This window comes from Sporosarcina sp. SAFN-015, from assembly GCF_059415085.1.
This window is the reverse complement of the sequence record NZ_JBPFDR010000001.1, coordinates 319,326-376,996: the sequence shown is the minus strand read 5'-3', so window position 1 is coordinate 376,996 and position 57,671 is coordinate 319,326. Positions and strand designations below refer to the sequence as shown.

60 protein-coding genes, 1 tRNA gene, 1 pseudogene and 1 riboswitch (1 of these 63 only partly in view) are annotated in these 57,671 nt (G+C 47.5%); of the genes and pseudogenes, 42 read left to right on the top strand and 20 right to left on the bottom strand.

All coding sequences use genetic code 11. The annotated features are described in order from the left end of the window. Positions 1-646, bottom strand: partial view of a DUF2804 domain-containing protein gene (locus ACR65H_RS01720; RefSeq protein WP_440498328.1) — the 5' portion only. Its footprint begins 374 nt before the window's first position; the window shows 646 of its 1,020 coding nt (coding positions 1-646); its start codon is at positions 644-646; its stop codon lies off the left edge, out of view. Between the two features lie 67 nt (positions 647-713). Between ACR65H_RS01720 and ACR65H_RS01715 the strand changes: the two genes are divergently transcribed. The 5 genes from ACR65H_RS01715 to ACR65H_RS01695 all read left to right on the top strand — a co-directional run bounded on the left by ACR65H_RS01715 (position 714) and on the right by ACR65H_RS01695 (position 3,662). Beyond that, positions 714-786: transfer RNA gene (locus ACR65H_RS01715), tRNA-Ala, on the top strand. A 211-nt stretch (positions 787-997) separates the two neighbouring features. Further along, positions 998-1,318: an ArsR/SmtB family transcription factor gene (locus tag ACR65H_RS01710; protein ID WP_440498327.1), complete on the top strand. Its 321-nt coding sequence runs from the start codon at positions 998-1,000 to the stop codon at positions 1,316-1,318. A gap of 3 nt (positions 1,319-1,321) precedes the next feature. Next, positions 1,322-1,714 carry an SRPBCC family protein gene (locus tag ACR65H_RS01705; protein WP_440498326.1) on the top strand — a complete coding sequence of 131 codons (393 nt, stop codon included), beginning with the start codon at positions 1,322-1,324 and terminating at the stop codon, positions 1,712-1,714. Continuing rightward, entirely contained in the window at positions 1,715-2,422 is a 708-nt protein-coding gene (locus ACR65H_RS01700) for an FAD-dependent oxidoreductase (RefSeq protein WP_440498325.1), read from the top strand. Between the two features lie 457 nt (positions 2,423-2,879). Beyond that, positions 2,880-3,662, top strand: a complete 783-nt coding sequence (locus ACR65H_RS01695) for an alpha/beta fold hydrolase (protein WP_440498583.1) — start codon at positions 2,880-2,882, stop codon at positions 3,660-3,662. A 101-nt stretch (positions 3,663-3,763) separates the two neighbouring features. Here ACR65H_RS01695 and ACR65H_RS01690 read toward each other — a convergent pair whose 3' ends face one another. Beyond that, the gene (locus ACR65H_RS01690; protein WP_440498324.1) at positions 3,764-4,264 is read right to left on the bottom strand and encodes a c-type cytochrome; all 501 of its coding nucleotides are present in this window, start codon (positions 4,262-4,264) and stop codon (positions 3,764-3,766) included. 268 nt (positions 4,265-4,532) lie between these two features. Between ACR65H_RS01690 and ACR65H_RS01685 the strand changes: the two genes are divergently transcribed. The 3 genes from ACR65H_RS01685 (at position 4,533) to ACR65H_RS01675 (ending at position 8,222) form a co-directional block, all read left to right on the top strand. Then, a complete protein-coding gene (locus ACR65H_RS01685; RefSeq protein ID WP_440498323.1) occupies positions 4,533-6,329 on the top strand; it encodes a diguanylate cyclase domain-containing protein in 1,797 nt (598 codons plus the stop codon). A 17-nt stretch (positions 6,330-6,346) separates the two neighbouring features. Further along, positions 6,347-7,669, top strand: a complete 1,323-nt coding sequence (locus tag ACR65H_RS01680) for an ABC transporter substrate-binding protein (RefSeq protein WP_440498322.1) — start codon at positions 6,347-6,349, stop codon at positions 7,667-7,669. A 67-nt stretch (positions 7,670-7,736) separates the two neighbouring features. After that, positions 7,737-8,222: an amidase domain-containing protein gene (locus ACR65H_RS01675; protein WP_440498321.1), complete on the top strand. Its 486-nt coding sequence runs from the start codon at positions 7,737-7,739 to the stop codon at positions 8,220-8,222. 38 nt (positions 8,223-8,260) lie between these two features. On the opposite strand, the gene ACR65H_RS01670 is transcribed toward ACR65H_RS01675, so the two are convergent. Both ACR65H_RS01670 and ACR65H_RS01665 read right to left on the bottom strand, forming a co-directional pair. Then, positions 8,261-8,860, bottom strand: coding sequence for a class I SAM-dependent DNA methyltransferase (locus tag ACR65H_RS01670; protein WP_440498320.1), 600 nt, complete (start codon positions 8,858-8,860; stop codon positions 8,261-8,263). Positions 8,861-8,946: 86 nt separating this feature from the next. Then, positions 8,947-9,792, bottom strand: a complete 846-nt coding sequence (locus ACR65H_RS01665) for a DegV family protein (protein WP_440498319.1) — start codon at positions 9,790-9,792, stop codon at positions 8,947-8,949. A gap of 180 nt (positions 9,793-9,972) precedes the next feature. Between ACR65H_RS01665 and ACR65H_RS01660 the strand changes: the two genes are divergently transcribed. Further along, complete coding sequence (locus tag ACR65H_RS01660) at positions 9,973-10,566, top strand: nitroreductase family protein (protein ID WP_440498318.1); 594 nt, start codon at positions 9,973-9,975, stop codon at positions 10,564-10,566. A gap of 428 nt (positions 10,567-10,994) precedes the next feature. Here the strand turns inward: ACR65H_RS01660 and ACR65H_RS01655 are convergent, their stop codons facing one another. Further along, a complete protein-coding gene (locus tag ACR65H_RS01655; RefSeq protein WP_440498317.1) occupies positions 10,995-12,392 on the bottom strand; it encodes a dipeptidase in 1,398 nt (465 codons plus the stop codon). A 165-nt stretch (positions 12,393-12,557) separates the two neighbouring features. On the opposite strand from ACR65H_RS01655, the gene ACR65H_RS01650 reads away from it, so the two are divergent. The 3 genes from ACR65H_RS01650 (at position 12,558) to ACR65H_RS01640 (ending at position 16,241) form a co-directional block, all read left to right on the top strand. Then, positions 12,558-13,811 carry a hemolysin family protein gene (locus ACR65H_RS01650; RefSeq protein WP_440498316.1) on the top strand — a complete coding sequence of 418 codons (1,254 nt, stop codon included), beginning with the start codon at positions 12,558-12,560 and terminating at the stop codon, positions 13,809-13,811. A 270-nt stretch (positions 13,812-14,081) separates the two neighbouring features. Next, positions 14,082-14,627, top strand: coding sequence for an RNA polymerase sigma factor (locus tag ACR65H_RS01645; protein WP_440498315.1), 546 nt, complete (start codon positions 14,082-14,084; stop codon positions 14,625-14,627). A 162-nt stretch (positions 14,628-14,789) separates the two neighbouring features. Then, positions 14,790-16,241: a phospholipase D family protein gene (locus tag ACR65H_RS01640; RefSeq protein ID WP_440498314.1), complete on the top strand. Its 1,452-nt coding sequence runs from the start codon at positions 14,790-14,792 to the stop codon at positions 16,239-16,241. Between the two features lie 167 nt (positions 16,242-16,408). Here ACR65H_RS01640 and ACR65H_RS01635 read toward each other — a convergent pair whose 3' ends face one another. Next, positions 16,409-16,591, bottom strand: a complete 183-nt coding sequence (locus ACR65H_RS01635) for an SE1832 family protein (RefSeq protein WP_440498313.1) — start codon at positions 16,589-16,591, stop codon at positions 16,409-16,411. 24 nt (positions 16,592-16,615) lie between these two features. Beyond that, a complete protein-coding gene (locus ACR65H_RS01630) occupies positions 16,616-17,671 on the bottom strand; it encodes a PseG/SpsG family protein (RefSeq protein WP_440498312.1) in 1,056 nt (351 codons plus the stop codon). Between the two features lie 135 nt (positions 17,672-17,806). Between ACR65H_RS01630 and ACR65H_RS01625 the strand changes: the two genes are divergently transcribed. The 9 genes from ACR65H_RS01625 (at position 17,807) to ACR65H_RS01585 (ending at position 27,892) form a co-directional block, all read left to right on the top strand. Continuing rightward, complete coding sequence (locus ACR65H_RS01625; protein ID WP_440498311.1) at positions 17,807-19,756, top strand: cation:proton antiporter; 1,950 nt, start codon at positions 17,807-17,809, stop codon at positions 19,754-19,756. Between the two features lie 93 nt (positions 19,757-19,849). After that, the gene (locus ACR65H_RS01620) at positions 19,850-20,413 is read left to right on the top strand and encodes an NADPH-dependent FMN reductase (RefSeq protein ID WP_440498310.1); all 564 of its coding nucleotides are present in this window, start codon (positions 19,850-19,852) and stop codon (positions 20,411-20,413) included. Positions 20,414-20,782: 369 nt separating this feature from the next. Beyond that, a complete protein-coding gene (locus ACR65H_RS01615) occupies positions 20,783-22,951 on the top strand; it encodes a DNA topoisomerase III (protein WP_440498309.1) in 2,169 nt (722 codons plus the stop codon). A 208-nt stretch (positions 22,952-23,159) separates the two neighbouring features. Continuing rightward, positions 23,160-23,759 carry a hypothetical protein gene (locus tag ACR65H_RS01610; protein ID WP_440498308.1) on the top strand — a complete coding sequence of 200 codons (600 nt, stop codon included), beginning with the start codon at positions 23,160-23,162 and terminating at the stop codon, positions 23,757-23,759. 58 nt (positions 23,760-23,817) lie between these two features. Next, positions 23,818-24,309: a Cys-tRNA(Pro) deacylase gene (ybaK, locus tag ACR65H_RS01605; protein WP_440498307.1), complete on the top strand. Its 492-nt coding sequence runs from the start codon at positions 23,818-23,820 to the stop codon at positions 24,307-24,309. A 93-nt stretch (positions 24,310-24,402) separates the two neighbouring features. Further along, a complete protein-coding gene (locus ACR65H_RS01600; RefSeq protein WP_440498306.1) occupies positions 24,403-25,041 on the top strand; it encodes a YczE/YyaS/YitT family protein in 639 nt (212 codons plus the stop codon). Then, a complete protein-coding gene (locus ACR65H_RS01595) occupies positions 25,038-26,210 on the top strand; it encodes a hypothetical protein (RefSeq protein ID WP_440498305.1) in 1,173 nt (390 codons plus the stop codon). Before ACR65H_RS01600 ends, ACR65H_RS01595 begins: the two co-directional genes overlap by 4 nt. A 72-nt stretch (positions 26,211-26,282) precedes the next feature. Further along, entirely contained in the window at positions 26,283-27,473 is a 1,191-nt protein-coding gene (locus ACR65H_RS01590; RefSeq protein ID WP_440498304.1) for a glycine C-acetyltransferase, read from the top strand. Positions 27,474-27,607: 134 nt separating this feature from the next. Continuing rightward, positions 27,608-27,892, top strand: coding sequence for a DUF6958 family protein (locus tag ACR65H_RS01585; protein ID WP_440498303.1), 285 nt, complete (start codon positions 27,608-27,610; stop codon positions 27,890-27,892). Positions 27,893-27,958: 66 nt separating this feature from the next. Here the strand turns inward: ACR65H_RS01585 and ACR65H_RS01580 are convergent, their stop codons facing one another. Further along, complete coding sequence (locus ACR65H_RS01580) at positions 27,959-28,129, bottom strand: hypothetical protein (RefSeq protein WP_440498302.1); 171 nt, start codon at positions 28,127-28,129, stop codon at positions 27,959-27,961. Positions 28,130-28,132: 3 nt separating this feature from the next. Next, on the bottom strand, positions 28,133-28,789 hold the full coding sequence (locus ACR65H_RS01575; protein WP_440498301.1) for a hypothetical protein: 657 nt from the start codon (positions 28,787-28,789) through the stop codon (positions 28,133-28,135). A 190-nt stretch (positions 28,790-28,979) separates the two neighbouring features. Here ACR65H_RS01575 and ACR65H_RS01570 point away from each other — a divergent pair, with 190 nt between their 5' ends. Beyond that, positions 28,980-29,924: an L-threonine 3-dehydrogenase gene (locus ACR65H_RS01570; protein WP_440498300.1), complete on the top strand. Its 945-nt coding sequence runs from the start codon at positions 28,980-28,982 to the stop codon at positions 29,922-29,924. Positions 29,925-30,033: 109 nt separating this feature from the next. On the opposite strand, the gene ACR65H_RS01565 is transcribed toward ACR65H_RS01570, so the two are convergent. The 4 genes from ACR65H_RS01565 to thiD all read right to left on the bottom strand — a co-directional run bounded on the left by ACR65H_RS01565 (position 30,034) and on the right by thiD (position 33,912). Then, a complete protein-coding gene (locus tag ACR65H_RS01565; RefSeq protein ID WP_440498299.1) occupies positions 30,034-31,386 on the bottom strand; it encodes a YjiH family protein in 1,353 nt (450 codons plus the stop codon). A 175-nt stretch (positions 31,387-31,561) separates the two neighbouring features. Further along, positions 31,562-32,245: a bacillithiol biosynthesis deacetylase BshB2 gene (gene bshB2, locus ACR65H_RS01560; protein WP_440498298.1), complete on the bottom strand. Its 684-nt coding sequence runs from the start codon at positions 32,243-32,245 to the stop codon at positions 31,562-31,564. A 28-nt stretch (positions 32,246-32,273) separates the two neighbouring features. Further along, on the bottom strand, positions 32,274-32,624 hold the full coding sequence (locus tag ACR65H_RS01555) for a YojF family protein (protein ID WP_440498297.1): 351 nt from the start codon (positions 32,622-32,624) through the stop codon (positions 32,274-32,276). A 454-nt stretch (positions 32,625-33,078) separates the two neighbouring features. Next, positions 33,079-33,912 carry a bifunctional hydroxymethylpyrimidine kinase/phosphomethylpyrimidine kinase gene (gene thiD, locus ACR65H_RS01550; RefSeq protein ID WP_440498296.1) on the bottom strand — a complete coding sequence of 278 codons (834 nt, stop codon included), beginning with the start codon at positions 33,910-33,912 and terminating at the stop codon, positions 33,079-33,081. 254 nt (positions 33,913-34,166) lie between these two features. Between thiD and ACR65H_RS01545 the strand changes: the two genes are divergently transcribed. The 6 genes from ACR65H_RS01545 (at position 34,167) to ACR65H_RS01520 (ending at position 38,060) form a co-directional block, all read left to right on the top strand. After that, entirely contained in the window at positions 34,167-34,925 is a 759-nt protein-coding gene (locus ACR65H_RS01545; protein ID WP_440498295.1) for a DUF4230 domain-containing protein, read from the top strand. A 5-nt stretch (positions 34,926-34,930) separates the two neighbouring features. Then, the gene (locus ACR65H_RS01540) at positions 34,931-35,617 is read left to right on the top strand and encodes a uracil-DNA glycosylase (RefSeq protein WP_440498294.1); all 687 of its coding nucleotides are present in this window, start codon (positions 34,931-34,933) and stop codon (positions 35,615-35,617) included. Positions 35,618-35,633: 16 nt separating this feature from the next. Next, positions 35,634-35,810, top strand: coding sequence for a uracil-DNA glycosylase (locus ACR65H_RS01535; protein ID WP_440498293.1), 177 nt, complete (start codon positions 35,634-35,636; stop codon positions 35,808-35,810). After that, a complete protein-coding gene (locus ACR65H_RS01530) occupies positions 35,807-36,067 on the top strand; it encodes a YwdI family protein (protein ID WP_440498292.1) in 261 nt (86 codons plus the stop codon). The genes ACR65H_RS01535 and ACR65H_RS01530 overlap by 4 nt, the downstream gene beginning before the upstream one ends. 282 nt (positions 36,068-36,349) lie before the next feature. Next, positions 36,350-36,730 carry a DUF423 domain-containing protein gene (locus ACR65H_RS01525; protein ID WP_440498291.1) on the top strand — a complete coding sequence of 127 codons (381 nt, stop codon included), beginning with the start codon at positions 36,350-36,352 and terminating at the stop codon, positions 36,728-36,730. A 283-nt stretch (positions 36,731-37,013) separates the two neighbouring features. Continuing rightward, a complete protein-coding gene (locus ACR65H_RS01520; protein ID WP_440498290.1) occupies positions 37,014-38,060 on the top strand; it encodes a beta-carotene 15,15'-monooxygenase in 1,047 nt (348 codons plus the stop codon). A gap of 50 nt (positions 38,061-38,110) precedes the next feature. Here ACR65H_RS01520 and ACR65H_RS01515 read toward each other — a convergent pair whose 3' ends face one another. Together ACR65H_RS01515 and ACR65H_RS01510 are read right to left on the bottom strand one after the other, a co-directional pair. Further along, positions 38,111-38,461 carry a spore coat protein GerQ gene (locus tag ACR65H_RS01515; protein ID WP_440498289.1) on the bottom strand — a complete coding sequence of 117 codons (351 nt, stop codon included), beginning with the start codon at positions 38,459-38,461 and terminating at the stop codon, positions 38,111-38,113. Positions 38,462-38,480: 19 nt separating this feature from the next. Next, positions 38,481-38,794: pseudogene (locus ACR65H_RS01510) on the bottom strand (cell wall hydrolase). A gap of 86 nt (positions 38,795-38,880) precedes the next feature. On the opposite strand from ACR65H_RS01510, the gene ACR65H_RS01505 reads away from it, so the two are divergent. Together ACR65H_RS01505 and ACR65H_RS01500 are read left to right on the top strand one after the other, a co-directional pair. Beyond that, entirely contained in the window at positions 38,881-39,732 is an 852-nt protein-coding gene (locus ACR65H_RS01505) for an aminopeptidase (RefSeq protein ID WP_440498288.1), read from the top strand. An 85-nt stretch (positions 39,733-39,817) separates the two neighbouring features. After that, complete coding sequence (locus tag ACR65H_RS01500) at positions 39,818-40,591, top strand: alpha/beta fold hydrolase (RefSeq protein WP_440498287.1); 774 nt, start codon at positions 39,818-39,820, stop codon at positions 40,589-40,591. Between the two features lie 147 nt (positions 40,592-40,738). Here the strand turns inward: ACR65H_RS01500 and hemQ are convergent, their stop codons facing one another. Beyond that, positions 40,739-41,488: a hydrogen peroxide-dependent heme synthase gene (gene hemQ, locus ACR65H_RS01495; protein WP_440498286.1), complete on the bottom strand. Its 750-nt coding sequence runs from the start codon at positions 41,486-41,488 to the stop codon at positions 40,739-40,741. 192 nt (positions 41,489-41,680) lie between these two features. Here hemQ and lipL point away from each other — a divergent pair, with 192 nt between their 5' ends. After that, the gene (lipL, locus tag ACR65H_RS01490) at positions 41,681-42,514 is read left to right on the top strand and encodes an octanoyl-[GcvH]:protein N-octanoyltransferase (RefSeq protein WP_440498285.1); all 834 of its coding nucleotides are present in this window, start codon (positions 41,681-41,683) and stop codon (positions 42,512-42,514) included. A gap of 22 nt (positions 42,515-42,536) precedes the next feature. Here the strand turns inward: lipL and ACR65H_RS01485 are convergent, their stop codons facing one another. Continuing rightward, entirely contained in the window at positions 42,537-43,172 is a 636-nt protein-coding gene (locus ACR65H_RS01485) for an RsfA family transcriptional regulator (RefSeq protein WP_440498284.1), read from the bottom strand. A 186-nt stretch (positions 43,173-43,358) separates the two neighbouring features. Here ACR65H_RS01485 and ACR65H_RS01480 point away from each other — a divergent pair, with 186 nt between their 5' ends. Continuing rightward, entirely contained in the window at positions 43,359-44,654 is a 1,296-nt protein-coding gene (locus tag ACR65H_RS01480) for an HD domain-containing protein (RefSeq protein WP_440498283.1), read from the top strand. 1 nt (position 44,655) lies between these two features. Beyond that, on the top strand, positions 44,656-45,165 hold the full coding sequence (locus ACR65H_RS01475; RefSeq protein ID WP_440498282.1) for a YwgA family protein: 510 nt from the start codon (positions 44,656-44,658) through the stop codon (positions 45,163-45,165). Positions 45,166-45,233: 68 nt separating this feature from the next. On the opposite strand, the gene ACR65H_RS01470 is transcribed toward ACR65H_RS01475, so the two are convergent. Both ACR65H_RS01470 and thmT read right to left on the bottom strand, forming a co-directional pair. Beyond that, positions 45,234-45,569, bottom strand: coding sequence for a hypothetical protein (locus tag ACR65H_RS01470; RefSeq protein ID WP_440498281.1), 336 nt, complete (start codon positions 45,567-45,569; stop codon positions 45,234-45,236). A gap of 60 nt (positions 45,570-45,629) precedes the next feature. Beyond that, on the bottom strand, positions 45,630-45,815 hold the full coding sequence (gene thmT, locus ACR65H_RS01465; RefSeq protein ID WP_440498280.1) for a 2-hydroxymuconate tautomerase: 186 nt from the start codon (positions 45,813-45,815) through the stop codon (positions 45,630-45,632). A gap of 68 nt (positions 45,816-45,883) precedes the next feature. Between thmT and ACR65H_RS01460 the strand changes: the two genes are divergently transcribed. Beyond that, positions 45,884-46,414, top strand: a complete 531-nt coding sequence (locus ACR65H_RS01460; protein WP_440498279.1) for a YwhD family protein — start codon at positions 45,884-45,886, stop codon at positions 46,412-46,414. Positions 46,415-46,899: 485 nt separating this feature from the next. Here ACR65H_RS01460 and ACR65H_RS01455 read toward each other — a convergent pair whose 3' ends face one another. Continuing rightward, positions 46,900-48,957 (bottom strand): transglycosylase domain-containing protein, encoded by a 2,058-nt coding sequence (locus ACR65H_RS01455; protein ID WP_440498278.1) that lies wholly within the window; start codon positions 48,955-48,957, stop codon positions 46,900-46,902. A gap of 162 nt (positions 48,958-49,119) precedes the next feature. Between ACR65H_RS01455 and ACR65H_RS01450 the strand changes: the two genes are divergently transcribed. The 8 genes from ACR65H_RS01450 to ACR65H_RS01415 all read left to right on the top strand — a co-directional run. Beyond that, positions 49,120-49,545: a YwiB family protein gene (locus ACR65H_RS01450; protein ID WP_440498277.1), complete on the top strand. Its 426-nt coding sequence runs from the start codon at positions 49,120-49,122 to the stop codon at positions 49,543-49,545. Further along, positions 49,542-51,209, top strand: a complete 1,668-nt coding sequence (gene argS / locus ACR65H_RS01445; protein ID WP_440498276.1) for an arginine--tRNA ligase — start codon at positions 49,542-49,544, stop codon at positions 51,207-51,209. The genes ACR65H_RS01450 and argS overlap by 4 nt, the downstream gene beginning before the upstream one ends. A 340-nt stretch (positions 51,210-51,549) precedes the next feature. Continuing rightward, positions 51,550-51,732, top strand: a riboswitch (cobalamin riboswitch). A gap of 121 nt (positions 51,733-51,853) precedes the next feature. After that, positions 51,854-52,831, top strand: a complete 978-nt coding sequence (locus tag ACR65H_RS01440) for an ABC transporter substrate-binding protein (protein ID WP_440498275.1) — start codon at positions 51,854-51,856, stop codon at positions 52,829-52,831. Beyond that, complete coding sequence (locus tag ACR65H_RS01435) at positions 52,824-53,816, top strand: FecCD family ABC transporter permease (protein WP_440498274.1); 993 nt, start codon at positions 52,824-52,826, stop codon at positions 53,814-53,816. Before ACR65H_RS01440 ends, ACR65H_RS01435 begins: the two co-directional genes overlap by 8 nt. Position 53,817: 1 nt before the next feature. Continuing rightward, positions 53,818-55,284 carry an adenosylcobinamide amidohydrolase gene (locus tag ACR65H_RS01430; protein WP_440498273.1) on the top strand — a complete coding sequence of 489 codons (1,467 nt, stop codon included), beginning with the start codon at positions 53,818-53,820 and terminating at the stop codon, positions 55,282-55,284. After that, on the top strand, positions 55,284-56,240 hold the full coding sequence (gene cbiB / locus ACR65H_RS01425; protein ID WP_440498272.1) for an adenosylcobinamide-phosphate synthase CbiB: 957 nt from the start codon (positions 55,284-55,286) through the stop codon (positions 56,238-56,240). The genes ACR65H_RS01430 and cbiB overlap by 1 nt, the downstream gene beginning before the upstream one ends. Beyond that, entirely contained in the window at positions 56,227-57,297 is a 1,071-nt protein-coding gene (gene cobD / locus ACR65H_RS01420) for a threonine-phosphate decarboxylase CobD (RefSeq protein WP_440498271.1), read from the top strand. Before cbiB ends, cobD begins: the two co-directional genes overlap by 14 nt. A gap of 1 nt (position 57,298) precedes the next feature. Next, positions 57,299-57,671, top strand: a 373-nt coding sequence (locus tag ACR65H_RS01415) for a hypothetical protein (protein WP_440498270.1), incomplete at its 3' end; no start/stop codon positions are given.

Genomic DNA, 57,671 nt, shown 5'->3' with positions numbered 1-57,671 from the left:
TCGCCCAATTCCACTCCGCTTCGCGCGGCCAAATACCGCGTCCATAATCGAGCACGGCAAAGCTATAATCAGGATTGAAATTATACCGTTTCTCCCCGATCTTCACGAAGCCCGCTGTCGGCAATGTATGGTGCTTTGCTGTGAATTGGAACCGATCCCGGTTGCGGGGGATAACGACGTTCAACGAATCATCTTCGTCCGGATGCGCGATGTGAAGATCGGCATGAAGCACTTCATTATCAAAATCGGGTATCGTCACAGATAGATGGGTTTCTCCTTGTATATGCACGAGCTGGACGGACATCCGCTCGTTGACGAATTTCACACTGCCAAGAACATCCTCCGGCATCTTCACCTTTCGCCCAACCGGCAGCACGACTTGCTTCTCATAGAACCGCTGCGTTTCATAATCGAGCAAATAGACAAAGCAGACAGCCGCATAATCCAAATGGCTGATCGTCGCAGAAAATAGAAGATCCTCACCGAACACACACCAATAATTCCATTTCTTCTTCCGCATGAAATGGCCCTTTAAATTGCTTATAATGATAGGACGGCGGGCAAACCCAATTGCTTCGGGATTCAACATCCCTTTCTGATCGCACAGAAACACCGTGTCCTTCAGTTCTCTTTCAGCATGTTGCAAGGAGATCTCCCCCGATCTATTGTCTTTTTAATGTGACATGTTATAATCTATATTGTATCAGATATACGGGGCATTAGCTCAGCTGGGAGAGTGTCACGCTGGCAGTGTGAAGGTCACCGGTTCGAACCCGGTATGCTCCATCATTAGGAACCTCATCAAATTAACATTTGATGAGGTTTTTTATATAGGCACCTAGTAAATCCAGGAACGCAATAATAAAATTTAGCACGGGGATGGCATCGGTAAAAGTTCGATATCTTTTCCGTTTTTTTACGATTGACACGACACCAATTAGTGTCGTATTATAGTGACACCGAACAGTGTCCAATCTTTAGGAGAGGGGGAAGGATTTTGATTACGACTGACCAAGAGCGCGATGTTTTTGTAGCCATTGCAGATCCGACGAGACGAAAGTTGATATGGTTATTGGCAGGTTCCGATGAGTTGGCGCTTTACGAATTAACCCCTCATTTTCAGATGGGACGTACTGCAGTTTCTAAACATTTAGCAATTCTGAAAGAAGCTGATTTAGTGAAAAACCGTAAAATTGGCAGAGAAACAAGGTATCGGTTAAACGCAGCTCCCTTGCAGGAAGTTAAAGACTGGTTATCGTTTTATGAGGATTTTTGGACGGAAAGTGCGGCGAAACTAAAGAACTTATTGGAGGAATAGATGATGGCGGATTTATCATTGGATTTTCAATTTAAAAGTCCTATCAATAAAGTATGGGATGCATTAACGAACTCAGAAATTCTTGCGAAATGGGTGATGGAAAATAATTTCAAACCGATTGTCGGATACAAATGTCAGTTTCGGAATGAGGCAATCGGTTTAGTTGTAGAGAGTGAAGTATTGGTTGTTGATGAGCCTACTACATTATCGTACACATGGGTCGGTGGACCGATCGATACGATTGTCACATGGACATTAAAACAGGAAGGTGAAACAACCCACTTACATCTGGCTCACACTGGATTTGAAGAAGAAAATCGGGCTGCGTTCAATGGCGCGAAATATGGTTGGACAAGTATGGTTGACGAGTTGAATAAACTGGTAGGAGAAATGTAAATGGTTTTTTTTCAAGATGCAGTAGCAATCTTCAAAAAGAGAGACTTAGTATTCATTGAGAGCTACAAAGAATCAGATGGTGTATATACTTTTCGATTTGAAAAAGAGAAGAATTTAACGTGGAAAGCGGGACAACATGGGCTGTTTACGATTACTCATAAGAAAATAAAAAATGGTATACGTCCAATAAGTGTGGCATCTGCTCCTGCTGAGAATATTGTTCAACTAACGCTAGGAATTAGTGATGATCCAAGTGACTTTAAAATGGCGATGTTAGAATTAAAACAGGGCATGAAAGTAAAAATGAGCGGGCCAGTAGGGTCGTTTTATTTAACCGATAACGGTCCTTCCATCTTTATTGCGGGCGGTATTGGAATTACACCATTCCGGTCGATGCTAAAGCAGATTGAGGAGGAAGGGAACGTAGGCGGAAAGCAAATACATCTACTTTATATAGATAGCAAAAAGTCATTTGTATATAAAGATGAACTCGATGAAATTGCTAATAATACTGCGGCAACTGTAACGTACCTCGATCAGAGGAACGACTTACCTGAGGAAATAAATAAGCTGTCCAACTTATATCAGAACGATGGCAACTACTATATTGCAGGTCCTAAGGCGATGGTAGAATCCATTTCCGCTCATTTACAAAGTAATGATATTTCGAAGAAGAGTATTAAAAAGGATGTCTTTTTTGGTTATTAAAGAAACCCCATTCTATGGGGTTCAAGAGTGTAGACAAAGTCGTTTTTGGACTTTGTCTACACTCTTTTTTAAGGCAAGTGGCAATGGGCAGGAATTTCCTCAGCCTGATTGAAAACGCTTGCCAAGGAAGGCAACCTAAGATCGCCACGTCCTGTGGCAACGGTTGCATGACTCGCTTCCTGCGAGCCCGCGCGAAGTCGAGCGAAGACGCGAATAGAACTAAAGTTCATGAGCGGACGAGCGAGAAAGGAAGGCATCCTAAGTGCGCCGCGTCCTGCGGCAACGGATGCATGACCTACTTCCTGTAGGCCTCAACAACGGATGCGAGCGTTTGTCAACAGGCTGAAACCCCATTCTATGGGGTTTTTTTGAATTGCTTTGTTAATGGGAGGGGCACATATACATACAAAGTTGAATATCTTATAGGCGAAGTCATTATAACGACGGAGGAATCGTTATCGGTTATTTGGTTACTGTAGAGTCAGGTGTAAATCTGTATGTTGAAGATCTTAATCCGGAGGGCAGCAAGACCATTGTATTTATACATGGATGGCCGTTGAGTCATAAACAGTTCGAATATCAGTTTAATGTGCTTCCTACAATGGGGTATCGATGTATCGGCATAGACTGGAGAGGCTTTGGAAATTCGGATAAACCTCTCGATGGCTATAACTTAGATAGATTGGCTGATGATATCCATGTAATTGTCGGTACACTTCAATTAAAAGATTTTGTACTTGTAGGTCACTCGACGGGTGGGTCTATTGCGATTCGGTATATGACCAGGTATAACGGTTATGGGGTGTCTCGGCTTGTTCTTGTTGACGCCGCTGCCCCAATAGGCTTCTCAGAAGAGACAGCTAATCGGTATTTGGAACAATCGTTAAATGATCGCCCAAAGCTGATGCAGGAAGTAATAGACGGCTTTTTCTTTCAATATATATCGAGCCGATTCTCAGATTGGTTCTTTCAAATGGGAATGCAAGCTGCGGGATGGTCGACGGCTGCAATCATTGTTTTATTAAGAGAAATGAATTTGTCTGAGGATCTTCCGAAAATTGTTGCCCCAACGTTACTTATTCATGGTATCCATGATAAAGTTATTCCCTTTTCACAAGCTAAGGAAGTAAATAAATTAATCTCGAATTCGCAGCTAGTCCCCTTCAAATATAGCGGCCATGGTGCTTTTTGGGAAGAGCGTGATAAGTTTAACGAGTTATTAATTCAATTCATTCATTAATAAAACAAAAAAATTGCCCTACACTTAATTGTGAGGGCAATTTTCATTTTTATATCATTTATCCTTCCCAAGAACCTTCTCCCAATCAATTGTCCCGTCCTTCACTTGATCGCGAAGGGGATTGGGACGTCTTCCATTTCATTTTTACCAAGCCATTCAAGCTCTGCTCCAATTGGAATCCCTTCTGAAATATACGTCAAATAAGCGACCATGGCGTTCAGGTCCTCATCGCCTTCCTCAAAAGGCTCGCCGTTCATGCTGCGGACCATGCATCCATTAATACGATCTTCAAGAGTAAGCACTTTGTCTGCCCTCTCATTATATTGTGGATAAACGGCCGTAATGCCGACAAGAGAAGAGGTGTCTTGATCGAGTCCGTCTCCAGCGTGGCAGCTTGTACATGATAATTCATTCACAAGATGCTCACCGTCCTCCACAGAAGATGCCTTTGCGCGTATTGCGTTGGATGTGTCATTAATTAATTCGCGTCCTCTCAAAATCGCTTCTCCCATCGGTCCTTCAGGCACATCGTCGAGGGAAGGCGGATTATACGCAATCTCCTCTCCTTTTTCTTCTGTAACAGCTGGAGATTCCCCATCCATGAGGGCTTTATCGTTTTTCAGCTGATTCGCTAACAGGACGATGATTCCTAGAGATATAAGAAATAAGAATCCGATAGTTAGTGTAGTGATCTATTCACCTGTCTCCCTCTCTTTCTCTAACTATAGTATCCCTGTACCCTTTGTATATTTTGGTAAACGGGTGTAGACGGTGAGTAGTGTGTAGTAAAAAAGGTCCAATCTAAAGATTGATAAAATTAGAAACCTTCCTGTATACTTAGTAGGAGTTTGAGTGAGAGGTGAGGCTTTAATGAAAAAACAGAAATATTTGCCGATTGCTGTCTATGCAGCTCTTTTGGCTATGGCCATTGCGGCGAATATCCAACCTATATTATTGGATTTTGGTCTCACCTTCATTATTCCGACAATCTTTTTACTGCTCATTCTATCATTATATGGCTTTCCGATAGGGATCCTGTCAGCGTTCATAACGGCGGGAATCGGATTATATATTGACGGCTCCATCATCGGTGCAGTATTGCTTATGACGGAAATTGCGGCAGTAGGTCTATTGTTGAAATACCGCAAATGGGGCGTATTATATAGCGCACTTCTTTATTGGGCTGTCATCGGACTGCCGATGTATGCAATTTATGTATATATGCATAACGAATTGGACGGTTGGTTTGCCATATTGGCATTGATCAGCAAATTGATCAATAACATCCTTTGCGCGCTCGTCGCTGAAATACTTCTAACGTATATCCCTTTTAAAAGATGGATCTATGGGGATGAAAAGAATACATATTCATTCCACTACTTGATTTCGCACATCGTTCTTATGGCAATTGCGCTTCCGTATTTGATTTTTTTAATCGGTGACATTCATTACACAGAGAACCAAATTGAGCGATCGATGAGCAGCCAGCTGCAAGGGCGAGTGAAAATCATTACGAATGAACTGAGGGATTGGGATGAGTATTCTATTTTAGCATTGCGTCTTCAGGGCGTTTTGCAAGTTGCGAAAGTGGATTCATTGATAGGGAACATTGATGAGCAAAATATGCACATCTATGTATTGGATAAGGACAATCGTATGTTGTATTCGAATTCACAATCCACTTTGGACAGTACAATTGCGAAATTCAGCGGTGAAGGGCATTTCACGGAAATCGGGACAAATAGTTATCGATGGGTGCCAAGAGATCCGAATGGGATGGACGATGCCGCTATCATCGGACAGACAAGCTATTTATCCACCGTTGAATTTAATAAGAATTCGATGCGTGTCCTCGTTGAGGTGCCTTTGAGAATTATGTTCGAAGAGGAAGTTAAAGGATTTGCGTTGGAATATGCAAACCTCTTGTTGTTCATCGTCATCGGAATTGGTTTTACCGCAGTTTTGAAGGCATATATTGTGCGCACTTTCGGCAAGTTATCCGATACGACGACGGGCCTTCCGAGAAAGCTGAAGGAGTCGGCACATATTAAATGGCCGAAGACCCGGATGATTGAGTTCAACAAGCTGACGGAAAACTTCAAGGAAATGTCTTTTGAGTTGACGGATATGTTCGAGGAGTTGCAAGAGTCAAGGAACCGCCTGCATCATATGGCTTTCTATGATTCGCTTACCGGTGTGAAAAACCGATCCCATTTCATGGAGATTTTGAAAGAGTCGGTCGAGACGGCTGAAAAGGAAAGCCCGCACGCATTGATGTTCATGGATTTGAATGGCTTTAAAGGCGTTAATGACACATATGGGCATGACGCGGGGGATGCAGTCCTTCAACAGATTGCAAAGCGATTGACAGAGGTATGCGGTGAAGCGGGGTCACTCGCAAGGCTTGGTGGGGATGAATTCGTTGTACTGTTGCCGAATTCTTCAAGGGAAATGGCTGCCGAAATGGCCAAGTCCATTATGAAACAGATCGAAAAACCGGTTCATTTTAATGGTCATTTGCTACAAGTCGGCATTAGTATCGGCATCAGTTTGTATCTACACGATTCACATACCGTTGATGAAATGATGCATCATGGCGATATGGCGATGTATGCATCGAAGGCCTATGGAGGTAGTCGTTTCACCTTCTATGACACGATTTCGTAAGAAGGGCATGAAAATATATGAAGAAAATAGTTTACGTTTCTATTATGCTGATGCTTTCATGTATTCTCGCAGCGGCATGTGATTCTGCCGAGGAATCTGCGCCGTTCGATTTGAATGTGAAAACAACCGGGAATCCCGATCATGAACGGGAAAGTGACAATTTGATCGTTTGGTCTGATATTACGATCGGAGATGAGCTCATTCGGGAGTTTGAAAAGGTGAATCCGGGAGTATCTGTTGAAGTTGTAGAGAAGCCTTTGGAAGCACAGCTGAAAGGTTATATGGAAGCGATTGTCGACAACGAACCTGTAGATATATTTGTAATGGACAGCTCATTTCTTGGAAAGTTTTCGACATTGCAAGGCTTCGAGGACTTAAATGCGGAACCGTATCGGGCCGGGCGTTTTAAAGAAGGCATCTCGGAAGCAGTATGGAATAATTATATATCCAGAAACGATGAAGGGATGTTTGCGCTGCCTGTCGCCCTGAGTCCTACTGTCCTTTATTACCGAGCGGATTTGATGGAGAAATACGGATACCCTTCTGATTCGACAGCGTTGGGCGTTTATTTGGAATCGGAAAAAAATCTGTTTTCGCTTGCGGAAAATATGAAATCGCATGGCCATTCGATTTTCCTGTGGGATTCGTTTGCCATTGACTTATATATTTCGCAATTTGGCTTCCTCAATGATAACTATGAAAATAATATTCCGGCAGAAGAATTTACTAAGCTCACCCAACTTACGGACACAATCATCCGAAACCGTTTTGCGATCAATAAAGACATTTGGCTTGAGGAAGGGAAGCGAGCGATTCGGAATGATGAAGTCATCATGTTGGCGTTAGGGAGCTGGGGAGAGAAATATTTGCCGGAATTTGCACCCGGCCAATCGGGAAAGTGGAGAGCCACTAAGCTTCCACTAAGAATGAATGGCTGGTCGAGCAGTACAGCCCTTGCCATCCCATCACATAGCGAAAAGAAGGAGCTCGCCTGGAAATTTATCGAATTCACGATGGAGAAAGGGATGGATTTCAAGGAATGGCCGCTCATACCTGCCTATGAACCTGCCCGAATGGAAAAAAGGCGAAGTGAACAGGCCAATCCTTATTTCGGAAATCAAAAAACGTATGCCTTGTATGATGATCTGTTGAAAGAGACGGACATGCATGGAGTGACACCATTCGATGATGAACTATATGTAACAATGTATAATGTCATCCTCCCAGGGCTTGATAGGGGGCAGGAATCCGAAGATATCTATAAAAATTACATCAAAACAATAAATGAAAAATACGGAGAGCAGATAGAGGTTCTAAGAAATATTGACTCAACGAAGTAATCTTTCTTGTTCGGCATGACACCTACCCAATTTTCATACGATTGGAATACGGGGGTGTTTATGCAAATTGTATAACCGGGAAGCGGCGGTACGGTATGCGGATGAATGGTGGAATGGCAGGAACCCGGCATTCCCTTCATTTGATGTCGACTGCACAAGTTTTATTTCACAATGTTTGCTAGCTGGTGGGGCACCGATGTATGGATATCCGAACCGTGAACGGGGATGGTGGCTGCAAGGGGGGACGTGGAGCTTTAGTTGGTCGGTTGCCCATTCGATGCGGTGGTATTTGGCGGGCTCGAAGAGGGGTTTGACTGCACGGCAAGTCGGCTCGCCTGAGGAACTCGATCTCGGTGATGTCATTTGCTACGACTTCCAAGGGGACGGCAGGTTCGATCATACGACGATCGTCACGGCGAAGGACGGTGCGACGCCGCTCGTCAACGCCCATACGTATGATGCGTACCATAGGACGTGGGACTATAAGGATTCCTATGCATGGCGGGAAAATGCAAAGTATGTTTTCTTTAAAATTAATGATCAGTTCAGTTGAAAATGAGAAAAGACGGAGCCGTCAAGGCATTCCGTCTTTTACTTTTTTATGCTTGTTGAAATAAACATGGAGGCGTCTTGATGCATAAAAATACGTTCTCCGTGATGGAATGTCTTCATTTTAATTGATGTAAATCCAACTTCGGACAAACTATTTTTCAGTCCTTCATGCGAAAAGCCGTTATGAACTTTCGGGTGATTTACATTATCGTTCTTGTCAAAATCAACAATGATCAGCTTGCCGCCATCGTGTAATGTATTGTAAAGTTCTTGCAGGATTTTTTCAGTATCTGGTATATGAAGAAGGACGAGCGACAGTAAAATGATGTCTGCTTTCATTTCAGGAGTTTCTTGCGTGAAGTCTGAATAAAGCACTTTTGAATTGGCGATCCCTTTGTGGGAAATTTTAGCTTCCGCAACCTCCAGCATTTGTCTAGACGAATCAACGAGCAAAATAGAATCTACTACATCGGCTAACTCCAAACTGACTAAACCAGTTCCACTGCCGTAATCAAGTAAAGAGCTTGATTTGCTGTTTTGTAGTTCTTGTCTTACTTCCTTAACAATAACTTTTGCTAATTCAATTCTTTCTTCCGTGTCATACCGTTTTGCCATCTGCTCAAAAACGTTATTTTCCATATTCCGCTCCCTGTTCGTAAATTTCAGCTACATGGTGAACATTATAGCAAAATTGAAACAGGAAGGCATGATTGTGCTCTTAACCTTCAGTCATACCATAACACGGCTATCGTCCCTTCGCCTGCGTGGACGGCGAGAGTGGAACTGATGTCGCCGACTTCAACGCTAAGCCCTGGTACTTGGCTCAGGATCATCGTTTTTAATTCTTCGGCTTGCTCGGGAACATTGCCTTGCATTAGATAGATTTTCCCTTTTCCTTTCGGGTGTCCTTCCGCTACTTTATCGACCAAATATTGAAGTGCTTTCTTTTCGGAACGTACTTTTTCGATCGCTTCCAATTTTCCGTCGGACATAATTTGGATAATCGGCTTCACCTTCAATAGGCTGCCGAGGAAGAACTGGACACCATTCATCCGGCCGCCTTTGTACAACTGCTCCAATTGGCCAATGTAAATGAAGTTTTTCAGCTTTCCTGCCATTTTTTCAACAGTTTCTTTGATTTCCGGTACGGACACTCCTGCGTTTTGCAATTCCATTCCTTTTTCAATCAACCCGGTGATCCCATAGGAAACGGAGCGAGAGTCGATGAAAGTGATCGGGAAGCCTGAGATTTCTGCTCCGGCCATGGAAGAGGCAAGAGTACCGCTCAATTCGGCTGATACGTGAATGGCGATTGCCTGCTCATAGTCTTCCGCTATTTTCTTAAACTGCTCGGCGAACTCGCCGGCTGATGGTTGGGATGTTTTAGGGAACTCCGTTGCATTTTTTATGTTTTCATATAATTGGGTTGGCGTCAGATCAACACCATCAACAAATTGCTTTTCCCCGAAATGTATATTTAACGGGATTGAGAAGAAATCAGGGTGATTTTTCAACTCGTCTGTAATATAGGCAGTGCTGTCAGTTATCCATGCTATCGGCTTTTTCGTCATTTGTAAGTCATCCTTTTCTAAACATTCACTTCTTTCATTACTATACTACAGAAAGTAATCTCTTGAAATGCAAATCGGAAGAAATAGTTGGGAAGGCTGCTAAAATGATGGAGATGTCCACAGCTGACTGCTTTTCGTGTATAATGGTCGTCAGTACGATACAAAGGGGAGTTCGTTATTATGAATGAACAGGCACTTTCAGTAAGGGAAGCGATCATCGGTCGCCGCTCGGTTAAAAACTTTAATGGGCAGCCGGTTGACCTTGAAAATATATTATCGGTTTTGGAAGATGCTAGATGGGCACCGACTCATGGCTTACGTAATCCTTGGCGTTTCATCGTCGCGGCAAATAAGGAATATGTGAAATTCCAAGACGTTTTAAAAGAATATGGCATACCAAAGTGGAAAGAACTGTCCGAAGAGGAATTAGAGAAGCAAATGAAGAAATTCCGCACGCCGGGTGCTGTCGTATTTGTCGTCGTCCAAGAGGATGTCCGCCAGAAAGAACGGCTTGAGGACTATGCAGCGGCAAGCGCTTTGATTCAAAATGCAATGCTTCTCGCTTGGGATCAAGGAATCGGGACGTGCTGGAAAACACCACCTTTCATCGATAATCCGAAATTCCGAGAAGAACTAGGCGTGAAAACTGGAGAGCGAATCATCAGCATGCTGCAATTCGGTTATTACGATGACATTCCAAAAGGCCGGGTGCGCACGCCGCTTGAAGACATTGTCACATTTTATGGAATGGAAGACGAGCAAGAAGAGGAATAAGAAAAAGAACTGTCCGGAAAGTCGACACAATGACTTTCCGAGACAGTTCTTTTTTGTAATAAAGAAGGGCTGTGCTCAAGCAAGCTGCTTCGCGCTCAAGAAATCGGTCCCGCGCTCAAGAAATCGTCCCTCGCGCTCAAAAACTGAAATCCGCGCTCAAGAAGTCGCCCCTTGCGCTCAAGAAATCAAGTCCGCGCTCAAGAAATCGTCCCTCGCGCTCAAGAAATCAAATCCACGCTCAAGAAGTCGGTCCCCGCGCTCAAAAACTTGGATTCGCGCTCAAGAAATCGGTCCCGCGCTCAAGAAATCGTCCCTTGCGCTCAAAAACTGAAATCCGCGCTCAAGAAGTCGCCCCTTGCGCTCAAGAAATCAAGTCCACGCTCAAGAAGTCCATCCCCGCGCTCAAAGCAAGCTGCCGCACATCCAATTTACTTCTTCAAATCGTCTTTTGAAAACTGTGCAAGCTCGTTATAATAATCCCCAATTACACGCAAGCCTTTGTCGAAGTTCTCCAAATGGAAATGCTCGTTAGGCGCATGGAAATTCTCGCTGGAGAGGCCGAATCCCATAAGGACGACCGGTAAATTCAAAATTTCATCGAACGCTGCGACAATCGGAATTGAACCGCCCATACGAGTAAAAGCGGTAGGCACATCATATACTTTTTCATACGATTTTCCGGCAGCTTGAATAGCTGGGTGGTCGAAGGGTGTGATGAAAGGTTTTCCTTTATCGAATTCGCTAACCGTTACTGTGACTCCTGCTGGCTTATGTTCTTCGATATGGGCTTTCAATTTTTTCACGATATCCTCAGGATCTTGGTCGGGAACGAGACGGCAAGTGATTTTAGCGCCGGCTTCCGAAGGCAATACTGTTTTGATTCCTTCGCCTGAAAAGCCTCCGAAGACGCCGTTCACTTCAAGCGTAGGCCGTGTCCATGTCCGCTCCAAATACGAATAGCCTTTTTCGCCGAACAACTCGCCAACGCCGATTTCCTGCTTTAACGCATCCTCGTCGAAGTTGAGCGCTTCGTAGGCAGCACGCTCTTCGTCAGCTAATGGGCGCACGTCATCGTAAAATCCTTCGACCGCAATCGTCCCTTCTTTGTCATGGAAAGATGCTAGAATTTCAGAGATCGCATGGATCGGATTTTGTACACCGCCGCCATAAATGCCAGAATGCAAGTCGCCTTTCGCGCCTTTGACATCGATTTGAACGCCAGCGAGTCCTCGTAATCCGTAGCAGATGGCTGGTTTGCCTGGCCCATACATGCCCGTATCGGAAATGACGATAATATCAGCGGCCAATTTCTCTTTATTCTCTTCAATATACTTCTCAAGGTTCGGACTGCCGATTTCTTCTTCACCTTCAATGATGAATTTTACGTTCACCGGCAAGCTGCCGTTTTCATTCATCAATGCTTCGACTGCTTTGACATGCATGAAAACTTGGCCTTTGTCATCACTCGCGCCGCGTGCATACAATTTATTATCACGCACTTCCGGCTCGAACGGTCCGCTTTCCCACAGGTTCACCGGGTCGACGGGCTGAACGTCGTAATGGCCGTAAAATAGAATCGTCGGTTTTCCTTCTGCGTGCAGCCAGTCTCCGTAGACGACGGGATGTCCTTCCGTCTCGTCGATTGACAGGTTTTCAAGCCCCGCCTGGTGGAATGAATCCTTTAGCCATTCAGCTGCTTTCTGCATGTCCGGCTTATGCTCGGATAATGCGCTGATACTAGGGATGCGAAGGAAATCTTTCAGTTGCTCCAAATGCTCTTCCCGTTTGGATGTGAAATACGCGTCGAGTTTTTCCAAATGACTCAAAGTGAACCCCTCTTTTCAAAATTATTTCGTGAATAAAAGTATTATAGCATGTCGTTTGAGATTCAAGTTATTCAAAAGGACGGATTTGCTATGAGTATGTTATGATATGTAAAACTTGCTAAATGAACGAACAGTTGAAGTAAGAAATTCTGGGAGGAATCACTTTTGTTTATAGCACTAGGGTTCTTTTTGCTAATGTCGTTCTTCCTTTCGGGGAGTGAAACGGCACTTACCGCGGTGAACCGCATGAAAGTCCAGCTTCGCGCTGAACAAGGCGATTCAAAATCGATCAAGCTGAGAGATCTCATATCGAAGCCGGACAGGATGATCACGGCTATCCTCATCGGGAATAATATAGCGAATATTATGATGCCGACAATCGTCACAATGATTGCAATCGATAGGGGCTTGCAAGTAGGGGTCATGACAGGGATTTTGACGGTCGTACTCATCGTTTTCGGAGAAGTTTTGCCGAAGACGATTGCAGCGACATTTGCCGATCGTATCGCTTATTTTGTTGCACCGATCATATGGGTACTCGTAAAATTGTTAACGCCGTTGACAGCACTCCTCGCTTTATTCACAAACATCTTCATCCGTATTATTTCAAAAGGTGCCGTGACAGAAGCTACGTTGACGAAGGAAGAGCTTCGTTCTATGGTGGACATCGCTTCGACGGAAGGGACATTCGAACAGGAAGAATCACTCCGTCTGAAAGGCGTGCTCGATTTTCCTGATAAAGATGTCTCTGATGTGATGGAAACGCACCGTACCGATATTATCGGGTTGTCAATCGAGTCGACATACGAAGAAGTGCGCGATACGATCTTGGAATACTTCTATACACGTTATCCAATTTATGAGGAAAGCATAGACCGGGTCGTCGGAATTTTCTATTCAAAGATGTTGATAGAGTGGTCCATGCATCCTGAGAAGAAGCTTGCGGAATTGATGGATGATGAGCCTTTATTCGTCGTTCAGACGGCAAGCGTCGAAAAAGTGTTCAAACTAATGCTGGCGAATAAAAAACATATGGCCATCGTGTTGGATGAATACGGTGGAACGCTCGGTATCGTCACACAAGAGGATATTATCGAAGAAATGATAGGGCAGGATATCGAAGATGAAACAGACTTCGACGAAGAAGTGCTCGTTTACGAAAAGAACGAGGAACTGCTGATCTGTCATGGACGCCTTGAAATTGTCGATGCCGTCGACCTGCTCGATGTTGAATTGCCGACAGATCATGAAACAATCGGCGGATTCGTCATGCAAGAGCTCGGTCATGTACCCGAGGAAGGGGAACGTTTTACATACGAAAACCTGTACTTCGAAATCGAGGAAATGGACCGCAGCCGTATCGTCAAGATGAAGATTACGAAACGGCATGATCAGGAAATTGAACGCCCCGCAGATTGATTGCGGGGCGTTTTTTTAAGGTGATATGATGGGCCATACGTCCCGAAATGAGCATAACTTCCTGAGATTGCGCCATAACTCGTCCGAACTCACGCATAACTGAATCCAATTGCGCCATAACTCGTCAAGATTGCGCCAAAACACACCTGAACTCGCGCAAAACTTTCGAGGCTTACACAAATGTAAGTTTAGTGAAAGGCAAGTCGATAGTTTGTAATGGAAGATTCCTTGATAATGAGGACAACAGTTACAAAACGGAGGAGTTATCTTATGAAAATCGACTTGACTGAGCTATATGACGAATATGGCAGATACATATACCATTTATGTTTGAAACTAACACGCAATAAAGAGGAAGCCGAAGACCTCATGCAAGACGTGTGGGTCAAGGTTGTCCGCTATAGCGGGAAAATGGACAGCGTCGACCGGATGAAAGCATGGTTGACGACGATTTGCATGAACACATTCCGCGATCGCTACCGGAAAGATGTCAGAAGAAGCAAGCACGTTATGAACCAACCTGAAACATTGGACGTTCCGATACTCGATTTGGTTCCAAGCGACAATCCGACTCCAGTCGAAATGATTGAGCAAAACGATATTCAGCTTATGGTGCAACAGAAAATCGGCCAATTGGACGGCATTTACCGGACGACGATCGAATACTTCTACGTATATCAATATTCATTGATCGAAATCGCGGAAATGATGAAAGTTTCGATCGGTACAGTAAAATCGCGTCTATTCCGTGCGAAAAAGTATTTGAAGGAATTAATGATGGACGATACAACGGTGAGAGAATACGTCACTGCTTAATAAGGATAAATGAAAAATGCCTCTTACAGGAGGCGTTTTTTTGTTGGACGAAATTTATGCGTTTTTAAGGCAGCGGTGTAACACATTATTGTGAATTTGATAGTTTGCTATCAGCCAGTTAGGGGAATTTGTAAGTGGCAAGCAGAATACGGGGTTGATTGAATGGAAAAGTTGAGAAAATGGGTACGACCGAAATGGATCATTCTTATGGCCATCCTGCTATTTTTATTTCTATACGTCGGGGTGATTACTTGGCATACATACAAACCGCTTCCGGAAGGTGTCAACTATGAAGGCGACATCCATTGGACGGACGACGTAGAAATGCTCACCGATCTGACGTACGCCCAAAATAAAAAGGGTGACGGGATGGTGCATGAACTTTCCATCTTTGATGAAATCTACAACATGATCGACGAGGCGGAAGAGTTTATCGTCCTCGATTTTTTCCTCATGGATCATTATACGGATGAAGACATCGATTTTCCTAAAATCGCGGAAACTTTGACAGCGAAATTAATTCAAAAGAAAAAAGAGAATCCGGAAATGGAGATCATCTACATTACCGATCCTCTCAACACAGGGTACGGCTCATATGAATCGAAGTGGTTCAGCAAGCTGGAGGACGCCGGTATTGAAGTGGTATATACCGATCTCGATCAGTTGCGGGATTCGACGCCTATCTATTCTGGCCTCTATCGGACGATTTTCCGATGGGTTAATGTCGAAAAGGACGGCTGGATTGCAAACGCGATGTCGAGCAAAGCGCCGAAAATGACATTGAGGTCGTATTTGATCCTTTTAAATGTGAAAGCGAATCATCGGAAGACATTCGTGACGGACAAAGCGGCAATCGTGACGTCGGGGAATCCGCATAATGCGAGCGGCTTCCACGGAAATGTCGCCTTGAAAGTGAAAGGAAGCGTATTGAATGACATTTTAGAGGCGGAAGAGGCGGTCGTCCGCTATACGAATGGCGGTTCCTTGCCGCGTGTCGACGTGGGGGAAGGGCAAGGCGGCGAATACGCGGTTCAATATTTGACCGAAAAGAAAATCCACGATGCGCTTCTCAGCGATATTACGGCGGCCCAAGAAGGGGATGCGATTCGGATGGGCATGTTTTTCATAGCGATGCCCGATATCGTGCAGGCAATTGTCGACGCATCGAATCGTGGAGTTCACGTCAAAATGATTTTGGACCCGAATGAGAACTCGTTCGGCAATGAAAAGTCGGGCTTGCCGAATCGTCCCGTTCTGCAAAAGATGATGGATGAGACGGATGGGAAGCTCGATGTCCGGTGGTATAATACCGTCGTCGGTCAGTACCATACGAAGCTGGTCGTCGTGCAGACAAAGCAGGAAACGTATATTACGAACGGCTCGGCGAATTTGACCGACCGGACATTGAACAATTACAATCTCGAAGCAAATTTGAGGGTCATTGCCCCGAACGACAGCGAGCTGTCTAAAGAGATTGACGGTTATTTCGAAAGGCTCTGGAATAATGAAGATGCCCTTTATACGCTCGATTTTGAGGAATTCCAAGACGGCTTCACTTTCTTCCAGCGCGGCATCTACCGCCTTCAAGAATTATTGAAGTTGACCACGTACTAAAAAAGGCTGTCCACGAACACTGTTCGTCGGCAGCCTCTTCTTTATTAACGGCTAGACTCCGGGCGCTAGCAGCTCGGGGTCATAAGGCCAAGCTACTACGTGGCAAACCACCACTTCGTATCTTGTCTTATGCCTGTCGCTGCTGAACAAGCGCCCTGCGCTTTTGTCTAGAGCTCTGCAAGTTGTTTATTTAACTCAGCTAGTCTTTCTTCCATCGCGGCAAGGCGCTGCTCCGCTTTATGGACGGAATCGGCATGTCCGGTCGACTCCAACTTCTCGACATCGCCTTGTAAGCTAATATAATCCATTTTTAACTCCGCAATTGCGGATTCAATCTGCCGTTTATTCATAAGGAAAACCCCCGACGTTTTCCTTTAGTGTACCATATCGGACATTGCTTTTCCGCCCGCTCCGCGTTTCGGGAATTCCAATAAATAAAGGATCGTCTCGATGATTTTATCCTTCCCTTCCCCGAGGCCAAGTGCGAGCTGGCGCTCAATCGAACGTTTTCTCAACGATTCATGCAGCAACGGCTCCATGATCGCGTTCAATAAATTCGATTGCTTCACTTTCCTTCCGAGACCAAGATGGACAAAGCCGTGCTGCTCTTTCGGAAATGCAAGTCCCAATTCGAAATCATTTTGGGATAGCACGACGCACGGGATACCCATGACGGCGACTTCATAAGGCATATAGCCCGACGCGCATAAGACGACATCTGCAGTCGCGTAGATCTCGGGCACATTGTAAGGCGGCTGCTGGACAAGTGTGTTCCGTCTTCCTAGCGCCATCATGCGGAGCGTGCTGACGTCATGCGGGTAACGTTCTCCGACGAGGACAGTCACTTTGAGTGGGATCTGCAGCTGGGACACATGCCGAAGCGCACGGTATGTCAAGTTTCCCTCATCCTCTTCTCCGAATGAAATAACGAGATGGGGAAGTGGGCCAGGAGGGCTTTTCCGTAAACCGGCTTTTTCAAAATTCCTCATCGTCGGATCGGCAATGAAAAGCTGGCGATCAACGATTATATGCTCAGCATGTTCATCGACAGCTTCCTCGATAAGGGTCTGGAAGACGAAGTCCGCTTGTTTTCCACCGTCACCGAAATCATCGAAATGCAAAAGGGAAGGGACGACGGTGCGGATTTTTTCCACTTCTTCGGACACTGTCGGGCCTGTATCGCGGATGAGGAGGTCTGGACGGATAAGCATCAATGTCTGTATCAGATTGGCTTTTTTGCCGATTGTAATTGATTTGAAACCGTCCGGAGGTGATGGGGAGTTTTCACCGACGATGAATAGGACGTTCACTTCTTTTGCGATGTCCCGAGCGAGCACGGCAGCTCTTCTGGCAGGGTATGAGCCTTTTCCGTCCGACCTCGCGATGTAGAATGCAACAGTTTTCTTCTTTGAGTTTTCTATTGGAATCACCCTTTCTATTCCTGTGTATAAACTACTCTCCTTTTCACCCTATGTTTGGAAAAAACGAGTTATGTACAAATACGTGGAATGAAAAAGGAAATGTGGTAAACTATCATTTATTCTTTAGGAAACGGGGTATTTCCATTGTTCGATTCTTTATTGTTCGATTTGATGCTCGTCATCTTAATCGGGATGCTTTCCCAATGGGTTGCGTGGAAATACCGCATGCCTGCGATCGTCGTCATGGCGCTTGCAGGATTGCTCGTCGGACCGGTATTCGGCCTGATCAATCCGCAGGAAAGCATGGGGGAGCTGTTTGGCCCGATCATTACATTTGCGGTCGCAATCATCCTTTTTGAAGGAAGCTTGAATCTAGATATTCGCGAAATTAAAGGGTTCAGCAAGCCGGTCGGAAGGATAGTCACAATCGGGGCGTTCATCGCTTGGATAGCAGGATCTCTTGCGGCACATTATTTAGCGGGCCTTTCATGGGAAGTTGCTTTCATCATCGGCGGTCTGTTCATCGTAACTGGACCAACAGTGATTTTGCCTTTATTGCGGCAAGCGAGGTTGAAACCGCGGCCTGCGGCAATCTTAAAATGGGAAGGGATTGTCGTTGATCCGTTCGGGGCATTGCTCGCCGTATTTGCATTTGAATTCATTAAATTTATCAACGCCGAAGTGACATTGAAATCGCTATTGCTCTTCTTCGCAGCTTCTGCGTTCGCAGTCATTCTTGGGTGGTTTGCGGCAGTGATTATAGGAAACGCTTTTGAGCGGGGAAGCATCCCTGAGTTTTTAAAAGCACCGATTCTTTTCGTCGTCGTGCTGTTCACGTTTGTTTTTGCGGATGAAATCATGCATGAAACAGGCTTGCTTGCCGTTACGGCAATGGGGATGAAAATGGCGAATATGCGTCTGACGACGTTGAATGATGTGCGTCATTTCAAGGAGAATATTTCTGTACTGCTCATCTCGGGCATTTTCGTCATGCTAACCGCGTCACTTGATCCGAAAATATTAATTGAAATTTTCAACCCTGCGATCATGCTTTATGTGGCAGCAATGCTTTTTGTCGTTCGGCCGCTGTCGATTTGGATATCCACAATCGGGACGGACTTGAATGTGAGGGAGAAGCTGCTGATCGGATGGATTGCGCCGAGGGGAATCGTGGCGCTTACCGTGTCAGGATATTTTGCCGGCATATTGCTTGAAAATGGATATGAAGATGCAGAGCTGCTCACCGCTCTGACATTTGCGCTTGTTCTTTCAACGGTTGTTCTACACGGATTCTCCATCGGGTTTATTGCCAAGAAACTGAACTTGACGACGACAGATGAGTCTGGTGTCGCAATTATCGGCGGAACGCGGTTTGCGGCTGAGTTGGCACAATCGATTAAGGATACAGGCAATGAAGTGCTGCTTGTCGATCAGTCGTGGGCGGCACTTGCGGACGCGAGAAGGCGTGGACTGGATAGTTATGTAGGGGATATTTTGTCCGAACAGATCGAGTACCATATCGACTTGACGCCTTATCGGTACATGTTGGCGATGACGAAGATGGATTTGTATAACGCGCATGTTTGTGCAGATTTTGCACCGGATCTCGGGCGTGATCATTTATTCCAAACGGCATTCCACGTCGGGAATGATGTAGAGGCGTTTACAATTTTAGGTGGACAGACGCTGTTTTCTCCGTCAATCTCGATTTATAGCTTGGAAGAGCGGGTGCATGCAGGTCATGTCATCCGGAAGACTCTTATTACAAAGCAATATAGCTACACGCAATATTTGCGTGAACGTGATGATAAATCGATTCTGCTTTATATTCTTCGGTCGGATGGGGCGATTGAATTTTTCACGCCAAACGTTGAATTGCAGGCAAGTGCAGGGGATGCGATTATTGCACTGACATCTCCGGCGAAGACGATTGAACGGGTGAAGGAGCGTTTGGAAGGGGAAAATGGCGATACGGCAATCCCCTATGAAAAACTGGAAGAGTTGTTCACCGATGATTCCACTTCAGGCAAGCGGGACATTCCGGGAGAAGCGCCGAAGTCGAACGGGGACTCTAAAACAACCATCTCCGAGTGACAGCCGCTCGGGCCATAAGTCTGTTTATGGGCAATCGTACCAATCGTTATGGTACGATTGTCTTTGTGAAAACAGCTATTAGGAGGATGACCAGTGAAAGTTTTGTTTGTGGACGGGACCATTATCGGCAGCAAAACGGGCGCAGTGCTTGATACGGTCGAACAGTATGTAAGAGATAGTAGTGGGGATTTCCAAATTGAACGTATGAATATGGCGGATTATGATCATCAATTCGTCGATGGACGTCCGTCGGAACAATATAATAAGGACATGCAGGAAATGGTTCGAAAGTTTGAAGAGGCTGATGCGTATATTATTGCCACACCAATCTTCCAAGGCTCCATTCCGGGTGTGCTGAAAAATGCATTTGATATGCTGCATCCGCATGCGATGCGCTACAAGCCGGTTTCAATCGTAGCGAACGGCGGTACATACCAGCATCATCTTGTTCCTGAGAATCAGCTGAAGCCGATTTTAGATTACTTCCGCTGTCTCGTAACACCGAATTTCGTCTATACCCATTCGGGTCATTTCGATCAGGATAACCGGATCATCGATGAAGACGTGCACAATCGTTTGCGCGAATTGGCAAGAGTGTTCGCGAAGTATGCAGAGATGAGTCAAAATCTTTCGAAGGATATATTGGACGCGAACTGAACGTGAGCGATAAAGGGCTGTCCAGAAAGTCGGAAAACGACTTTCTGTGACAGCTTTTTTAGTGAGAGAGGTCTGCGTCCAAAGCGAGTCATCGCGCGTCCAAAGTGGGTCGCCGCGCGTCCAAAGCGAGTCATCGCGCGTCCAAAGCAATCCGCCGCGCGTCCAAAGCGATTCGCCGCGCGTCCAAAGTGGGTCGTCGCGCGTCCAAAGTGATTTGCTGCGCGTCCAAAGTGGGTCGCCGCGCGTCCAAAGCGATTCGCCGCGCGTCCAAAGCGAGGCATCGCGCGTCCAAAGCACATCAATTTCACTAGACATGCAACAGAAGACGTTCTCCCTTATAATAAAAATATGTAGAAAGGGGATTTAATCATGTCCAAATCAGTAGTGTTGGCCGAAAAGCCGTCCGTTGCGAGGGATATCGCGCGGGTGCTTGGCTGTAATAAAAAAGGCAATGGCTTTTTAGAAGGCCAAAAATATATTGTCACATGGGCGCTCGGCCATCTTGTGACACACGCAGATCCGGAAGGGTACGGCAATGAATACAAGGAATGGAAGATGGAATACTTGCCGATCATTCCAGATCCATTTAAGCTGACTCCGATCCGCCAGACAACGAAACAGTTCAATGCTGTAAAAGCACAGCTTCGACGGAATGATGTGAAGGACATCATCATCGCGACGGATGCAGGACGGGAAGGGGAGCTTGTCGCTCGATGGATCTTGGAAATGGCGAAGAACCGTAAGCCTGTGAAGCGTCTATGGATATCATCCGTTACCGATAAAGCGATAAAAGATGGATTCAACAATTTAAAAGACGGCCGCCAATACGAAAACTTATATGAAGCGGCGGTTGCGCGTGCAGAGGCGGACTGGGTCGTCGGCATTAACGCAACACGTGCGTTGACAGTGAAATACAATGCGCAATTATCGACAGGGCGTGTCCAGACGCCGACACTCGCCATGATTGCGGAGCGGGAAAAGCAAATTCGGGAATTCAAGCCGAAATCGTTTTATGGTTTGCAAGCGTTGACCGAAACAGCGAGATTCACATGGTCCGATAAGGCGGGGCAGACACAGTCGTTCAACAAAGACACAATTGAAAAATTGCTGGCACGTCTCGATGGGGTTCATTCCGGAAAAGTGAAGGATGTCAAAACGACTCCGAAGCAACAGCCGGCTCCTCCTTTATTCGACTTGACGGAGCTGCAGAAGGAAGCGCATCGGCGTTGGAGCTGGTCAGCGAAAGAGACGTTGTCGACATTACAAAATCTATATGAACGACATAAAGCAGTTACGTACCCGCGGACAGATTCGAAGCATTTAACGTCGGATATGGCGGGCACATTGAAAGAGCGCATCAAAGCGGTCGACATCGGGCCATACCGGAAGTCGGTCAATGTATTGTTGCGGTCGAATTCAGTCAAGCCGCAGAAGGGCGTCATTGACGACAAGCGCGTATCCGATCACCATGCGATCATCCCGACGGAGGAGACGCCGATCTATCAAAACTTGTCCGATAAGGAGCAACGCTTGTACGATTTAATTGTCAAGCGCTTCCTTGCCGTCTTCTTCGGCCCGTTCCGCTATGATCAAGTAACTGCAGAGCTTGAAGTAGGCGGAGAAATGTTCAAAGCGAAAGGAAGGACGGTCACGGACGAAGGGTGGAAAGCGGTTTATTCCACGGATGAGGAAGAGGAAGATACGGACCGGTTGCCAGCTTTCACGAAAGGTGCCGAAGTGAAGATTCGTGCCATCGTCATGACAGAAGGGCAGACAAAACCGCCAGCACGTTTCAATGAAGGGACATTGCTTGCGGCAATGGAAAACCCAGCGCAGTTCATGGCGGGTGAATCAAAAGATCTGATCAAGACGCTTGGCGACACAGGCGGCCTTGGAACGGTTGCGACGCGTGCTGATATTATCGAAAAGCTGTTCAGCTCATTCGTCATTGAAAAAAAGGGGAATGACATCTTCACGACTTCGAAAGGAAGACAACTGCTTGAACTCGTTCCGGAAGATTTGAAGTCCCCGGCTTTGACGGCTGAATGGGAGCAAAGCTTGACGAAGATTGCCAATGGCAAAATGAAAAAAGATGCGTTCATGAAAGAGATGGTGGCCTTTTCGAAGAAAACCGTCAAAGAAATCAAAACGGACGATAAAAAGTTCAAGCACGATAATGTGACGGGTAAGATGTGCCCGGATTGCGGAAAGCCGTTGCTTGAAGTGAACGGCAAACGCGGCAAGATGCTCGTATGTCAGGACAGGGAATGCGGCCATCGTCGCAATGTATCCCAATTGACGAATGCACGATGCCCAAACTGTAAGAAAAAGCTAGAGCTTCGTGGAGAAGGGGACGGAAGAATTTTCGTCTGCAAATGCGGCTACCGTGAAAAGCTTTCTGCTTTTGAAAAGCGACGCGCTCAATCCGGCGGCAAAAAGGCGGATAAACGCGACGTGCAAAAGTATATGAAAAAGCAGGAGGAAGAGCCTGTGAACACGGCATTGGCGGATGCATTGAAAAAGATGTTCGAGAAGTGATGATGCAGAGCGAAGGGAAAAACGCTAAACTGCTCTTTAAGTAATGGTCGGTAAAAGTGGAAAACTGTCGAAAAAGTAGGCCCAAACAACCAGTCGAAAATACCTTTCGAATAATCAGTCATTGAATCTTTTGCTGGATGTTTTGGTAAGCAATAAATGGCTATAATACTCATAACTGAAAGTGGACACGTATCAGGAGGTGAGTGACATGAATGCCATCATGACGTTTGCATCCGCTGCCGACCAAATGCAGCGGTACGACGCGGTGAGACGCAGGAATGCTGAACAAGCTTATCATCGCCAAGCGGATTACAATGGACGGAACCAAAAAATGCTCGATGACTTGGAAGCATTGCTGACAGGAAAAAAGGAACCGAAAGCTGCGCAAGACAATCGGGAGTTCAAAAAGCTGGATGCAGGACAGGTGAAGCAGATCGCCCTTCCTCTCGGGAAAACGTTAGAGGAGACGATCGATGCGTGGCGGGACGTCCGAAGAGAAGCGATATCAGTCCAGGAGCCGACGACAGCGGATCATCAGCTTGCAGCTACTGCTTCCGCTAAAATCATGGAAACAGAAGCAAGGCTTGCACTCCAAAAGAGGGAGCAATCCCAATTGGAAGCAGAAACGAACCGGGCAAAGACGGAAGTGTTCAAAGTGGCATCCATGGACCTTCCGACTGATTTGGAACGGGAAGTGCTATTGGAGCAAAAACGCTATGCAAAGGCAATTTCCGCTTACTCGATCCAAGTGGAAGCGAAGCGGAATGGGTTTATTGCCGAATGGCCGAATATTAATAGAACAGCCTAATAGGAAGGGTCGCCAGTTAATGGCGGCTTTTCTTCTATTTGCCGAAGGATGTGAATATATGGCGAAGCAAAAGAAATCCGTAAAGACAAATGCGGTAAGACTTTTGGAAAATGAACGAGTGACGTATGAATTGATGGAATATGATATTAATGATGGACAATTGGACGGCGTGTCTGTCGCTGCAAAAACAGGGCAGGCAGAGGAATCGGTCTATAAGACGCTTGTGACGATCGCTGGTCCGCGGGAGCTCTTCGTCTTCATCGTGCCCGTCGCGGAAGAGCTTGACTTAAAAAAAGCTGCGAAGGCGGCAGGCGTGAAGAAGCTCGATATGCTGCCGTTAAAGGATTTGACGAAAGAGACAGGGTACGTCCGTGGAGGTTGTTCGGCAATTGGCATGAAGAAAAAGTATCCGACCGTAATCGATGCTTCGGCTGAACGGCTTGAGCAGTTCGTCGTCAGTGCAGGGAAGCCGGGATTGCAAATGAAATTGTCCCCGGCCGATCTTGCAAGCGTTGCCGACGCGACCTTCAGCGATATTATCAAAGGCTAATCACAAATAACATACCTTCTTGACACATGCTACAATAGTGGAAACAGATAATGACCTATCCATGATAGAGTAGCGGGGGAAAGAAGAGTGCAGATGAGAAAAATTTTTGTATGGAGATGGACATTCTTCCTTGTCGGCGTGATCGTCTTGTCGCTAGGAATTACAATGACAATTAAAGGACACCGTCTCGGCGTTGGACCATGGGATGTTCTGCATATCGGACTGACTCGGAACTTCGGGTTGACGATCGGGACGTGGAGCATCATCCTTGGCTTGATCATCATTGGGGTGACCTCTGTCGTGTTGAAGCAATGGCCGAAAATCGGGACATGGCTGAACATGACCTTGCTTGGTCTTTTTATCGATTTGTTCAACTGGATGTTGCCTGAATTCAATTCAATGACAGGGCAAGTAATCATTTTCACGCTCGGTGTCATCGTCATGTCGTACGGCGTTGGCATTTACGTTGCACCGAATGTCGGTGCAGGTCCGCGCGACGGCCTGATGCTCATCCTTGTTGATAAGCTCGGAATTAGTGTGAAAAAGGTGCGGACGATGATCGAAATCATTGTCGCCGTTGTAGGATGGCTGTTAGGCGGTCCAATAGGTATCGGCACAGTCATCATCGCCTTCCTCATCGGCCAAATCGTCCACTACGCCCTCCCGCAATGTCGCAAACTCCTATTAAAAATTGCAGGGGAAGAAGACGAGCAGGTTTTGTTTATTAAATGAGTTTTATCGAAAGCATGGCAGACAAGCCGTGCTTTTTTTTATTCTTTGGGCATATGGTAGAAAGGCAAGTAGTCAATTGGGAAAGGATGGTCATCATATACGGGACAATAACGGAATACATGGGGACAGCCTATACAGGGCATGGGGTTGCGCATAAATACGACACTTTGATCGCCACCGCTGACAAAACAATCTTTTTAAAAGCGCCGCCGACAAATGCATTAACCAAAGTCTTGAACGATGCGGCAGCTCATTTCATTAAAAGAGGCTACGACGTGGATCGATTCAACAACCCCGTCCAGCCTGACAATACAGATGCCATATTTGTGAAAGATCTTAATTTATTCATTCTCCAAGCGTCCCACCCCGTTTCGCTTGAGCCGACCGAAATTGGCGGACGCCATCACGTCATCAGCTTCTACGATGCGTACGACGAAGAAAAACTGCAAAGCCGCGCCGCCGAAATGGCTGCCATTGCAGAGGAATCGAACGTCATGTTTACGAAAATGATGCAGTCTATGTCCGATGCATTGCGAATCCACGACGATTGGGAGCAAGTGAATATCGTACGGATGATGTGGCATGAACATGAGCAGCTCATTGAATCATTGAAAAATGAACTTTTCGGCACGATGAAGCTGCATAAGACATCGACAGTATCACATCGGATCGCCGGCTCTTTATCGCCAGGAGGGTCCCGTGATTACATTCCTTCCATTACGAGCTGGACGAAGAGAAGGATACTTATGAAAGGGTTGTCCGGAACGGGAAAATCGACGATGTTGAAAACGCTCGGCAAAGAGGCGGAGCGTAGGGGAGTTGACGTGCTTTACGGTTGGTGTGGCCTTGATCCTACAAGCGTCGACATCTTGTTGTTGCCGGAGCTGTCGGTTTGCTTGTTTGACGCGACCCAGCCGCATGAATACGACCCTGAGAGTCCGTTGGATGAAATACTTGATCTCGTTTCGTTATGTACGGAAGATGCGGAAGCAGAAGAGAAGATTGCCGAAATCAGCGGCCGATACAAAGAGAAAATTATGGACGCGACCGGTTATATGCATGCACATGCCCATAGTGAAAACAGGCTGCGCGAAGTTGTCGATCAGGCCATTATAAGGAAATCCTTCGAGGAAAAGACGAAACAACTTTCAAAATGGATTGACGTATAATGCGATTCCTTCTGCGATATGGGTCCTCTTATGCTAAAATGGGGGCATCAATCGTTTGAAAGGAAGATCATTTTGTCAAAAGTGCTCGATGCTTTTTTACAGGAAAATTTACAGGAACTGCGCGACCAAGGCCTTTACAATGTTATCGATCCGGTAGAAGGTCCGAACGGTCCCATCATTACAATTAAGGGGAAAGAGTTAATCAATCTATCCTCGAATAACTATTTAGGGCTTGCAACGAATGAAGATTTGAAAAAGCTCGCGATTGCGGCGACGGAAAAGTATGGCGTCGGTGCGGGAGCAGTACGAACGATTAACGGAACGCTCGATATTCATATTGAACTAGAGAAAAAACTTGCGGAATTCAAGGGGACGGAAGCAGCGATTTCCTACCAATCCGGATTCAACTGTAATATGGCGGCGATTTCTGCGGTCATGAACAAGCAGGACGCTATTCTTTCAGATGAATTGAACCACGCTTCAATCATTGATGGCTGCCGTCTATCCGGCGCAAAAATCATTCGGGTGAAGCACCAAGATATGGACGATTTACGTGCGAAAGCGAAAGAAGCGAAGGAGTCCGGACAATTCGGCAAGCTCATGTATATTACAGACGGCGTATTTTCAATGGATGGCAATATCGCGAAGCTTCCTGAAATTGTAGAGATCGCGAAAGAATTCGATTTGATCACGTATGTCGACGATGCGCACGGGTCAGGCGTAACAGGCAAAGGAAAAGGGACTGTTAAGCATTTCGGGCTTGAAAAAGAGATCGACTTCCAAATCGGTACATTGTCAAAAGCAATCGGCGTTGTCGGTGGCTATGTTGCTGGAACGCAGGCATTGATCGACTGGCTGAAAGTTCGCTCGCGGCCGTTTTTATTCTCCACTGCATTGCCGGCAGGCGACGTAGCTGCAATCATGGGCGCGCTAGATAAAATCACAGAATCTACTGAGCTGCATGATAAGCTATGGGAAAATGGAAACTATTTGAAAGAGGGCCTCAAGCGACTCGGCTTCGACATCGGTGTTTCTGAAACGCCGATCACGCCGTGCATCATCGGCGAAGAGAAATTGACACAACAATTTTCAAAACGGTTGATCGAAGAAGGCGTATATGCCAAGTCGATCGTCTTCCCGACTGTTCAGAAGGGCAAAGGCCGAGTGCGTAATATGCCGACCGCCGCTCACACGAAGGAAATGATCGATGAAGCGCTAGCTATTTACGAGAGAGTAGGAAAAGAGCTCGGCGTCATTTCATAATTTGAAAAATAACTGTCGTGTCGGCGCTTAGCCGATGCGGCAGTTTTTTTCTACAAATCTTTAATAAACGATGATTAACTTTCTACGAAAATGGGAATAGATATAAGTAGGTCACTTTGAAAAGGTGGGGCAATATGCGATACAATGAAAGCGTCCAACTTTTGCAATCAAACGGCAAAGCCGGTGCGTCGATTGTAAAGTATAGATATGACAAGATAAAAAAAGTGATGCTTATGATCATTCGTGAAGCAGGCATCATTTCATTTGAAGAATTATCGAACAGAACGTTACGAAGGTTGACGCCGTTCGATGGAAATAATCAGTGGTATATGGAAGCGATTGTGACGGATCTTGAAGCGAGGGGCCAGTTGGAATGCCCAATGCTCAACGGTCAATTATTCGTGAGAACTGTTCGATAAACGCTTTAAAAAATATGAAAACCCATCTTTGAAAAAGATGGGTTTTCTCTGCGTTCTCTGTTTCATCTACCTCGTCGGCAAGTGGACTTGTTTGGCAATTTCATCGTAGAAGACAGTCGTCAATTCTCCGTTTGGAAGTTCGACGTCATATTGCATCGGTTCATTCGGCCTCATTTCAACAATAAGCCCACGTCTTCCGTCCTTTAATTCTACGTAGGTCTCTTCCATGAAGTCCAATGTTCACACCTCCTCGGTCGAAAAAACTCCTTTCGCCAGTCTTTTCATCATATAATGCACGACATAGCGTTGCATGCCGACTGCATGTTTCGTTGCAAGAACTGTTTCGGAGTTAAATACATCCTCCTGTCCCTGCTTCAACGCCATGACGGCCTTCAAGGAGTGGACCATCCAGGGAGTTCGCACTTTCGACAAAGCTTCGGATGACTTCTCCTTATTATTACTCATTGTATACCCGATTCCCGCATAATAATCACGGTAGAAAGTTGTTGTCATCGATTTTGACGATTCTATCAATCCTCTCCAATCCTTTTGGAATACTAGCAAATTGGCATTATACACATCTTGCACTTCCGCTTGAGGGTAAGATTTCACGATTTTTTTCAATGACTCGATAATCTCTTTATCCGATCCATGAGCCAAAGTATACGCGTAGCTAAAAATCGGTTTACTCCGATGATTCGCCAAATAACGGTCAATCAGTTTCAAACTTTTCGTTTTGTAGATGATATAGAAGGGATAACCCATCGTTAAAATGAAAGTGAACACCATAACGATTGTGAAAACAAGCCACATTTGTAGGCCGGATAAAAATAAAGCAACCGCCAATAATGCGCCGATGATAATAACTAAAATGAGATTGGCATATTTACTGAACATTGTGCACCTCGACGTTTTTCCTCTAGTATACCAGATAAATAAAGGGAAAAGATGATAAGGAAGGAATAGATGTTGTGTTTTACAGGTGCACATAATATAATCTCTTTATATTGATGTGAAAGAGTTTATTATGTTCTGAGAAAAATATGTCCTTTCCATAAACACATTTGACCATTAGGAGGAGTCAGGATTGAAAAAAATCATGGTGACTGGTGCGCTTGGCCAGATCGGTTCAGAATTGATTGGCAAACTGCAAAATGAATATGGCGTGGATAATGTGCTATCGACAGATATACGTCAGCCGCTAGAGCCGATTGCTGGCCCATTTGAAGTACTCGATGTGACGGACGGCAAGAAGATGCACGAAGTGGCGAAAGATTTCGGCGCGGATACAATTATGCACATGGCGGCGCTTTTATCTGCCAAAGCGGAAGAGAATCCTTTGTTTGCATGGAACCTCAACATGGGCGGCCTTATGAATGCGCTTGAAACAGCACGCGAGCTCAATATGCAATTTTTCACGCCTAGCTCGATCGGGGCATTCGGTCCTTCAACTCCGAAGATGAACACTCCTCAAGACACTTTGCAACGGCCGACAACGATGTATGGCGTGAATAAAGTCTCGGGTGAGCTATTATGCGATTATTATTATCACCGATTCGGCGTCGACACGCGCGGCGTGCGTTTCCCGGGATTGATTTCCTATGTGGCGCAGCCGGGTGGGGGAACGACGGATTATGCGGTGGATATTTATTACAAGGCGATTACGGACGGGAAGTACGAGTCATTCATAGCGGAAGGCACATATATGGACATGATGTATATGCCGGATGCATTGCAGGCGATTGTCGATTTGATGGAGTCGAATCCTGCGAAATTGATGCACCGCAATGCCTTCAATGTGACAGCGATGAGCTTCGAGCCAAGTGAAATCGCAGCATCTATCCGCAAGCATATCCCGAATTTTGAAATGACGTATAATGTCGATCCGGTCCGCCAAGCGATTGCCGACAGCTGGCCGAATAGCATTGACCCGTCTGCAGCCGTCGCGGAATGGGGATTCCGAGCGACATACGATTTGGATGCAATGACAGCCGATATGCTGGAAAAATTGAAAAAGAAATTGAATGTTTGATATGAAAAAGACCGCTGATCCGGTAAATGGATCGGCGGTCTTTTTGTTATTGTCTAGCTTCAACGACCAGGCCTGACAGGCATAAGCGGTCGTTTCCGCTTTTCGTTAATTAAAACAGTAAATGTGCAACACCTGCAACAATCGGCAAGGCGATGAGTGTACGCAATAGGAAAATGATAATTAAATCTAGGATATTAATAGGAATTTTCGTCCCAAGAATCAAACCGCCGACTTCGGACATATAAATTAGCTGAACGACTGAAATCGTTGCGATTGTGAACAACGTAATCGGCGATGTAATGGAACCGTCAGCCAAAATGACTGGCAGGAACATATCTGCAAAACCGACGACCATCGTCTGTGCGGCTGCCGCAGCTTCCGGAATGCCCAACACGGAAAGAATCGGTTCAAAAGGTTTTCCTAAAAATGTGAACACACCAGTATATTCGGCCAACATAAGCGCCACCGTACCGAATGCCATAACAACCGGTGCGACGCCGATCCACATATCGAGCACGTTACGCATGCCATCAGTGAAGATCCTGCTGATGGAACGGTTCTTCGAAGCGGTATCCAATGCGTTCTCCAGCCCGTGATTGAATACGTTATAACCTTCAGGAAGTTGCTCATCTTCGCCCGTGAACTCCCGGCCGTCGATATACGCCTCTTTCTTGCTTCTAAGCGGATAAATCCGCGGCATGATGAGCGCTAAAATGACGCCAGTCACCAGTACTGTTGCGTAAAACGGAAGGAAGTAGTTGGACATGCCAACCGTATCGATAATGACGAGTGAAAACGTAATTGAAACGACTGAAAACGTTGTCGCAATGATTGCCGCTTCCCGTTGTGTATAATGGCCATCCTCATACTGCTTGCTCGTCAACAGTACGCCGATCGTACCATCGCCGATCCATGAAGCGAGCGCATCGATGGAGGAACGTCCTGGAAGTTTGAATAATGGACGCATCACCTTCACCATCATCGTACCGAAAAACTCCAAAAGACCAAAATTCAATAATAATGGCAATAAAAGTCCTGCGAAAAGGAAAATCGTAAATAAGAATGAAACAAGACCATCTGGTGCTAGAAGCAGACCACCCGTATTTTCATTCCAAATTGCCTCAGGTCCGATTTGGAAAGTAACCATGATGGCGAAAACAGCTCCGATAATTCGGGTGACGACCCAGAACGGAGTTACTTTGAACAAGCCTTCCATAAGAGAAGGTTTAGAACTGGAACGCGGGATGAATGCATAAACAAGCGATCCAATTGCCGCGATAACAATAATAATCATTGCGGTCATTGGCATAGCGGGTTCGAGCCAGCCGGATAGAATATCCGCAAGCTTTGCAATGGGAACTTTCCATTCTTCTCCGAATTTAAGCGGGATCATGAATAGGATGATACCGAGTATGGATGGAATTAGAAAGTAGAGCCAAGTGGATAAATGATGTTTTTTCAACTCTAGTTTGCTCCTTTATGAATAAAGTATCAATATTGTTGTATAATCATACATACTACCTATTTTTCTGCTAGTTGTAAATATACTGGAACAAAATCACTCTTTTCAGTTTTTTCGTTTTGCTATGTAAATGCCCCGTTTGCTATTGCGAACGGGGCATGATCAGTTGGGATGTTTATTCGAAATCCCGGTCCCATTTGTATGTGAAAAATTTCTCTTCGTGCAGCCATTTTAACGCTTCAGGATCTTTCTCAGCCAGCCTTTTCTCCATATCGCGCATCATCCATACGGTTTGGGAAGCATGCGCATTCAATGTGTTGAGCTTTTTTTGAGCCGCTCCTTCGACGTTATGGAAGACGTCAGGTGTGCCGATCATTTCCGCTGTATTATGTGCGAAAGCGAGCGTATACAGTGTCGGGCGCTCGGATTCTTTCATCCTCCTGACGGCACGGACGACGGCGCGTCCAGTTGCATCGTGGTCTGGGTGGACGGCGAGTCCCGGATAGAATGTGATGATGAGCGACGGATTCGTATCTTCAATTAAATCGGTGACGAGCTTGATCATCTTTTCGTCATCCTCAAATTCTATCGTCTTATCGCGCAAGCCCATCATCCGTAAATCTGTAAGTCCCATCGCGGCTGCGGCATTTTGCAATTCTTGCTTGCGAATTTGCGGCAGCGTTTCGCGGTTAGCGAAAGGGGGATTGCCGAGATTCCGGCCCATCTCGCCTAATGTCAGGCAAGCGTATGTGACGGGAACCCCCATTTCGATATACGTGGAAATCGTACCCGATACGCCGAAAGCTTCGTCGTCCGGGTGCGGGAAAATGACGAGTACGTGGCGTTCTTCTTTAATCATCGATAAGCCTCCTTAACAATCAAACAGCTTAATATGTAAACGGTGTTTCACTAATTTCGAGTGCGACGGCAAGTTTTCCATCAGGGTCGAGCCCAGCCATGAGCAGCCGATCGTGTTCATCGACCGTGTAGTGAGTGATCCCTTGCGCATAAATCCATCCTGACGGCAACTTCAAGCCGACCCGATGCGGCGATTCGCCCGCCACTTTCCCGAGCTCATATTTGACGACGACATTCCGGATGAATGCCCCCGCGTTGAAAAATCCTTCCTTGAAATGGGCTGCATACGCACCATTCGTCGTTTCAAGATGGATGTAAACGTCTTTATTCGCATAGGAATTCAGCAATTCCTGCAACTGATCCGGTTTCACAGGTTCCATGATAAATCCTCCTTCTTACAAAATCACATAACTTCAGTATATAGAAAAGTGAAAATGAATGCGATTGTGGTGCTTGAAACAAAAGCGGAGGGCGCTTGCTCAGGTGCGACAGGCATAAGGCGGACATGCGAAACGGCGCTTTTTGCCGTACAGCATGGCTGACTTATGACCCGAGCAAAACGAACTGCGAAGGGTTCGATTTGCCGTATTTCTGCGCTTTTGGCAGAAATTAAGGCACCCTAATAGCGCCCGGAGTCTAGACGGAACAAAATTACATGGGTCAAAGGTCATGAAATGACAATAAATATGTGAAATTGATCGATAAGTTCTGGGAAATGACCGATAACTTCACCGAATTGACCGATAACCTTCGGGAAATGATCGATATCCGCGGGGAAATGACCGATAACTAAAAAAGGTCAGAAGAGAAAACTCTCTTCTGACCTTCAAGCAATCAAATCTCCGATGCTGTAATATCCGGTGCGCCGATACGGTTTTTTGCGCCGTGCATGACGGGTCCTACATATTCATTCAACTTCCAGCCGTTCGCGATCGCCGCAGTAACGAATTTCTTCGCTTCGATGACGGATTCTTTCACGTCGAGGCCATTCGCGAGGTTTGCTGTAATCGCAGCGGCGAACGTGCAGCCCGCTCCATGATTATAATGCGTAGCCGTTTTTTCCGCTTCGAGCAGCGTGAATGTCTTGCCGTCATAAAATAGATCCGCCGCTTTTTCGTGCTGAAGCTGTTTGCCGCCTTTGATGACGACGTTGCGTGCGCCAAGTGAATGGATCTTTTCGGCTACCGATTTCATTTGCTCAATGGTAGATGGTGTTTTCATGCTCGCCAATTGTCCTGCTTCGAACAAGTTCGGCGTTACGATTTCGGCTTTTGGAAGCAAATATTGCACCATAGCGTCGACAGTTCCCGGATTGAGAACTTCGTCTTCGCCTTTACAAACCATGACGGGATCGATGACGACGTGGTTGAGTCCGGACTCCGCAATCGCCTCGCCCGCAGTTTGGATGACTTCCTCCGTACTAAGCATGCCTGTTTTAATCGCGTCGATGCCTGTCGAAAGGGCTGTTTTCAGTTGCGCTTTCAACACATCAATCGGAAGTGAATAGACGTTATGGCTCCAATTGTTGTCGGGATCCATCGTCACAACAACCGTCAAAGCTGTCATGCCGTATGTGCCGTGTTCTTGGAATGTTTTCAGGTCGGCTTGAATTCCCGCCCCGCCTGACGTATCTGATCCTGCAATGGTCAATGTCTTTTTCAAAGTCATAGCTGGAAGTCTCCTTTATGTTGGATTGCCTTCGCTTTTAATACTAATCAAATTGATGAAAAAATACAATTATTGCAATCGTATGGCGGTTTCTGCGGGATTATGGAGAATTATGCATGTTTACGAGTTTTCGAATGAAAAGCGGATGGCTCTATGCTTATCTGTTGTCCGCTGCGAAACTTTTAGATACGCTAAACGTACAACTATAAGTAAAAATGTGCGATTACAAGTGTCGAAGGAAGGTGAAAAAGGGTATGGAAGATAAAAAGAAATTGCAGGAAATTGAAAAACTGCTGAAAGAATTGAAGGCGTCAGATTCGGAGAGTGCGGTCACAGTGGAAGAGGCGCTCGGCCGCAAACGAAAATCTTGGCGTCCGCGCATGCCGTTCAGATTCCTTTCAATGTGGAAGCGATCGGCAATTTTGCTGGCCGTGCTTCTCCTGCTCGCCGTCATTTCCCTTCCGTTCATCGCTTTTCAATTTTTAAAACTAGGGAGCACCTTCACGGAACAGAAAGGTGTATTCCTCGAACAAATACAAGAGCTGAACGAAATGGCAACAGCGGAAGCGTATACGAAAGTCATCGTCGAACGACAGGACAATCAACTGTTTGGACAAAGCATCGGATTAAATGTGCCGGGGACAAAGCGGCAACTGCTCGTCGTCATACCGGGATCGGTGAAGGCGGGCGTTGACTTGTCCGAGCTAACAGAAAAAGATGTAATCATAGATGAAAAGAATAAGACGGCGAAGCTCATTTTGCCGCCTGCTACCTTCCTCGGGGGAGCGGAAATTTATTTTGATCAAGTCGAAGTCTATTCATACGAAGGCGTTTTCCGTCAAAAGGCAGATATAAAAGAAGCGTACGAGTTGGCAGCTGAGGCGAAAGAGCTTATCGTCGAGGAAGCGACCGGCCAAGGAGTTTTGAAGACGGCGCAATTCAATGCCGAAAAGACGTTATCGGAAATGTTCTCATTCGCGGGATATGACGTGACGATCGAATTCAAGGAGTGAGATGCTTGCAGAAAAAGAGGTTCGGCAATGATTGGGATGAAGTGCTTGCGGAGCAATTCCAGAAACCGTACTACTTGCAACTTCGCGATTTTCTAAAAAAAGAATATGAATGCCAGAATGTGTACCCACTCATGGAAGATATGTGGACAGCTTTCAAACTGACACCTTTCAAGAATGTGAAAGTTGTAATTTTAGGTCAGGATCCATATCATGGGCCTGGACAAGCGCATGGCCTCAGCTTTTCGGTTAAGCCTGGCGTCAAGATTCCGCCGAGCTTGCGGAATATGTTCAAGGAATTGCAGTCCGACATCGGATGCGATATTCCCGAAAATGGGACGTTGACTGGCTGGGCGAAGCAAGGCGTACTTATGTTGAACACTGTTCTGACAGTGAGGGAAGGGCAGGCGCATTCTCACCGGAAGCAAGGGTGGGAGCAATTCACCGACGAAGTGATCCGACGCTTATCCGAACGCGATGAGCCGGTCGTCTTTATCCTTTGGGGGCGCCCGGCGCAGGAGAAGAAGAAGCTGATCGATTTGCAAAAAAACGCCATCATTGAAGCCGTCCATCCGAGTCCGCTTAGCGCAAGCCGCGGCTTTTTCGGCAGTCAGCCCTATTCCAAGGCGAATGCCATTTTGGAAGGGTGGAATGAAACGCCGATCGACTGGTGCCGGACAGACGAAGGGATGTAAGGGAAGAGGTGGCCGCATGGCTGTAAATTGTTTTCGTTGTCAATACTTTTTCGTAACATGGGATCCGAAAAGCCCGCGTGGCTGCAAGGCATATGGTTTTAAAACAAGGGAACTGCCGTCAATCGTTGTCAGACGATCATCCGGCATGGAATGCATGAAATTCGAACCGAAGAAAGGGGATGCAAGAAGATGATTTCAACCGAACGGATCATTGAGGAAATGCAACGCCAGCTGAATTACGCAAAATCTGCAGAAGACGACCAAGCCGTCCGAGAGGCGTTGACGGCGATTCGGGCGCTCTGCCAAGTCGTTCTCGTCAGTGATCAGAAAGACGAACCGATTATTACGCCGAGAACGATGGCGATTTCCCATCAGCCGAGAATTTCTTCATTGGAAAGCAGGCCGCTTGAGGAAGAGGATGCAAACGGCGGCTCGATCTTCGACTTTTAATTGGTAATAAATCAATTACGCCTCGGCGTAATTGCGTCCGGATTTTTATTGAGCTTGCTCGATAAACTCCTTTAAAAATCTGTGGCATCCGCCGGAGGCTAACTTAATTCAGCCGGGGCAAGAATACCTGCTGAATCGTAGATATATCTGTATCCATCCTTCCGTGTTGGAAGTAGGATGACTTCGGTTGAATTAAGTTGCCGTCCTTTCACTGTGAATGGGCGGCAAAAATGTTTATCATAGAAGTAGAACTTTTATTTCAAGCGGAAAGTAGGAAACCATATGCCATTTTTCATTATCGCGGGTGCTGTCAATGCAGCCCTTGCCGTAGCTCTCGGCGCGTTCGGCGCGCATGCATTGAAAGAGCGTCTTTCTGAACGGTATCTCGCTATTTGGGAAACAGCCGTCCAATACCAAATGTTCCATGCAATCGGACTTATCGCAGTCGGCATCCTTATGAGCACATCGCTCTTCGGCCCGTCGACCACTTTGTCATGGGCAGGCTATCTATTGCTCGCCGGCATCATCATCTTCTCCGGCAGCCTATACGTTTTGAGCCTATCCGGCATCGGCATTTTAGGCGCTATCACCCCAATCGGCGGCGTCGCCTTTATCGTCGGCTGGATCATGCTTATCATTGCAACAGTAAAGTTCGGAAAGTGAATTGGAAACGGTCTGAAGAGCATCAGTTCTTCAGACCGTTTTTTTTGAATCGCGTCATAGGGAAGGGAGGGAGGAGGGGTGTCCCGCGTTCATAGAATCGGCTCGCGCGCTCAAGAACTCGAATCCGCGCTCAAGAATCCCACCCGAGCGCTCAAGAACTCGAATCCGCGCTCAAGAATCCGCCCGCGTGCTCAAGATCATAAAAACCTCCATAAATCTGTCAAAACTATCCTGTGATTGTATTCGCACTCTTTAGTAAACTAGTAGAAAAGGGGGAGATTCCATGGTATTGACCCGACTACGTTCAAAGCAAAGTTTGTTTGCTGCATTGCTGCTTCTCGTTCTTGTTAGTAATTATTTAGCGTACCGGCTGCCTGCGATTCCGATGCCGGACGATTCCCGGGCAGTTGTGATCGGTTCGCTGTTGGATTTGGCGATTGTTGCGCCGCTTCTAATTTTGGCGATGACGCGCAAGAAAGGCTTTACGCTGAAACGATTCATTACATTTATGGTGATTGGGCTTGTTGCAGCGAGGTTCATTATTCCTCATGAATATTTTGAGCCATTCAAATTCATCCCATATGCTGCAATTGGGCTTGAAGGATTGATTGTACTTGCGGAAATTGGGCTTCTTTTCCTGTTAGTCAAACATCTGCCTGGCATTGTAAGAGAGTTGAAACAGGGAAACAATAGTGGTTTATTCGCCTTTCCTTCGCTCGTCAAAGAAAGGGTGTCGTCCCATCCGCTCATTTCCATCATCGCTGCGGAATCGCTCATGTTCTACTATGCTTTCGCTTCTTGGAAAAGGAAACCACCCACAGGGGAGACGCTCTTTTCCTTGCACCAGAAAACGAGTATGCTCGCCTTCAACATTATGCTTATCCATGCCATCGTCATAGAAACGATCGGCATCCATTGGTGGCTTCATGGGAAATCAATGATTTTGTCCATCGTACTGCTCATCTTGAATATTTATTCGGTCATCTATTTTATTGCGGATATTCAAACTGTACGACTGAATCCATTGGCAGTGAAAGAAAATCGAATGCACATTTCCCTTGGACTCGGGAAACGTATGGAAATTCCTTTTGACGCGATTGATAAAATCGAATGGTTTGAAGATGCGGCAAAGTGCAACCTGAAGTCGAAAGGTCTGATCGAGTTCATTGCGCGGGATATGGAGGAAGCGAAGCCGAATTGTGTCCTTCATTTCAAGGAGCCGCTGAAGGCGACTTTGTTTATGGGAATGGAGAAGAAATTCAATATGGCTGCAATCCGTTTGGATGAACCGGATCGTTTCCGGGACGTGCTTGAGGAGAAGTTGGGATAATGAAAAAAGTCTTCCACTGCCGTGTTGGCAAGGGAAGACTTTTGTTCGGTTTAAAGTCCGGGTTGCTGATTAAAGTAATTCAATTCCTCGTTAAACTCCGCATAGTCGAAATAAATCATAGGCATCAAATAACGTTTGCCGGTAGCTGTGCTCAAGATAACGTGATCTCGACCTGCAGCTTCTACCACCCCCGGGATTGCTAGCGTATTCTTTCCGGGTTCGACGGCATGTTCGAAAGAGAAATGGAATATGCCGGGTTTGCCCCTGTTGAGGCGGAGGATATTTTCAATATACGACTCCTCCCTGAATGGTGGCCGACCTGCTGCAGGAATCTGTGGCGGCGTTGTAGGCATTTGCATTTGTGGTTGTTGAAAACCGGGATAATAATAATATTGGACCATTTTTTCATCCTTTCAATTTTTAGACTTGTGGACAATCTTGTTCGGTAGGGGAATAGAAGCAGTGCGCTTTGTATCTTCCAGTATTCCATTGATTGTGCCATTGGGCTGGGCAGGTTCCAGAAGGTTGGAAAAACCAAAGTGACCTCGTTGCCGGCTGAAACCGTTCGCCTTCAACATTGCTTCTCGCAAGCTTCACGTACTGATCGCGCGCGAGTTGATAAAAGTAGCATTTCCGACCATGAGCATCCCAAGCTGTCCATCGCCCTCTGCTTCAACCCGCATCAGCCTTGCTGACAAATCAATTTCACTGTTTGTGGCTTTTAATACTGCCACGACATAACCCCCTCGGTTCCACCTTATGCATTTCCACCTTCGTTGATGACTGAAAAATATGTATACTAGTAGTGGGGGGAGAGTATATGCATATTGAAAATGATATTCCGGTATTCCTTGATTTTTGGGAAGCCAAAGAACAGCCGACGCTATCGGATTTGGAATCATATCTAAATAGCAATGAAAAAGTGTACGAAAAATATTTTCCGATTCATTGTCCAAGGACGGAAGAGCGCTTGTCAGCTGCTTTACAGAAATACGAAGCCAAGATGGATGACATCCGTTCCACTTCTGCCAGTTTGCCAGGCATTATTCGGGAAGTGGATGAGACGTACGAGCAATCATTCGGGTTAGGCTTAGATCTTTCGTTAAAATTGATGGTCGGCACATTCGGTTCAAATGCCTTCGTTACGAGGGAAAATCGCCGCGAAATCTATTTTGCTGTCGAGAAGCTATCCGCCGAGCGAAATCATTTGAAAGTGATCACTGCGCATGAAATCGGTCATGTGGCACATTTTGCAATGGCCACACGCAATGGGCTGGATTGGTCAACCGTCGATTGGGGACATGGTTTGACGACGCTATTTACGGAAGGAGCCGCCACGTATTTATCGAAGCGGACAGTCCCGGGACTTCCGGAGCCGGTCTATTTTACATACGACGATGAAGGCGATCCGTGGGTGAAATGTTATGAGGACAATAAACTTGAGGTAAAGCGGCGATTTTTGGAAGACGCAGTCGGGGATTGGGACATGACGAAGGAAAAAGAATGGTTCCGTCTATCGGGCGGCAGCTATTTCGGTTACAACCGCCTTGGTTATTTACTCGGCACAGACTATGTTGAACAACTCGTTGAGCGGATTGGCGAAGATGCGGCATTGACGTTTTGGAATGGGAATGATTTGAAGGCGGATATGATGGAATGGTTGCGGAAATAAAAAGCGAAGAGCCGTCTAGGCTCTTTTTTTATTTATTGAAATAAGGGTATGGATAGGCAAAGTGCTTTTTCGGAGGAGTGGTATGATGCCTATATTGAACACGGATGGTATAGAGATTTATTATCAGGAGGAAGGGGATGGCTTTCCGCTTTTATTGTTGCACGGCTTGACGAGCAATAGTGAGATGTTTCGGCATGAAATCGATCAATTTAAAAATAACTACCGGGTCGTAGCGCCTGATGCCCGTGGACATGGGAATTCAGAGAAGCCGCCGCACTATGAATTGGAAGATCATATCCGGGATACAATCGCGCTCGTCGATCATCTTGGACTGGATTCGTTTTACATGATCGGCGTGTCGATGGGGAGTTACATAGCGCAAGGGGTTGCCATCGAATTGGGCAACCGGGTGAAGAAGCTCGTGCTTGTCGCAACGAAATCCCACGGCGAACAGGCTTCCATGGAAGAGCTTTACGATCGCCATGCTGATGAAATGAAAGGCATGACGCCGATCGATAAAATGGTTGCCGCCTCGAAATATATGTTTCATAACCAAAAGGCGGTCGGGAAATGGCTGCATGAAACTGCGGAGCATAGTGAACAATTGACGTTGCATGAACAAGCCATCGCATCGAAGGCGTTGGAAGGATTCGATTTCCGGAACGATTTGCATCGCATCAGTGCCGAGACACTCGTCATCGGCGGTCTGTACGACGGATTGAATCCTCCTGATTACGGAAAAGAGACTGCTGAACTTATTCCAGCAGGCGCATTCTTGGAATTCAAATTATCTGGCCATGCACCGAATGTCGAGCAGCCGCGCTTGTTCATGGAAGTCGTCACGAACTTTTTGGAATGATGGAATTGTCTGTTCAGGCGAATGAGCCATCAGTACGGGCGGTTGGTGAGCGATATCAGGCGTTCGTTTGATTCAATCAGGCGGTTAGCATACAACATCAGGCGATATAGAACATAAAAAAGAGCCTCTATTTAGAGGCTCTTTCCCTTATACTGTGAAAAACGACTTTTTCTTCTCTCCATCGAGCAATGTGCCGATGAAGAACGAACCGAACACGCCGTAGCGCGCGCTCACTTCATCGAAGCGCATTTCATAAACTAACTTCTTGAATTGGAGTACATCATCCGAGAATAATGTAACGCCCCATTCGAAATCATCGAAACCGACAGAACCGGAGATGATCTGTTTCACTTTGCCAGCGTATCCGCGGCCGATCATTCCGTGGCTGCGCATCAATGCCTTGCGATCGTCCATGCTAAGCATGTACCAGTTGTCTTCGCCTTCACGTTTTTTGTCCATCGGGTAGAAGCAGATGTATTGGTTGCGCGGAAGTTCTGGATATAGACGTCCTCGCACATACGGGTTTTGATACGGATCTTCATCAGACTCGCCTGCAAGATAATTGGACAATTCTACGACAGATACGTATGAGTAAGCTGGAACCGTGTAATCTGCGATCGTCAATTTATTGAATTCAGCTTCAAGCTCCTGCAGTTCGTCAATCGTCGGACGCAATGTCATAAGCATGAAATCCGCTTTTTGACCAACAACCGTGTAAAACGCATGGCTGCCTGTCTTCGCGTCATCCGCTTGCTGAAGTTTATCTAAATAGGCCATGAATTCCTCGACAGCTGCTTGACGTTCCTCTTTTGAAATCAACTTCCATGACGCCCAATCCATCGTGCGGAAATCATGGAGCACATACCATCCATCGAGTGTAATTGCTGCTTCGTTCATATGAATTCAAACTCCTTTATTCGTGAATTTAATTCTACCCCTAGTGTAGCATAATGAATGTGAAAACACGGTTCCTAAGCAAAGAAGTCATACAATCGACAAGAATGAATGACTGTTCCCGCCAATGGAACTGGTGTATGCTTATATCGGTAAAATTTTCAGCATGCAAAAAGATGACCAGGAGAATTTAAAATGTCCAATTTACAACTCCCAAAATGGCGTTTCATCGACGAATCGATGACCGCAAAAAATAGATCGGCCCTTGAATCGTTCGCGATGGACGATACGCTCTGCCATCTCGTCGGACAAATTAGGACGGTGCCGACCGTCCGCACGTGGGTGCATGATGAAACAGTCGTACTCGGGATCCAAGACCATCGGCTGCCCCATATTGAAGAAGCGTTGCCCCTCCTCCAAGAAGCCGGTTATAAAACGATTGTCCGGAATTCGGGTGGTCTCGCGGTCGTTCTGGATGAAGGCGTACTTAATATTTCCATCGTCCTTTCTGAACAGGAAGGGTCCATCGATATTCCGGAAGGGTACGAAGCGATGGTGGAATTTGTTCGCATGCTCTTCCCGGAAGTGGCTGAACAGATCGAAGCGTATGAAATTGTCGGTTCCTACTGCCCGGGTACGTATGATTTGAGCATCGGCGGCAGGAAGTTCGCGGGAATTTCGCAACGCCGATTGCGCCAAGGCGTCGCGATCCAAGTGTACTTGTGCGTGGAAGGCAGCGGTTCTGAGCGCGCCCGCCTCATTCGCGATTTATACGAAACGGGTCTTCAAGGTGAACAGACGAAGTTCGTCTATCCGGACATCCGACCGGAAGTGATGGCATCGCTGTCGGAATTGATCGGCGAGCCGTTGACGGTGAATGAAGTCGGCATCCGCGTCCAACTGTTGCTTCGGGCACTTTCCGAGAAGGAAGTGCAAGTGGGCGGCCTCACGCCGGAAGAGATGGAGCTTTATTTGTTTTATTTGAACCGAGTCGTTGAGCGGAACCAGAAAATGCTTGCGCGAGGTTGATGACAAATGAAAAACCGCCGGATCAGTGATTGATCGGCGGTTCTTTCGATACTAGATTTCCGTTTCGCTCCATCGTGAAGACGGGAGCCGTGCGCTCGGATTCATCTTCCAAAGTGACGAGGCGGCGTGCCCGGTTCATGATTTGGACGAATTGTTCGTAATCGTTGCGGAGTGTTTTATTCTCCTGCTGCAGTTTGTCGATCTCTTTTTGGAGAGATTCAACTTTGTCGTTTGCCATTTTAGCAGTCTGCTTCCATCTGAGTGATTCAGAGTCGCCTCCGCCTGTATGGTGTAAACGGATCAAATAAGCAATGACTGTATCGAGCGATAAAGCGGATAGAGGGATAGCTGTCCTTTCCTCTTGATCGACTCCTGGCGCAGGGCTATATAATTGCTGGCTGCGTCGTTTGAAGTCCGCGCCTAGTACGCGCATTGCCTGCTTCCGTTCTTTTTTCGCCTCTGCCAGTTCTTTCTCGTAATCGCGGCGGACGACTGCATTCCATCTGAAACCGCACGCGGCCGCGGTTCTGTTGAGCGCATCTCCGACCTCTTCGAATGCGCTTAGCTGTGTACTTCCTTCCCGGACGTGCCGCAGCACCGTCTCGGCTAATAAAATATCATTTTCCTCAAGCCAAGCATCCTGTCTAACTTTCACCATCTCCTTGCCTCCTGCCATGTTCATAGTCTCTTTCTTACGGTCAGTGTGCACAGTGTGTAAGCCTTTTATTCATCCAAACTGGAACAGAGATAAAAATAATTGCATTCATTTCAATGAAACCTTCCTTTTCTCTCGCTCACTTTTTGATATACTTAAGAAAATGCGTCGACGGAGGTGGATGAATAAGTGGACTATAAAAATGAAAAGCTTTTCGAAGAGAAAGTATTCAAGGATCCGGTCCACCGGTATATCCATGTGCGCGACAAAGTCATATGGGACGTCATCGGGACGCGGGAATTCCAAAGGCTCCGAAGGATCCGGCAGCTCGGGACAACGTATCTCGTTTTCCACGGAGCGGAACATAGCCGCTTCCAACACTCGCTCGGCGTCTATGAAATTGTGAGGCGGATCATTGACGACGGCTTCAGCGGACGTGAGGAATGGAATGACGAAGAGCGATTATTGACGCTGTGCGCTGCTTTGCTGCATGACCTCGGCCACGGCCCGTTTTCGCATGCATTTGAAAAGGTGTTCACGCTCGATCACGAGAAGTTCACGCAGGCGATTTTGACAGGAGATACGGAAGTGAATGAAGTGCTGCGCCGCGTCTCGCCTGATTTTCCGCAAAGGATCGCGGACGTCATCGGCAAGACATATCCGGACAAGCTCGTCGTCAGCCTTATTTCAAGCCAGATCGATGCCGACAGGATGGATTATTTGCAACGGGACGCCTATTACACTGGTGTTTCCTACGGACACTTCGATATGGAGCGGATTTTACGAGTCATGCGGCCTGCTGAAGAACAGGTAGTTATTAAGTTTAGCGGAATGCACGCAGTGGAAGATTATATAATGAGCCGCTACCAAATGTATTGGCAAGTCTATTTCCACCCTGTTTCGCGAAGCGCGGAAGTCATTCTCATGAAAATCCTGCATCGAGCAAGACATCTACATAACAGCGGTTATTCTTTTACGTACGAGCCTGTTCATTTCAAAGCGTTCTTCGATCGGACATTCGGTCTAGAGGAGTACATCATGTTGGATGAAGGTGTGCTTACGACGTATTTCCAATGGTGGCGCAAGGAAGAAGACGCCGTATTGGCGGATTTGTGCGACCGTTTCTTGAACCGAAGACTGTTCCAATATGCCGAGTTCGATCCGGCGACAGAATACCGGAAAATCGGCGAGCTTGAGAGGCTGTTCAAGGAAGCGGGCCTTGATCCGGAATATTATCTTGTGACAGATTCCTCGTCCGACTTACCGTATGATTTCTACAGGCCCGGTGAAGAAAATGAACGCGTGCCGATCTATTTGCAAATGCCGAACGGCGAGCTGAGCGAGCTGTCGCGATCATCGGAAATCGTCGATGCCATTTCAGGCAAACGGCGGACCGACCATAAAATATATTTCCCGGAAGACCTTTTGGAATCAAAGGAAAATCCTTTATATGATAAGATTTTACGAATGTTAAGAGGTGAATAAATTGCTGCAGGAACATGCAAGAATTGTGCAATTCATTGCCATGGCGGAAGAAGTGAACGGGCGGAAGAAATTGCAGAAGATGATTTATATCGCGAAGAAGATGGAATTTCCGTTCGCCGAAAAATACGAGTTGCATATGTACGGCCCCTATTCGGAGGAATTGACGCTCCGTGTCGAGGAGCTTTGCGAAATGGGCTTCCTATCGGAAAGCTGCACGGACAAGGGCTCGTACGTTCAATATAGCTACAATGTGACAGAAGAGGGCGGCCAGTTCCTCGAAACAGCTGATGCGCCGCATGAAAAACTTGCGGACTGCATCCGTCGGCTAAATGACAAAAGCTCTCGTTTTTTGGAGCTTGTGTCGACTTTGCTTTATTTCGATTACTTGCCGAAGGACGAGCAAATCGCCAAAGTGCATATTGTGAAAAATAAACTGAACTTCACCGAAGACGAAATGCAAGCCGCATTTGATTTCATTGCGGAGCTGCGGGCGTGCTCGAGTGTTGCATAAGTTACGGAAATCCCCTTTTGCCAAGGGGATTTTTTTGTTGGAATCGCGACATGGGGCAGGGGGTTAAATTAGGGCAAGCCCGCATCCAAAGCGTTCCCTCGCACGTCCAAAGCAAGTCTGCGCGCGTCCAAAGCAAGCCCCCGCGCGTCCAAACCGAGTCTCCGCGCGTCCAAAGCAAGACTCCGCACGTCCAAAGCAAGTCGTCGCGCGTCCAAAGTGAGCTGCCGCGCGTCCAAAGCAAGATGCCGCGCGTCCAAAGTGAGCCCCCGCGCGTCCAAAGCAAGTCGTCGCGCGTCCAAAGCAAGTCTCCGCGCGCCCAAAGCGAGTCTCCGTGCGTCCAAAGTGAACCCCCGCGCGTCCAAAGCAAGCCCCTGCGCGTCCAAAGCAAGTCGCCCCGCGCCCAAAGCCATTCCCCAGCAATAAAAAACGACGCGAGAATCTCGATTCTCGCGTCGCTCCAATTATTATTTATCGCTATAAAGCTTTCCGGCAACGCCGTAATGGTTTTTCGGCATATCCTCGATGAAAACTACAACGTTTTCAACAGGCGCGCCAGTCGTTTCTGCAACAGCGTCCGTCACTTTTTTAACCAAATTGCGCTTCTGTTCTTCCGTACGGCCTTCAAGCATTTTCACGGTTACATATGGCATACTAGTTCCCCCTTTCGCCTAAACTTATGTATAGTGTATATAATAGCAGAGTGGGAGGGGTTATAGGAATGACGAATGAGCAGAAACCGAAAAAGAAAATGGGATTCACCATCATAAAAGATGATCCGACTGATGGACATAAAGGGTTCGGCATCGGATCATTGTCACTCGAAAACGTCTCGCCGGTCATCGTCGATATCGAAGAAGGGGAGGCGCGCATCGAAATCGGGGCGATGCATGCTCGAAGCGATACGGAGCGCGGCGTGAAATTCACGACGAACCGCGAAGATTCGGAAGGCGGCAAACCGTACTGGCTCGTCTGGGTGACGATCGATTTCAAAGAGGACGGCCCCTATTATGCAGGTGTTACCGCATGCGAAATGGTCGTGAACCGCGAAAAGCGCAGAGGGTATAAAATTTTGGCGGATCATGTGAATAAAATGGACAAATCGATGAAGCGGAATATTATTGTAGATCATATGGACGACAAGTCGAAGCAGATTCTCGCGGACTTCCTGTCACGCCACAATCATGAAATGTGGGAGCGCAGCGAACCGAAACTACGTATCGATCTTGGTGTCGATTCACCTGAATTATGAACAAACTGTGAAATTTGGTGACTTCTGCGACTTATGAGGTTGAATGTCTTGGAAAAAGGAAGTACACTGAACTTACAGCTTGCAATTGTAAGCTAGGACAACCGAAGTATGCGGCGCTAGCCAATTTGATGGTTCTACATAACCCAAGCGAAGAGCCATGATGTGCGAAACCGTGTTCAACGGTAAAAAAGCTTTGCCTCACTGATTTAATTCAGAAGGCAAAGCTTTTTTGATTTTCTTCCTTTGCTTTTGTTCATCGTCCAGACTCCGGGCGCTAGCTCATAAGGCAAAGTTGCTATGCAAATCTTGATAGTGATTGTGCTCGCAAAAGCCGTTCTCCGTAACGGCTTTCGCTTTTGTCATCATCCAGCTCCGGACGCCAGAAGCTCGGGGTCATAAGTCAAAGCTGCTCTGTGGCAAAAGGCGCCACGCCCGCATCTTCGCCTTATGCCCGTCGCTTCTAGGCAGGCGCCCTTCGCTTTTGTTCATTCAAAAAACGAAAACGGGAAAAGTTCGAACGTGCCTGAATCATCGTCATCGCCGTTGCGCTCCTCGCGCAAGTTTTTGTCGGTGCAAAGCTTTTGCGGCATGTCTTTTTCCTTCAAATACATAAGCCGCTGTTTCGGACATTCGTTCACCGCGATGCCGCCGGTTTCGACGTCGACGATGACGCCGTTCACGCCTTTTGGAGGGATGAACGGTTCAGGGGTTTTGCCGGCATGCACCGTCTCCATGAAGTCGATCCATATTTTCTTCGTGGCGGATTTGTCTTCAAGCTCCGTCAATTGCTGCCCGACGTCGTATCCCGTCCAAATCCCCGCTGTCAGCGAAGGGGTGTAGCCGATCAAATACTGGTCGGAAATCGTCGTCCCCGATTTTGCGGCGTACGGCCTTTTCTGCTTCGAGCGCATCGACAGCCCCGTCGAAACGGAGTAGTCGTTGAAGACCGGGTCGAACATGCCTGTCATTAAATGGGTGAGCACGAATGCGTCCTGCTCGGTAATGACCCGTTTCGTGCTTTTCTTCGGCTGCTCGTACACTGTTTTCCCATCTGCATCGGTGATCGATAAGATCGTCGTCGGTTCCACTTCCAGCCCGCCCGAGGAAATCCGGTTATAGGCATTCGTCATTTCAAGCAGCGTAACGGTTGAAGTGCCTAACGCGACTGCCGGGGATTCTTGGAATTTGACATCAAGACCAAGCTTCTCCGCCATTTTATTGAACTTTTTATACCCTACATCTTCAAGCGTTTTCACAGCGTAAACATTATCCGAGATGGCGATCGCCTGGGCGAGGGAGATCGGATGGCCCGCAAACTTGCCGTTAATATTTTTCGGCTCATACGTCGAACGGCCTTCGTCATATGTGAAAATCGTCCGTTCCGTCGACATGAATGTGAGCGGATTATAGCCATCTTCGAGCGCAGCCGCATACAAAATCGGCTTCATTGCAGATCCTGGCTGCCGTTTCGCCTGCGTCACCCGGTTGAAGGGACTTTCTTTGTAATCAATCCCGCCGACGAGTGAAGTGATATTCCCAGTTTCAGGCTCCATTGACATGAAACCGACTTGCAGCCCGCTATCCGGCATCCATTTATCAATGTATTCCTCGGCTGTCTGCTGATGCTGCATATCGAGCGTCGTTCGGATCGTCCAGCCGCCTTCAGCTGGATAGCGGCCTTTTTTACTCAAAATCCGTTCCGCTTCCCGCCACACTTCATCCAAAAAGTATGGGGCGACACGCTTCATATCCTTCCAATCCTCTGTTTTGAGCGTCACTGCCACATCTTCCGCACGTTGTCGTTGTGCATTTGTTATGAACCCTTGATTTTCCATCAGGGAGAGGATCAGCAATTGACGATCACGGGAACGCTCAGGATTATCCAGAGGATCGTAAACGGACGGACCTTTCGCGATCGCCGTAATCACTGCGGCTTCCTCGAGCGTCAAGTCCTCCGCCGACTTTGCAAAATAAAACCTGCTCGCCGCCTCGACGCCATACATCCCATGACCGAAATAAACCGTATTCAAGTATCCTTCCAAAATGACGTCTTTATCGTAAAAAGTTTCCAACCGATACGCATAGAGCGCCTCTTTTATTTTTCGATTCCACGATTTTTCATGTGTCAAAAACAAATTCCGGGCATACTGCTGAGTAATGGAGCTTGCGCCTTCCGCTTTCCGCATCGTCTTTATGTCTTTCAACACGGCTCCGGCAATCCGTTTGTAATCAAACCCGTTATGTTCGTAAAAATTACGGTCTTCTGTCGCGATGACAGCATCGATCAGAAACGGAGAAATTTCATCAAGATTCACCCAATACCTGCGCTCCGCCGAAAACTTATCGCCGATCTGCTTCCCGTTCTTATCAAGGAACACACTCGCTTTCGGCACGCTCAACGAAGGGGCACCCGTAATTTGCGCGTAAAGCCGAAGACATAGAAACATAGTGAAAAGCGCAGTCAGTGCCGTTACGATCAACAGGGCGATCCGCCGAACGAAATTTTGTCTTTTCTTTTTCTTTATATAATCGACTCTTCTCATACAATCCCTTCTCCCACCGTACTTTCCATTCAGTATGGAACCGGTGCACAAAAGTTAAACGGCATATCGGCGAAAAGCACAGATTTATCGCGATCTATTGGAATAGTGCGGGGAAAAACGATATAATGAATAGATATTTTGAACGTCAAGGGCGGTGCAAGAGTGGAATCAAACATGGAAGGGCAAAACGTCGATGTCCGGCTCGAATCAACGATCCGTCACGTTGGACAGGCTGCTGATAAGCACGAGCTCCAAGCTTCTGGGACGTTGATTGAAAAAGCCGGAAAGACGTACTTGCGATTTGTGGAAGATCTGAAGGGCCAGCAAGTTCGGACGACGGTGAAGTTGGAGGACGGAGACGCGTTAATCATGCGGAGCGGGGCTGTTCAAATGCGCTTACCGTTTTCTCCAGGCGAAATGAGGCCGGGTACATACGGCAGCGGTCCAGCAACTTTCGATCTCCTCGTGAAAACGACGAAGCTCGAAGTTGGGGCGGACAAATTCACCGCTCATTATGAACTGCATGCGGAAGGTGCAATGCTAGGCAGGCACGAATTGACGATTTACTTTACGGAGGGACAAAAATGAACGCAGTTGAAAAGATACAACAGGAAATAAAAGACGCATTCCGCGAGGCAGTTCTCGCTTCAGGACTTGCTGATGAATCGGCAATGCCGGATATCATACTCGAGACGCCGAAAAACAAAGACAACGGGGATTATGCTACGAATATCGCGATGCAATTGACGAAGATCGCGAAAAAGCCGCCTCGTGCAATTGCAGAAGCGATTCTTGAAAAATTGGACACGTCCTCGACTTCCATCAAGGAATTGGAAATTGCGGGTCCAGGTTTCATTAACATCAAGCTGAAAAGCGATTACTTAGGGGAAGTCGTCAAAACGGTACTTGCCCAAGGAGCGGATTACGGTCGTTCGACATACGGCAAAAATGAAAAAGTCCAAGTCGAATTCGTCTCTGCAAATCCAACGGGGGACTTGCATTTAGGTCATGCGCGCGGCGCTTCAATCGGGGATTCATTGTGCAATATCCTCGATTTCGCAGGCTTTGACGTGTCACGGGAATATTACATCAATGACGCGGGCAATCAAGTGAATAACTTGGCCCTTTCAGTCGAGGCGCGATACTTCCAAGCATTAGGTCTTGAAAAAGAAATGCCGGAGGACGGCTACCATGGACAGGACATCATCGATATCGGTGAGAAGCTTGCGGAGGAATTCGGCGACAAGTACGTAAACGTCGGCGAAAAAGAGCGTCAGGAGTTTTTCCGGAAGTACGGCCTTGATTTCGAATTGGCAAAGTTGAAGAAGGACTTGGAAGACTTCCGTGTGCCGTTCGACAACTGGTTTTCGGAAACATCTCTCTACACAGACGGCAAAATCGGCATCGCTCTCGATAAATTGCGTTCGAATGGCCATGTATTTGAAGAAGACGGAGCAACTTGGTTCCGTTCGACGACATTTGGCGATGATAAAGACCGTGTCCTCATTAAAAATGACGGCTCGTACACGTATTTGACGCCGGACATCGCATACCATGAGGATAAATTGCGCCGCGGCTTCGATAAGCTCATCAATATTTGGGGAGCAGACCACCACGGCTACATTCCACGGATGAAAGCGGCGATCGAGGCACTTGGCTACGACCGCGATACGCTTGAAGTGGAAGTTGCGCAAATGGTGCAGCTATATAAAGACGGCGAGAAATTCAAAATGAGCAAGCGTACCGGAAAAGCGGTCACGCTGCGTGAACTCGTTGAAGAAGTCGGCTTGGACGCTGTCCGTTATTTCTTCGCGATGCGCTCCGCCGATTCACAAATGGACTTCGACTTGGATTTGGCGATTTCGCAGTCGAATGAAAACCCGGTTTACTATTCGCAATACGCGCATGCCCGCATTTCATCGATCCTTCGCCAAGCGGAGGAAAAGAATCTTGCCGCTTCAACGGATCATGTTGATTTATTGCAAGCAGAAAAGGAATTGTCGCTGTTGAAGAAAATCGGCGACTTCCCGCGTGCCGTCAGCGATGCAGCAAGACTCCGCTCGCCGCACCGGATTACGAACTATATCCAGGAGCTGGCCGCAGAATTCCACAGCTTCTACAATGCTGAAAAAGTTCTCGACCCGGATAACCGCGACCTGTCCGAAGCACGTCTCGCACTCATCACAGCAACACGCACGACAATTGCGAATGCGCTGAAACTCATCGGCGTTGCCGCACCGGAAAGAATGTAAAATGTTGCGCCCCTCTGAATGTGGAGGGGCGTTTTATTGTGCAACGCAATGAATGCGGATCGCAACGCAAACAAGTGGGATCGCAACGCAATCAATTCAGTGCGCAACGCAATCAAACGAGCGCAACACAAACAAATGGGATCGCAACGCAATGAACCGGAATCGCAACGCAATCAAACGAGCGCAACACAATCAACGGGACCCGCATCGCAACCAACCCGACCCGCAACACAATCAATCGGCCTCACAACACAACCAACTCGACCCGAAACACAATCACCCCCCGCAAAACCCCCTCGACATCGCACGAAACTGTAGTATAATTAATCCGAACATCAATTACATAACCAAACATGAAGGTGCCCCGCCGTCAACGCCGGGGTTAAAAGGGAAGCCGGTTTGATTCCGGCGCGGTCCCGCCACTGTAAGTGCTCGCAAGCCGCAACATGCCACTGGATTTTCCGGGAAGGCGCGGTACGCGATGAGCATAAGCCAGGAGACCTGCCTTCATGAGTCACCCGTACCCTACGAGGATAGGTTTGGTGGAAATCGGCGCGTCCTTTCGTAGCTGTATTTTTACTAAGCACATTCCTCCGTTCACAAAACGGGGGATTTTTATTTGGAACAAACAGGAGGAAATCAGAATGAAAAAGTTTTGGCAACTTTGGCTAACAGCAATCCTTGCGGCATTCTTGCTAACGGCATGCGGCACGGATGATGCAAAGAAAGATGACACACCGGTAAACGGCAGCTCGCAAACAGACGATCAAACGGCTGAGGAAGTAGCAGAATTCCCGGTCACATTAACAGATGCAGTCGGCAATGAGATTACAATCGAACAAGCACCTGAGACGATCGTCTCCATGATTCCGAGCAACACGGAAATCTTATTCGCACTCGGCTTGAATGATGAAATCGTCGGTGTCAACGATTGGGACAATTATCCAGAAGAAGCACTCGAAAAAGAGAAAATCGGCGGACAGGAATTCAACGTTGAAAAGATCGTCTCGATGACGCCGGATGTCGTCTTCGCGCATGAGTCCATGCTCGGCACAGGCGACGAAGGGCTACAGCAGCTCCGAGACGCAGGCATTAACGTATTCGTCGTGAAAAATGCCGCCGATTTTGAACAGACATACGAAACAATCGAAACGATCGGCAAAGCTACAGGTAAAACGGAAGAAGCCGCAACAATCGTAGAGGACATGAAAGCGAAAGTCGAAGAAGTCCTTGCAAAAACAGCAAACGTTGAGAATAAAAAACGCGTATTCATCGAAACATCTGATGCACCTGAAATTTATGCACCGGGTAAAAATACGTTCATGCAGCAAATCCTAGACATGATCGGAGCGGAAAACGTTGTGACAGAAGAAAACTGGGTTATGATCAGCCCGGAAGAAATCGTCAAGCAAAATCCTGACGTCATCATCGTCATGTACAGCTATGTGCCGGATATCGTCGAAAGCGTGAAAAACCGTGACGGCTTCAGCGACATTACTGCGGTGAAGGAAGACCAAGTCATCCAAGTCGACGAAAACTTGACGAGCCGTACAGGCCCGCGTCTAGCGCTCGGTCTTGAAGAAATAGCGAAGGCTATCTATCCAGAGGCATTCAGTGAATAAATCGGCAATTGCCTACATCGTGTCTGCCGCCACATTGATTGTGGCGGTATGGCTCGGTGTTTCGATTGGAAGCGTTAAAATTCCGATCAGCACGTTTTGGGATTCGTCGGATACGACAGCGACTAATATCTTATGGAAAATCCGGATGCCCCGTGTCATATTAGCAGGGCTCGTCGGTGCGGCGCTCGCAATTTCCGGAGCCGCTTTCCAAGGATTGCTGAAAAATCCGCTCGCAGACCCATACACACTCGGAGTGTCATCCGGCGCCTCGGTGGGTGCTGTCGTGACACTCTTTTTCGGTTTATCGATTCCAATTTTAGGCACATACACATTACCGGTGTTCAGCATGACAGGGGCGGCTTTGACGATGTTCCTCGTCATCGGATTCGCAAAGCTTGTCGACCGTTCGATGAAAATGGAGACGATCATCCTTACCGGAATCATCTTCGGTTCTTTTCTTGGCTCCGTCTTGTCGCTCATGATTGCGCTTACGGGTGAAGAACTGCGTCAAATTATCGGCTGGCTCCTCGGAAGCGTGTCGATGCGCGGCTGGAATTATATCGTTATGGTGCTGCCGTTCGTCGTCATCGGTTCCTTCATTCTCTGGGTGAACCGGAGGGAATTGAACGCCATGCTGTTCGGGGAGGAACGCGCCCATCATTTAGGCGTCAACGTGAAACGCCGGAAATTCATGATCCTTATCGGCGGCTCCATCCTGACGGGTTCGGCTGTCGCGGTATCCGGAACGATCGGCTTCGTTGGCCTTGTCGTCCCGCATATGACGCGCCTCATGTGGGGGTCCGACCACCGGCATCTGCTCACTTTGTCATTCATGAACGGCGCAAGTTTGCTCATCATTTGCGACCTGATCGCCCGGACGATCATCTCGCCATCGGAACTACCAGTCGGCGTCATTACGGCATTCATCGGAGCACCAGTGTTCGCGTACATTTTCTACAGACAGAGAAGGAAAGGGGCCATGTAACATGCTGCAAGTCGACAATCTCGCGGGAGGATACGGTAAAGAGCCGATCGTCAACAACATCTCATTCCGTGTGAATGAAGGAGAAATCCTCGGCATACTCGGCCCGAACGGCAGCGGCAAATCGACGTTGCTGAAAATCATTTCGGGCATCTTGCCGGCTAAAACTGGAACCGTCCTGATCGACGGGCAGGACGCCTCGGTTTATTCCCAAAAACAGTTCGCGAAAAAGGTGGCGGTCCTTCCGCAGCTCCATGCGCATGCCTTCTCGCATACCGTTAAAGACACCGTCGCGCTCGGCCGGTATCCGCACCAGACCGGGCTTTTTTCGTCCTGGTCCGATGAAGACGAGCGGGCGGTGACGGAAGCGCTCGAATACACAGGCGTTACACGCTACAAAGATACAGCGATCGAACTGCTTTCAGGGGGCGAACAACAACGGGTCTTCGTCGCACAAGCGCTCGCGCAAGAAGCGCCGATTCTATTGCTCGACGAACCGACGAATCATCTCGACATCGCCCACCAGCAGCAATTGCTCGACACGATCCGCAACCACGCCATCGAAAAGGGTGTCACCGTCATCTCCGTTTTCCATGACGTCAACCTTGCATCGCTTTATTGCGACAGACTGCTTCTCATGGAAAAAGGGGAAATCGCCATGATCGGCGACCCGCAAGACGTCATCCGAGAGACGACGATCGGCAAAGTGTATAACGCGAGAGTTAAAACGCAGCCCCATCCGGAACTGCCGAAGCCGCAAATGACGCTTCTCCCTCACAAAATCGAGGAAAACGACCCGTTCACTGTCAATAAAGGACACTTCACCGTCACTGCGGAACGCGTTTCATTACAAGTCAACCAACCATTGAAAACGGTATCGTCCGCTGTCGTGAACGCTGGTCTCGGCTGGTACCGCGCATTCGTCAACCGCCACGTAGACGTGAATTATAACTGCGACGACGTCAAAGCGGAAATGTCCGCCTATCTCGAACAGCACGGCTACTCATTAACCGACACTGTCGGCATGATGACCGCCGTTACGACAGAGCATGCGGAAATCGGGGAATACGAAGGCGACTTCGGCACAGTTCTCGTCATGGTGACGGCTGGCGTCGGCAATGCCGTCGACGTCTCGCAAGCTGTTGAAAGAGAACAACGAATCGGCACGATCAATACGTGGGTCATCGTCAACGGAGAGCTGCCCGAAGAAGCTTTCATCCAGGCGATGATCACCGCAACCGAAGCGAAAACGAAAGCGCTTCATACCGAAAACATCAAAGACCCGCTCACCGGAACAATCGCGACCGGCACATCGACCGACAGCCTCCTCGTAGCAGCGACGCAAGAAGGGGAGCATCTGCCGTACGCAGGCCCGATCACGCCGCTTGGCAAATTGATCGGCCACGGCGTCTACGACTGCACGATCCGCGCGATACAGGCGTACAAAAAAGCGAAAGGCTGGACGTCATAATGCAAGCCCATTTTGTTGCAATCGCGATCGGGTTCTTCCTCGACCGCATTATCGGGGATCCCCCGAACTGGCCGCATCCCGTCCGCTGGATCGGCACACTCATCTCGAAGCTCACCGCGGTCCTGAACAAAGGGCGCGCCCGCATACTTAAAGGCGCTGGAATGCTGTTCATTACTATGTTCCTCGTCACAGCGATCGTTCTTGCGATCGTCTGGTCAGCCTACCAACTACATATCGTTGTCGGGATCATCGTCGAAGCCGTTCTCATTGCAGTCGGACTCGCCCAGAAAAGCTTGAAGGACGCCGCGATCGACGTGTACGACCCGCTTGAAACTGGTAATCTGGAAGAAGCTCGGACGAAGCTTTCGTGGATCGTCGGCCGCGACACCGACAAGCTGCAAGAAAGCGGGATTGCCCGCGGCGCAATCGAAACGGTATCGGAAAATGCGGCAGACGGCGTTACATCTCCATTGTTTTGGGCATTTCTGTTCGGCGCACCGGGATTATGGATGTACAAAGCTGTGAACACGCTCGATTCAATGATTGGCTACAAAGATGATCGCTATCGTGAATTCGGCAAGTTTTCCGCGCGCGCCGATGATGTCATGAACTTCATCCCCGCAAGGATTACGGGATTCCTCATCCTCGTATTCACTCCGAATGAAGGGGGAATCCCTTTCCGGAAGCGGTTCATCGGCTGGAGCAAGGATGCGCGGAACCATCCGAGCCCGAACAGCGGTTTTCTGGAAGCGGCGACTGCGTGGCAGCTCGGCGTGAAATTGGGCGGGAAAAGTACATACCGGGGAATTGTTTCCGAACGGCCAGAAATCGGTCCGGGGCTGAAGTCGTTGAAAGCGGCGCATATCAAATCGGCGATCGCGCAAATGCATGCTGCATCTTTCGCCTTTTGGATACTTATGACGATTATTGGAGTGATTTTCTATGCAATTGCCTGAACATGGGGCGAATCCCCACCACGTTTACGAGAAGCTCGGCATGACACCGCCGGCGCGGATACTCGATTTTAGTGAGAACTGCAATCCGGCGGGACCTCCGCGGGCTATCATCGATCTATGGCCGAATCTTATGACGCGATTACACGCCTACCCAGACCCGGCTGGCGAGCCTTTCCTGTCGAGGGTGGCAGAATATCATGGTGTTCCGAAGGCATCGGTGTTTGCTGGCAACGGTGCGGCGGAAATCTTGTCGCTCATCGCAGAACGGTACCGAGGGAAGCAGGCAATCGTCGTCCACCCGACGTTTTCGGAATATGAAGCGACATTGCAGGCAAAAGGTGTGGAAATTGAACGGGTCATCGCCTCTGAGTCGGACGACTTCCGCTTGCCGGTAGAAGCCATTTTGGCTCGCCTGACGGAAGTGTCCGTCGTATACATATGCACGCCAAACAATCCGACGGGCATCATGCCGAAGCGGGAGGATTTACTTGAGGTCATTCGGAAGGCGAAGGAAGTGGAATGCGAAGTCGTTCTCGACGAGGCGTTCATCGATTTCATTGACGAAAGCAGGTCGTTCATTCAAGAGTTTAAGGATTTTCCACATGTCATTGTCGTGCGCTCAATGACCAAGATGTACGCAATTCCCGGCATCCGCCTCGGATATGTCGTTGCGCATCCGGATGTCATAGCGGGGCTGAAATCGGCGGCGCCGCATTGGAATGTCAATGGGATGGCGGCCGTGATCGGTGCGGTTTGTCTTGGCGAAGAAGCGTATCGTGAAGCGGCGATCCGACACGCTCAGGTGGAACGTGAGAAAATGACGATCTTCCTGAAAAAATTCGGTTGTACGGTGACTGAATCAGAAGCAAACTTTCTGTCGTTCAAACCGCATGATGCCGGAAAATTGTATAAGCATATGCTTGCAAAAGGCATCGTCCTCCGCCATTCTGAAAACTTCCACGGGATGGACGGACGCTGGCTGCGGATTGGGATGAAAAGTGGGGAGGAAATGGAAGAATTGCGGAAAGAGCTCGCAGGCGCGCTCATAAATAATTGACTTGTGCTCAAGAATTCGTTTCTGCGCTCAACACAAGCGGACACGCGCTCAAGAAACTGTTTCCGCGCTCAACAGAAGCGAACTCGCGCTCAAGAAACTGTTTCCGCGCTCAACAGAAGCGGATTCGCGCTCAAGAAACTTCTTCCGCGCTCAACAGAAGCGGATTCGCGCTCAACAATTCGTTTCCGCGCTCAACGCAAGCGGATTCGCGCTCAAGAAATCGTTTCCGCGCTCAACAGAAGCGGATTCGCGCTCAAGAAACCGCTTCCGCGCTCAACAGAAGCGGACTCGCGCTCAAGAAACTGTTTCTGCGCTCAACAGAAGCGAACTCGCGCTCAAGAAACTGTTTCCGCGCTCAACAGAAGCGGACTCGC

Excerpts from the sequence above, each read along its gene's own strand:
- ACR65H_RS01685 (WP_440498323.1), top strand. The coding sequence starts at position 4,533 with ATGAAAAAACAGAAATATTTGCCGATTGCTGTCTATGCAGCTCTTTTG.
- ACR65H_RS01530 (WP_440498292.1), top strand. The coding sequence starts at position 35,807 with ATGATTTCAACCGAACGGATCATTGAGGAAATGCAACGCCAGCTGAAT.
- cbiB (WP_440498272.1), top strand. The coding sequence starts at position 55,284 with ATGCAAGCCCATTTTGTTGCAATCGCGATCGGGTTCTTCCTCGACCGC.
- ACR65H_RS01680 (WP_440498322.1), top strand. The coding sequence starts at position 6,347 with ATGAAGAAAATAGTTTACGTTTCTATTATGCTGATGCTTTCATGTATT.
- ACR65H_RS01525 (WP_440498291.1), top strand. The coding sequence starts at position 36,350 with ATGCCATTTTTCATTATCGCGGGTGCTGTCAATGCAGCCCTTGCCGTA.
- ACR65H_RS01660 (WP_440498318.1), top strand. The coding sequence starts at position 9,973 with ATGAATGAACAGGCACTTTCAGTAAGGGAAGCGATCATCGGTCGCCGC.
- ACR65H_RS01430 (WP_440498273.1), top strand. The coding sequence starts at position 53,818 with ATGCTGCAAGTCGACAATCTCGCGGGAGGATACGGTAAAGAGCCGATC.
- ACR65H_RS01500 (WP_440498287.1), top strand. The coding sequence starts at position 39,818 with ATGCCTATATTGAACACGGATGGTATAGAGATTTATTATCAGGAGGAA.
- argS (WP_440498276.1), top strand. The coding sequence starts at position 49,542 with ATGAACGCAGTTGAAAAGATACAACAGGAAATAAAAGACGCATTCCGC.
- ACR65H_RS01635 (WP_440498313.1), bottom strand. The coding sequence starts at position 16,591 with ATGAATAAACGGCAGATTGAATCCGCAATTGCGGAGTTAAAAATGGAT.
- ACR65H_RS01555 (WP_440498297.1), bottom strand. The coding sequence starts at position 32,624 with ATGGAACCTGTGAAACCGGATCAGTTGCAGGAATTGCTGAATTCCTAT.
- ACR65H_RS01455 (WP_440498278.1), bottom strand. The coding sequence starts at position 48,957 with ATGAGAAGAGTCGATTATATAAAGAAAAAGAAAAGACAAAATTTCGTT.
- ACR65H_RS01690 (WP_440498324.1), bottom strand. The coding sequence starts at position 4,264 with ATGGATGGGGAATCTCCAGCTGTTACAGAAGAAAAAGGAGAGGAGATT.
- ACR65H_RS01600 (WP_440498306.1), top strand. The coding sequence starts at position 24,403 with ATGAGAAAAATTTTTGTATGGAGATGGACATTCTTCCTTGTCGGCGTG.
- ACR65H_RS01700 (WP_440498325.1), top strand. The coding sequence starts at position 1,715 with ATGGTTTTTTTTCAAGATGCAGTAGCAATCTTCAAAAAGAGAGACTTA.
- ACR65H_RS01585 (WP_440498303.1), top strand. The coding sequence starts at position 27,608 with ATGCGATACAATGAAAGCGTCCAACTTTTGCAATCAAACGGCAAAGCC.
- ACR65H_RS01485 (WP_440498284.1), bottom strand. The coding sequence starts at position 43,172 with ATGGTGAAAGTTAGACAGGATGCTTGGCTTGAGGAAAATGATATTTTA.
- hemQ (WP_440498286.1), bottom strand. The coding sequence starts at position 41,488 with ATGAACGAAGCAGCAATTACACTCGATGGATGGTATGTGCTCCATGAT.
- ACR65H_RS01460 (WP_440498279.1), top strand. The coding sequence starts at position 45,884 with ATGACGAATGAGCAGAAACCGAAAAAGAAAATGGGATTCACCATCATA.
- ybaK (WP_440498307.1), top strand. The coding sequence starts at position 23,818 with ATGGCGAAGCAAAAGAAATCCGTAAAGACAAATGCGGTAAGACTTTTG.
- ACR65H_RS01640 (WP_440498314.1), top strand. The coding sequence starts at position 14,790 with ATGGAAAAGTTGAGAAAATGGGTACGACCGAAATGGATCATTCTTATG.
- ACR65H_RS01505 (WP_440498288.1), top strand. The coding sequence starts at position 38,881 with ATGCATATTGAAAATGATATTCCGGTATTCCTTGATTTTTGGGAAGCC.
- ACR65H_RS01575 (WP_440498301.1), bottom strand. The coding sequence starts at position 28,789 with ATGTTCAGTAAATATGCCAATCTCATTTTAGTTATTATCATCGGCGCA.
- ACR65H_RS01520 (WP_440498290.1), top strand. The coding sequence starts at position 37,014 with ATGGTATTGACCCGACTACGTTCAAAGCAAAGTTTGTTTGCTGCATTG.
- ACR65H_RS01515 (WP_440498289.1), bottom strand. The coding sequence starts at position 38,461 with ATGGTCCAATATTATTATTATCCCGGTTTTCAACAACCACAAATGCAA.
- bshB2 (WP_440498298.1), bottom strand. The coding sequence starts at position 32,245 with ATGATTAAAGAAGAACGCCACGTACTCGTCATTTTCCCGCACCCGGAC.
- ACR65H_RS01610 (WP_440498308.1), top strand. The coding sequence starts at position 23,160 with ATGAATGCCATCATGACGTTTGCATCCGCTGCCGACCAAATGCAGCGG.
- cobD (WP_440498271.1), top strand. The coding sequence starts at position 56,227 with ATGCAATTGCCTGAACATGGGGCGAATCCCCACCACGTTTACGAGAAG.
- thmT (WP_440498280.1), bottom strand. The coding sequence starts at position 45,815 with ATGCCATATGTAACCGTGAAAATGCTTGAAGGCCGTACGGAAGAACAG.
- ACR65H_RS01615 (WP_440498309.1), top strand. The coding sequence starts at position 20,783 with ATGTCCAAATCAGTAGTGTTGGCCGAAAAGCCGTCCGTTGCGAGGGAT.
- lipL (WP_440498285.1), top strand. The coding sequence starts at position 41,681 with ATGTCCAATTTACAACTCCCAAAATGGCGTTTCATCGACGAATCGATG.
- ACR65H_RS01440 (WP_440498275.1), top strand. The coding sequence starts at position 51,854 with ATGAAAAAGTTTTGGCAACTTTGGCTAACAGCAATCCTTGCGGCATTC.
- thiD (WP_440498296.1), bottom strand. The coding sequence starts at position 33,912 with ATGACTTTGAAAAAGACATTGACCATTGCAGGATCAGATACGTCAGGC.
- ACR65H_RS01665 (WP_440498319.1), bottom strand. The coding sequence starts at position 9,792 with ATGACGAAAAAGCCGATAGCATGGATAACTGACAGCACTGCCTATATT.
- ACR65H_RS01645 (WP_440498315.1), top strand. The coding sequence starts at position 14,082 with ATGAAAATCGACTTGACTGAGCTATATGACGAATATGGCAGATACATA.
- ACR65H_RS01535 (WP_440498293.1), top strand. The coding sequence starts at position 35,634 with ATGGCTGTAAATTGTTTTCGTTGTCAATACTTTTTCGTAACATGGGAT.
- ACR65H_RS01670 (WP_440498320.1), bottom strand. The coding sequence starts at position 8,860 with ATGGAAAATAACGTTTTTGAGCAGATGGCAAAACGGTATGACACGGAA.
- ACR65H_RS01705 (WP_440498326.1), top strand. The coding sequence starts at position 1,322 with ATGGCGGATTTATCATTGGATTTTCAATTTAAAAGTCCTATCAATAAA.
- ACR65H_RS01545 (WP_440498295.1), top strand. The coding sequence starts at position 34,167 with ATGGAAGATAAAAAGAAATTGCAGGAAATTGAAAAACTGCTGAAAGAA.
- ACR65H_RS01595 (WP_440498305.1), top strand. The coding sequence starts at position 25,038 with ATGAGTTTTATCGAAAGCATGGCAGACAAGCCGTGCTTTTTTTTATTC.